At 62.9% G+C, this 57,193-nt stretch carries 50 protein-coding genes, 2 tRNA genes and 1 pseudogene (2 of these 53 only partly in view); 39 read left to right on the top strand and 14 right to left on the bottom strand.

Going from position 1 to position 57,193, the window contains the following annotated elements:
• The 6 genes from N436_RS09145 to N436_RS09120 all read left to right on the top strand — a co-directional run.
• Nucleotides 1-299: the end of a YqiA/YcfP family alpha/beta fold hydrolase gene (locus N436_RS09145; RefSeq protein WP_016712341.1), read on the top strand. It extends 310 nt beyond the left edge of the window; 299 of the gene's 609 nt are visible here — the last part of the coding sequence; its start codon lies off the left edge, out of view; its stop codon occupies nt 297-299.
• A gap of 35 nt (nt 300-334) precedes the next feature.
• Nucleotides 335-2,239: a DNA topoisomerase IV subunit B gene (gene parE / locus N436_RS09140; protein ID WP_016712340.1), complete on the top strand. Its 1,905-nt coding sequence runs from the start codon at nt 335-337 to the stop codon at nt 2,237-2,239.
• Complete coding sequence (locus N436_RS09135; RefSeq protein ID WP_110740835.1) at nt 2,236-3,222, top strand: esterase-like activity of phytase family protein; 987 nt, start codon at nt 2,236-2,238, stop codon at nt 3,220-3,222. The genes parE and N436_RS09135 overlap by 4 nt, the downstream gene beginning before the upstream one ends.
• On the top strand, nt 3,219-3,737 hold the full coding sequence (locus tag N436_RS09130) for a TIGR02281 family clan AA aspartic protease (RefSeq protein ID WP_110740834.1): 519 nt from the start codon (nt 3,219-3,221) through the stop codon (nt 3,735-3,737). The genes N436_RS09135 and N436_RS09130 overlap by 4 nt, the downstream gene beginning before the upstream one ends.
• A gap of 10 nt (nt 3,738-3,747) precedes the next feature.
• Nucleotides 3,748-6,006, top strand: coding sequence for a DNA topoisomerase IV subunit A (gene parC / locus N436_RS09125; RefSeq protein WP_016712337.1), 2,259 nt, complete (start codon nt 3,748-3,750; stop codon nt 6,004-6,006).
• 172 nt (nt 6,007-6,178) lie between these two features.
• Entirely contained in the window at nt 6,179-6,889 is a 711-nt protein-coding gene (locus tag N436_RS09120) for a membrane integrity-associated transporter subunit PqiC (RefSeq protein ID WP_060500352.1), read from the top strand.
• A 201-nt stretch (nt 6,890-7,090) separates the two neighbouring features.
• Here N436_RS09120 and N436_RS09115 read toward each other — a convergent pair whose 3' ends face one another.
• Entirely contained in the window at nt 7,091-8,551 is a 1,461-nt protein-coding gene (locus N436_RS09115) for an AhpA/YtjB family protein (protein ID WP_110740833.1), read from the bottom strand.
• Between the two features lie 134 nt (nt 8,552-8,685).
• On the opposite strand from N436_RS09115, the gene serB reads away from it, so the two are divergent.
• The gene (gene serB / locus N436_RS09110; protein ID WP_105946324.1) at nt 8,686-9,900 is read left to right on the top strand and encodes a phosphoserine phosphatase SerB; all 1,215 of its coding nucleotides are present in this window, start codon (nt 8,686-8,688) and stop codon (nt 9,898-9,900) included.
• Between the two features lie 150 nt (nt 9,901-10,050).
• Here the strand turns inward: serB and asd are convergent, their stop codons facing one another.
• Genes asd through N436_RS09095 form a run of 3 tightly spaced genes read right to left on the bottom strand, consistent with a single transcriptional unit; the run spans nt 10,051 to nt 13,313 of the window.
• The gene (gene asd, locus N436_RS09105; RefSeq protein WP_016712332.1) at nt 10,051-10,914 is read right to left on the bottom strand and encodes an archaetidylserine decarboxylase; all 864 of its coding nucleotides are present in this window, start codon (nt 10,912-10,914) and stop codon (nt 10,051-10,053) included.
• Nucleotides 10,915-10,923: 9 nt separating this feature from the next.
• A complete protein-coding gene (locus N436_RS09100) occupies nt 10,924-11,733 on the bottom strand; it encodes a rhodanese-like domain-containing protein (protein WP_110740832.1) in 810 nt (269 codons plus the stop codon).
• Nucleotides 11,734-11,777: 44 nt separating this feature from the next.
• Complete coding sequence (locus tag N436_RS09095; protein ID WP_105946322.1) at nt 11,778-13,313, bottom strand: HDOD domain-containing protein; 1,536 nt, start codon at nt 13,311-13,313, stop codon at nt 11,778-11,780.
• A gap of 130 nt (nt 13,314-13,443) precedes the next feature.
• Here N436_RS09095 and motA point away from each other — a divergent pair, with 130 nt between their 5' ends.
• Both motA and motB read left to right on the top strand, forming a co-directional pair.
• A complete protein-coding gene (gene motA / locus N436_RS09090; RefSeq protein ID WP_016712329.1) occupies nt 13,444-14,295 on the top strand; it encodes a flagellar motor stator protein MotA in 852 nt (283 codons plus the stop codon).
• A gap of 3 nt (nt 14,296-14,298) precedes the next feature.
• The gene (motB, locus tag N436_RS09085; protein WP_105946321.1) at nt 14,299-15,330 is read left to right on the top strand and encodes a flagellar motor protein MotB; all 1,032 of its coding nucleotides are present in this window, start codon (nt 14,299-14,301) and stop codon (nt 15,328-15,330) included.
• Between the two features lie 45 nt (nt 15,331-15,375).
• Here motB and rsgA read toward each other — a convergent pair whose 3' ends face one another.
• On the bottom strand, nt 15,376-16,407 hold the full coding sequence (gene rsgA, locus N436_RS09080) for a small ribosomal subunit biogenesis GTPase RsgA (protein WP_105946320.1): 1,032 nt from the start codon (nt 16,405-16,407) through the stop codon (nt 15,376-15,378).
• 152 nt (nt 16,408-16,559) lie between these two features.
• On the opposite strand from rsgA, the gene orn reads away from it, so the two are divergent.
• Complete coding sequence (orn, locus tag N436_RS09075) at nt 16,560-17,102, top strand: oligoribonuclease (protein WP_016712326.1); 543 nt, start codon at nt 16,560-16,562, stop codon at nt 17,100-17,102.
• A gap of 91 nt (nt 17,103-17,193) precedes the next feature.
• Nucleotides 17,194-17,805 carry a trimeric intracellular cation channel family protein gene (locus N436_RS09070; protein ID WP_020193322.1) on the top strand — a complete coding sequence of 204 codons (612 nt, stop codon included), beginning with the start codon at nt 17,194-17,196 and terminating at the stop codon, nt 17,803-17,805.
• A 127-nt stretch (nt 17,806-17,932) separates the two neighbouring features.
• On the opposite strand, the gene queG is transcribed toward N436_RS09070, so the two are convergent.
• Complete coding sequence (gene queG / locus N436_RS09065) at nt 17,933-18,997, bottom strand: tRNA epoxyqueuosine(34) reductase QueG (protein WP_110740831.1); 1,065 nt, start codon at nt 18,995-18,997, stop codon at nt 17,933-17,935.
• Nucleotides 18,998-19,062: 65 nt separating this feature from the next.
• Here queG and N436_RS09060 point away from each other — a divergent pair, with 65 nt between their 5' ends.
• The 14 genes and pseudogenes from N436_RS09060 (at nt 19,063) to N436_RS09000 (ending at nt 34,010) form a co-directional block, all read left to right on the top strand.
• Nucleotides 19,063-19,923: an NAD(P)H-hydrate dehydratase gene (locus tag N436_RS09060; protein ID WP_110740830.1), complete on the top strand. Its 861-nt coding sequence runs from the start codon at nt 19,063-19,065 to the stop codon at nt 19,921-19,923.
• On the top strand, nt 19,920-20,384 hold the full coding sequence (gene tsaE, locus N436_RS09055; RefSeq protein ID WP_371920898.1) for a tRNA (adenosine(37)-N6)-threonylcarbamoyltransferase complex ATPase subunit type 1 TsaE: 465 nt from the start codon (nt 19,920-19,922) through the stop codon (nt 20,382-20,384). The genes N436_RS09060 and tsaE overlap by 4 nt, the downstream gene beginning before the upstream one ends.
• An 11-nt stretch (nt 20,385-20,395) precedes the next feature.
• Nucleotides 20,396-21,826: an N-acetylmuramoyl-L-alanine amidase gene (locus N436_RS09050; RefSeq protein WP_016712322.1), complete on the top strand. Its 1,431-nt coding sequence runs from the start codon at nt 20,396-20,398 to the stop codon at nt 21,824-21,826.
• Complete coding sequence (gene mutL / locus N436_RS09045; RefSeq protein ID WP_110740829.1) at nt 21,823-23,721, top strand: DNA mismatch repair endonuclease MutL; 1,899 nt, start codon at nt 21,823-21,825, stop codon at nt 23,719-23,721. The genes N436_RS09050 and mutL overlap by 4 nt, the downstream gene beginning before the upstream one ends.
• A gap of 1 nt (nt 23,722) precedes the next feature.
• A complete protein-coding gene (gene miaA / locus N436_RS09040; RefSeq protein WP_105946314.1) occupies nt 23,723-24,694 on the top strand; it encodes a tRNA (adenosine(37)-N6)-dimethylallyltransferase MiaA in 972 nt (323 codons plus the stop codon).
• A 94-nt stretch (nt 24,695-24,788) separates the two neighbouring features.
• Nucleotides 24,789-25,049 carry an RNA chaperone Hfq gene (hfq, locus tag N436_RS09035; RefSeq protein WP_003258160.1) on the top strand — a complete coding sequence of 87 codons (261 nt, stop codon included), beginning with the start codon at nt 24,789-24,791 and terminating at the stop codon, nt 25,047-25,049.
• A gap of 12 nt (nt 25,050-25,061) precedes the next feature.
• Nucleotides 25,062-26,363, top strand: a complete 1,302-nt coding sequence (gene hflX, locus N436_RS09030) for a ribosome rescue GTPase HflX (RefSeq protein WP_016712319.1) — start codon at nt 25,062-25,064, stop codon at nt 26,361-26,363.
• Between the two features lie 96 nt (nt 26,364-26,459).
• The gene (gene hflK, locus N436_RS09025; protein WP_105946313.1) at nt 26,460-27,641 is read left to right on the top strand and encodes an FtsH protease activity modulator HflK; all 1,182 of its coding nucleotides are present in this window, start codon (nt 26,460-26,462) and stop codon (nt 27,639-27,641) included.
• On the top strand, nt 27,641-28,510 hold the full coding sequence (gene hflC, locus N436_RS09020; protein WP_105946312.1) for a protease modulator HflC: 870 nt from the start codon (nt 27,641-27,643) through the stop codon (nt 28,508-28,510). Before hflK ends, hflC begins: the two co-directional genes overlap by 1 nt.
• 301 nt (nt 28,511-28,811) lie before the next feature.
• A complete protein-coding gene (locus N436_RS09015; protein ID WP_003249540.1) occupies nt 28,812-29,999 on the top strand; it encodes an ATP phosphoribosyltransferase regulatory subunit in 1,188 nt (395 codons plus the stop codon).
• A gap of 56 nt (nt 30,000-30,055) precedes the next feature.
• Nucleotides 30,056-31,348, top strand: a complete 1,293-nt coding sequence (locus tag N436_RS09010; RefSeq protein WP_016712316.1) for an adenylosuccinate synthase — start codon at nt 30,056-30,058, stop codon at nt 31,346-31,348.
• 106 nt (nt 31,349-31,454) lie between these two features.
• Nucleotides 31,455-32,573 (top strand): annotated as a pseudogene (locus tag N436_RS28910) (methyl-accepting chemotaxis protein); the annotation flags it as partial.
• 21 nt (nt 32,574-32,594) lie between these two features.
• Nucleotides 32,595-33,479, top strand: a complete 885-nt coding sequence (locus N436_RS28905; RefSeq protein WP_371920897.1) for a methyl-accepting chemotaxis protein — start codon at nt 32,595-32,597, stop codon at nt 33,477-33,479.
• 60 nt (nt 33,480-33,539) lie between these two features.
• Nucleotides 33,540-34,010, top strand: coding sequence for a DUF2867 domain-containing protein (locus N436_RS09000; RefSeq protein ID WP_110740828.1), 471 nt, complete (start codon nt 33,540-33,542; stop codon nt 34,008-34,010).
• Nucleotides 34,011-34,122: 112 nt separating this feature from the next.
• Here N436_RS09000 and N436_RS08995 read toward each other — a convergent pair whose 3' ends face one another.
• The 5 genes from N436_RS08995 to N436_RS08975 form a co-directional block, all read right to left on the bottom strand.
• The gene (locus N436_RS08995; RefSeq protein WP_016712314.1) at nt 34,123-35,688 is read right to left on the bottom strand and encodes an iron ABC transporter permease; all 1,566 of its coding nucleotides are present in this window, start codon (nt 35,686-35,688) and stop codon (nt 34,123-34,125) included.
• Nucleotides 35,688-36,701, bottom strand: coding sequence for an extracellular solute-binding protein (locus N436_RS08990; RefSeq protein ID WP_110740827.1), 1,014 nt, complete (start codon nt 36,699-36,701; stop codon nt 35,688-35,690). Before N436_RS08990 ends, N436_RS08995 begins: the two co-directional genes overlap by 1 nt.
• Nucleotides 36,702-36,926: 225 nt before the next feature.
• On the bottom strand, nt 36,927-37,952 hold the full coding sequence (locus N436_RS08985; protein ID WP_105946308.1) for a class I SAM-dependent methyltransferase: 1,026 nt from the start codon (nt 37,950-37,952) through the stop codon (nt 36,927-36,929).
• Between the two features lie 139 nt (nt 37,953-38,091).
• A tRNA-Leu gene (locus N436_RS08980) sits at nt 38,092-38,178 on the bottom strand.
• Between the two features lie 87 nt (nt 38,179-38,265).
• Nucleotides 38,266-38,352, bottom strand: a tRNA-Leu gene (locus N436_RS08975).
• A 271-nt stretch (nt 38,353-38,623) separates the two neighbouring features.
• Between N436_RS08975 and rnr the strand changes: the two genes are divergently transcribed.
• From rnr to N436_RS08935, 8 genes are all read left to right on the top strand, one after another.
• A complete protein-coding gene (gene rnr, locus N436_RS08970) occupies nt 38,624-41,209 on the top strand; it encodes a ribonuclease R (RefSeq protein ID WP_110740826.1) in 2,586 nt (861 codons plus the stop codon).
• The gene (gene rlmB, locus N436_RS08965) at nt 41,206-41,952 is read left to right on the top strand and encodes a 23S rRNA (guanosine(2251)-2'-O)-methyltransferase RlmB (protein WP_060500394.1); all 747 of its coding nucleotides are present in this window, start codon (nt 41,206-41,208) and stop codon (nt 41,950-41,952) included. Before rnr ends, rlmB begins: the two co-directional genes overlap by 4 nt.
• Before the next feature lie 306 nt (nt 41,953-42,258).
• Complete coding sequence (gene rpsF, locus N436_RS08960) at nt 42,259-42,684, top strand: 30S ribosomal protein S6 (protein ID WP_003249557.1); 426 nt, start codon at nt 42,259-42,261, stop codon at nt 42,682-42,684.
• A gap of 28 nt (nt 42,685-42,712) precedes the next feature.
• On the top strand, nt 42,713-42,943 hold the full coding sequence (rpsR, locus tag N436_RS08955) for a 30S ribosomal protein S18 (protein WP_003249563.1): 231 nt from the start codon (nt 42,713-42,715) through the stop codon (nt 42,941-42,943).
• A 33-nt stretch (nt 42,944-42,976) separates the two neighbouring features.
• A complete protein-coding gene (locus N436_RS08950) occupies nt 42,977-43,840 on the top strand; it encodes a hypothetical protein (protein ID WP_063911915.1) in 864 nt (287 codons plus the stop codon).
• 20 nt (nt 43,841-43,860) lie between these two features.
• Nucleotides 43,861-44,307: a 50S ribosomal protein L9 gene (gene rplI / locus N436_RS08945; protein ID WP_003249568.1), complete on the top strand. Its 447-nt coding sequence runs from the start codon at nt 43,861-43,863 to the stop codon at nt 44,305-44,307.
• Between the two features lie 113 nt (nt 44,308-44,420).
• Complete coding sequence (dnaB, locus tag N436_RS08940) at nt 44,421-45,818, top strand: replicative DNA helicase (protein ID WP_060500398.1); 1,398 nt, start codon at nt 44,421-44,423, stop codon at nt 45,816-45,818.
• Between the two features lie 153 nt (nt 45,819-45,971).
• On the top strand, nt 45,972-48,272 hold the full coding sequence (locus N436_RS08935) for a YgiQ family radical SAM protein (protein WP_105946301.1): 2,301 nt from the start codon (nt 45,972-45,974) through the stop codon (nt 48,270-48,272).
• Nucleotides 48,273-48,407: 135 nt separating this feature from the next.
• Here N436_RS08935 and N436_RS08930 read toward each other — a convergent pair whose 3' ends face one another.
• Nucleotides 48,408-48,995 carry a TIGR00730 family Rossman fold protein gene (locus N436_RS08930; RefSeq protein WP_105946300.1) on the bottom strand — a complete coding sequence of 196 codons (588 nt, stop codon included), beginning with the start codon at nt 48,993-48,995 and terminating at the stop codon, nt 48,408-48,410.
• A 349-nt stretch (nt 48,996-49,344) separates the two neighbouring features.
• Between N436_RS08930 and azu the strand changes: the two genes are divergently transcribed.
• A complete protein-coding gene (gene azu, locus N436_RS08925) occupies nt 49,345-49,794 on the top strand; it encodes an azurin (RefSeq protein ID WP_025752457.1) in 450 nt (149 codons plus the stop codon).
• 115 nt (nt 49,795-49,909) lie between these two features.
• On the opposite strand, the gene nadE is transcribed toward azu, so the two are convergent.
• Nucleotides 49,910-50,737 carry an ammonia-dependent NAD(+) synthetase gene (gene nadE / locus N436_RS08920; RefSeq protein ID WP_019098913.1) on the bottom strand — a complete coding sequence of 276 codons (828 nt, stop codon included), beginning with the start codon at nt 50,735-50,737 and terminating at the stop codon, nt 49,910-49,912.
• Between the two features lie 3 nt (nt 50,738-50,740).
• Nucleotides 50,741-51,946 carry a nicotinate phosphoribosyltransferase gene (gene pncB, locus N436_RS08915; protein ID WP_110740825.1) on the bottom strand — a complete coding sequence of 402 codons (1,206 nt, stop codon included), beginning with the start codon at nt 51,944-51,946 and terminating at the stop codon, nt 50,741-50,743.
• Between the two features lie 448 nt (nt 51,947-52,394).
• On the opposite strand from pncB, the gene N436_RS08910 reads away from it, so the two are divergent.
• The 5 genes from N436_RS08910 to N436_RS08890 all read left to right on the top strand — a co-directional run.
• Nucleotides 52,395-53,531, top strand: a complete 1,137-nt coding sequence (locus tag N436_RS08910; RefSeq protein WP_060498567.1) for a branched-chain amino acid ABC transporter substrate-binding protein — start codon at nt 52,395-52,397, stop codon at nt 53,529-53,531.
• A gap of 157 nt (nt 53,532-53,688) precedes the next feature.
• Nucleotides 53,689-54,603: a branched-chain amino acid ABC transporter permease gene (locus N436_RS08905; protein WP_019098910.1), complete on the top strand. Its 915-nt coding sequence runs from the start codon at nt 53,689-53,691 to the stop codon at nt 54,601-54,603.
• Between the two features lie 2 nt (nt 54,604-54,605).
• Complete coding sequence (gene livM, locus N436_RS08900; protein WP_016712245.1) at nt 54,606-55,907, top strand: high-affinity branched-chain amino acid ABC transporter permease LivM; 1,302 nt, start codon at nt 54,606-54,608, stop codon at nt 55,905-55,907.
• Entirely contained in the window at nt 55,904-56,779 is an 876-nt protein-coding gene (locus N436_RS08895; protein WP_019098909.1) for an ATP-binding cassette domain-containing protein, read from the top strand. The genes livM and N436_RS08895 overlap by 4 nt, the downstream gene beginning before the upstream one ends.
• Nucleotides 56,776-57,193 carry the 5' portion of an ABC transporter ATP-binding protein gene (locus N436_RS08890; protein ID WP_016712243.1) on the top strand. 299 nt of this gene lie beyond the right edge of the window, so the window shows 418 of its 717 coding nt (coding positions 1-418); it begins with the start codon at nt 56,776-56,778; its stop codon lies beyond the right edge, outside the window. Before N436_RS08895 ends, N436_RS08890 begins: the two co-directional genes overlap by 4 nt.

The following is a 57,193-nucleotide window of genomic DNA, read 5'->3' as shown; positions in this document are numbered from 1 at the left end:
CCCAGCGCAATCATTACAGTGGTGAAACCTGGGAGCTGACCCACGATCACGTGAAGGCCCTGGCCGAGCTGGAAGTACCGGCCCCGGTCGATGCCAGCCGCTATCAAGTGTGGCTGCAGACCGCCGATGAAACCCTGGACTATCGCCACGCCGAGCACTATTACCGTGCATGTGCCCTGCGCATCCAGGCAGGTGGCGACCACAGCTTCCAGGGCTTCGCCCAGCACCTGCCGGCACTGCTGGCCTTCGCCGGCATTGCCCGCGGGCAGTATGCGGCGCTCGACTTTTCTGTATTTTGACTTTTTTGCACTCACCAGACTGACGAAGAGACCCTATGGCCAATCCCAGCGCTAGCGCCTATAACGCAGACGCCATCGAAGTCCTCTCGGGCCTTGACCCGGTCCGCAAGCGGCCGGGCATGTACACCGATACCAGCCGCCCCAACCACCTGGCCCAGGAAGTCATCGACAACAGCGTCGACGAAGCCCTGGCTGGCCACGCCCGTTCGGTGCAGGTCATCCTGCATGCGGACCACTCGCTTGAAGTCAGCGACGATGGCCGCGGCATGCCCGTGGACATCCACCCGGAAGAGGGTGTGTCCGGGGTCGAGCTGATCCTCACCAAGCTGCACGCCGGCGGCAAGTTCTCCAACAAGAACTACCAGTTCTCCGGTGGTTTGCACGGTGTGGGTATTTCGGTGGTCAACGCCCTGTCGACCCAGGTGCGTGTGCGCGTCAAGCGCGACGGCAACGAATACCAGATGACCTTTGCCGATGGCTTCAAGGCCAGCGAGCTGGAAGTGGTTGGTTCGGTCGGCAAGCGCAACACCGGCACCAGCGTCTACTTCAGCCCTGACCCGAAGTACTTCGACTCGCCCAAATTCTCCATCAGCCGCCTCAAGCATGTGCTCAAGGCCAAGGCCGTGCTGTGCCCGGGCCTGCTGGTCAGCTTCGAGGACAAGGCCAGCGGCGAAAAGGTCGAGTGGCACTATGAGGACGGTTTGCGCTCTTACCTGGTCGATTCGGTCAACGAGTTCCAGCGCCTGCCCGACGAGCCGTTCTGCGGCAGCCTGGCCGGTAACAAGGAAGCCGTTGACTGGGCACTGCTGTGGCTGCCAGAGGGCGGCGACAGCATCCAGGAAAGCTATGTCAACCTGATTCCGACCGCCCAGGGCGGTACCCACGTCAACGGCCTGCGCCAGGGGCTGCTGGATGCCATGCGCGAGTTCTGCGAGTTCCGCAACCTGCTGCCGCGGGGGGTGAAGCTGGCACCGGAAGACGTCTGGGAACGCATCACCTTCGTGCTGTCGATGAAGATGCAGGACCCGCAGTTCTCCGGGCAGACCAAAGAGCGCCTGTCTTCGCGTGAAGCGGCAGCGTTCGTTTCCGGCGTGGTCAAGGACGCCTTCAGCCTGTGGCTCAACGCCCACCCCGAGCTGGGCATGCAGCTGGCCGAGCTGGCCATCAGCAATGCCGGACGCCGCCTCAAGGCCAGCAAGAAGGTCGAGCGCAAGCGCATCACCCAGGGCCCGGCACTGCCCGGCAAACTGGCTGATTGTGCCGGCCAGGACCCGATGCGTGCAGAGCTGTTCCTGGTCGAGGGTGACTCGGCCGGTGGCTCGGCCAAGCAGGCGCGGGACAAGGAGTTCCAGGCGATCCTGCCGCTGCGTGGCAAGATCCTCAACACCTGGGAAGTGGACGGTGGCGAAGTCCTGGCCAGCCAGGAAGTGCATAACATTGCCGTGGCCATTGGTGTTGACCCCGGTGCCACCGACCTTGCGCAACTGCGCTACGGCAAAATCTGCATCCTCGCCGACGCCGACTCTGACGGCCTGCACATTGCCACGCTGCTGTGCGCGCTGTTCGTTCAGCACTTCCGGGCGTTGGTCGAGGCCGGGCACGTGTATGTGGCCATGCCGCCGCTGTACCGCATCGACCTGGGCAAGGAAATCTACTACGCCCTCGACGAAGCCGAGCGTGACGGCATCCTCGATCGCCTGGTGGCCGAGAAGAAGCGCGGCAAGCCGCAGGTCACCCGCTTCAAGGGCCTGGGCGAGATGAACCCGCCACAGCTGCGCGAAACCACCATGGACCCGAACACCCGGCGCCTGGTGCAGTTGACCCTGGATGACGTGCAGGCCACCTGCGAGCTGATGGACAAGCTGCTGGCCAAGAAGCGCGCCGGCGACCGCAAGAGCTGGCTGGAAACCAAAGGCAATCTGGCCGAGGTCATGGTTTGATTCGGCAGTTTCTTGCCGTTTGCCTTGCGCTGGTTGCCCTGCCGAGCCTTGCGGGCAACTGGCCCGAGCTGAAGCTCAGTGCCGAACACCCGATCGACGGCATGCGCGGTGGCAACCTTTCGGGCCTGGTGGAGTGCCGGGGCGGGCTGTGGGGCGTGTCCGATCGCGACGACGACCGAATCTACCGCTTCGACCAGCAAAACCCGACCTGGCGCGCGCAACCGCTGACCTTCACCCCCCCATCGCCGCCGGAAAGCGGCCTGCCGTGGGGCCTGAAGTCGCGCAACTGGGCGGCGTCGTACATTCGCGGAGGCGAGCTGGACTTCGAGGGCATCACCTGTGATCAGGCGGGTAACCTCTACCTGGCCAGTGAAGCCCATGCCGCCGTCTTGCAGTTGCCCGTGGACGGCGAACCGGACTGGTTGAAAATCGACCCGGCCATGGTCCGCCAGGCCCGCGCCAGCGGCATGCTGCTGAACTTCAATGCACTGTTCGAAGGCCTGGCGATCAACCCGGCGGGCGACCGCCTGTGGCTGGCCGCCGAGCGCGAACGGCGTGGCCTGGTAGCCATCGAGCGCCAGCAATCGGTGTGGACTTGCGGGCGCAGCTGTGTGCTGCTGAGCGAGGCCGGGGTCGAGATGCAGCCGGCGCAAATGCCCGATGCCCGAGCGCTTTCGCGCGATTTTTCCGACCTGGCCTGGTTCGAGGGCAAGCTGTTCACGCTCGAACGCAACGCCTACCGGGTGTGTCGGCGTGATGTCGACAGCGGCAAGGTCGAGCGTTGCTGGTCGTTTGCAGCAGATGCCCTGGTGGAGTCGCGCCGCTACGCGCAACCGTTCGGCCTGGCCGAAGCGCTGGTCATCGATCCCAAGGGCGCCTGGATTGGCCTGGACAACAACAACGGCGCCCGTGCCGATGGCGAAACCCGCCCGATCGTCTGGCGCTTCGATGCGCCGGAAGGTGGCTGGAGCGCCAAACCATGAGCCAGACGCCGGGCAAGCGCGCGGGCAGGGTGCTGATGGTCGTCGCCTGGGCGGCTGCACTCTTTCTTGCCACGCGTTTTTTCGGCCAGTGGGAAGACATCCAGCGTAACCCCAACACCCAGGTGCAGTCCGAGCATGGCGAAGGCTTTATCGAGGTGCGGCTGCTGAGCAATGGCCAGGGCCATTTCGTGGTGGATGGTGCCATCAATGGCCAGGTGGTGCATTTCATGCTCGATACCGGGGCCACCGATGTGGCGATTCCCGAGGCGTTGGCCCGTGAGCTGAACCTTGAGCGTGGCAGCGCGGTGCTGCTGAGCACCGCCAACGGCCGCACCGAAGGCTATCGCACGCGCCTGGCCAACCTGCAGCTGGGCGATATCCGCCTGCAGGATGTGCGCGCCACCGTGGTGCCTGGGCTGGAAGGGCAAACCGTATTGCTGGGCATGAGTGCCCTGAAACAACTTGAATTTACCCAGCGCGGCGGCACCATGCTGCTGCGCCAGAACCTGAAATGACGAGGCCCGCATGAGCGACTCACTGGAACTCAGCCTGGACGGCGTAGAACGCCGCTCGCTGGCTGACTTCACCGAACAGGCCTACCTCAACTATTCCATGTACGTGATCATGGACCGCGCCTTGCCGCATATCGGCGACGGCTTGAAGCCGGTGCAGCGACGCATCGTCTACGCCATGAGCGAGTTGGGGCTCGATGCCGATGCCAAGCACAAGAAGTCGGCGCGTACCGTCGGTGACGTGCTCGGTAAGTTCCACCCCCACGGCGACTCGGCCTGCTACGAGGCCATGGTGCTGATGGCGCAGCCGTTCAGCTACCGCTACACCCTGGTCGACGGCCAGGGCAACTGGGGTGCGCCGGACGATCCGAAGTCGTTCGCCGCCATGCGTTACACCGAGGCGCGCTTGTCGCGCTACGCCGAAGTGCTGCTGAGCGAAGTCGGCCAGGGCACCGTCGACTGGGTGCCGAACTTTGACGGCACCCTGCAGGAGCCGGCCGTGCTGCCCGCGCGCCTGCCCAACATCCTGCTCAACGGCACCACCGGTATCGCCGTGGGCATGGCCACCGACGTACCGCCGCACAACCTGCGTGAAGTGGCCAGCGCCTGTGTGCGCCTGCTCGACGAGCCAAAGGCCACCATCGAGCAGCTGTGCGAGCACATCCAGGGGCCGGACTACCCGACAGAGGCCGAGATTGTCACGCCTCGGGCGGAAATCCTCAAAATGTACGAGAGCGGCCGTGGCTCGATCCGCATGCGTGCCGTGTACCGCGTCGAAGATGGCGATATCGTCGTCACTGCGTTGCCGCATCAGGTTTCCGGGGCCAAGGTGCTGGAGCAGATCGCCGCGCAGATGCAGGCCAAGAAGCTGCCGATGGTCGCCGACCTGCGTGACGAGTCGGACCACGAAAACCCGTGCCGCATCGTCATCATCCCGCGTTCCAACCGCGTGGATGCCGACGAACTGATGCAGCACCTGTTCGCCACCACCGACCTGGAAAGCAGCTACCGGGTGAACGTGAACATCATCGGCCTCGACGGTCGGCCGCAGTTGAAGAACCTGCGTGCCATCCTGGTGGAGTGGCTGGAGTTCCGTACCAACACGGTTCGCCGCCGCTTGCAGCACCGCCTGGACAAGGTCGAGAAGCGTCTGCACCTGTTGGACGGTTTGCTCACCGCGTTCCTCAACCTGGATGAAGTGATCCATATCATCCGTACCGAAGAGCACCCCAAGCAGGCGCTGATCGAGCGCTTCGAGCTCACCGAGATTCAGGCTGACTACATCCTCGAGACCCGCCTGCGGCAGCTGGCACGCCTTGAAGAGATGAAGATCCGCGGCGAGCAGGACGAGCTGCTGAAGGAGCAGGCCAAGCTGCAGGCCTTGCTGGGTAGCGAGGCCAAACTGCGCAAGCTGGTGCGTAGCGAACTGATCAAGGATGCCGAAACCTACGGCGACGACCGCCGCTCGCCGATTGTCGAGCGCGCCGAAGCCAAGGCGCTGTCGGAAAACGAACTGATGCCGACCGAGCCGGTTACCGTGGTGCTGTCGGAGAAGGGCTGGGTGCGTTGTGCCAAAGGCCACGATATCGACGCTACCGGCCTTTCCTACAAGGCCGGCGACGGCTTCAAGGCCGCTGCGGCCGGGCGTTCCAACCAGTTTGCCGTGTTGATCGACTCCACTGGCCGCAGCTACTCGCTGGCCGCTCACAGCCTGCCATCGGCGCGCGGCCAGGGCGAGCCGTTGACGGGCCGCCTGACGCCGCCACCGGGGGCGACCTTCGAATGCGTGCTGCTGCCGGATGACGATGCACTTTATGTGGTGGCATCGGATGCCGGTTACGGCTTTGTGGTCAAGGGCGAAGACCTGCAGGCCAAGAACAAGGCCGGCAAGGGCCTGCTCAGTCTGCCCAACGGGGCCAAGGTCATGACCCCGCGCCCGGTGGCCGACCGCGAGCAGGACTGGCTGGCGGCAGTCACCACCGAGGGCCGCTTGTTGGTATTCAAGGTCAGCGACTTGCCACAGCTGGGTAAAGGCAAGGGCAACAAGATCATTGGCGTGCCGGGCGACCGGGTGGCCAGCCGTGAAGAATTTGTCACTGATCTGGCCGTGATTCCCGAAGGTGCAACCCTTGTATTGCAAGCCGGCAAGCGTACCCTATCTCTGAAAGCGGACGACCTGGAGCATTACAAGGGCGAGCGCGGACGGCGGGGCAGCAAGCTGCCGCGCGGCTTCCAGCGCGTCGATGGGTTGCAGGTGGAAGTACCGGCTTAACCGGTAGAAATGTCTGGAACGGCAATTTCAGCGCCGTTCCGGGCAGAAATGCTGGAGTCGGACGGTTATTTCGCGGATGATATGGCCCTTGCGGTGCCGACGTAGTCGTGTGCCCGTTTGAATCTATATGTATCACTGCGGTGTGCCTGTAGGCGACCGCCTGGATGGGATGATGAAATTTCTGCGCCTTCCATTTGCGCTGTTGATGACTGGCCTGCTGGGCCTTGGCGGGTGCACCATGCATCAGCCGGTTGCCCTGTACCAGCTCGACAGTGGTGATCCTGGCCAGCCTTCGCAAAGTGCAGGCATGGCCGTGGTACTCGGCCCGGTATCGGTGGCCGATTACCTGCAGCGCGAGACGTTCCTGCAACGTCAGGCCGATGGCAGCCTGAGCGCGGCGACCGACGGTCGCTGGGCGGGCAGCCTTTCGTCGGATATCGACCAGCTGCTGGTGCGTCAGCTTGCCTGGCGCCTGGACAGCCAGCGCGTGGTGCTGGCCCCGGCAACCGCTGGTTTCAGCCCGGATGTACAAGTGCTGTTGTCGATCACCCGCCTGGACTCGGGCAAAAACCAGCCGGCCATTCTCGACGCCCAATGGCGTCTGCTGGACCGCCGTGGCCATGTGCGTGACAACCGCATCGTTCACCTTGAACAGCCGCACGAGGGCAGCGAATCGTCGCAGGTGCAGGCCCAGGGCCAACTGCTGCAGAAGCTGGCTGAACAGCTGAGCACTGCGGTGAAGCCACTGGCCAACCAGCCGGCAATTGCCGAAGAGTCGCCTAAAAAGCCCGCAGCGCCGGTGCAAGTGAAGAAGGCGCCGGAGAAATCCAAGATCCCGATGGCGTCGCCGATTCGTACCGATATGGAAGTTTATCGGTTCTGATCAAGCCGCCAGCCACAAAAAAGCCCGCATGTTTGCGGGCTTTTTCGTATCTGTAGGGTTGACGAGGACTTTGTGGGAGCGGCCTTGTGTCGCGATAGGGCTGCGTAGCAGCCCCAGCGATCTGTGTCATATCCTAAGCCCTGGGGCCGCGCTGCGGCCCTATCGCGACGCAAGGCCGCTCCCACAGGTGTCGTGCAGGCCTCAGGCCCTGCGCTCGTGCATCCGCGCCAACTGCCGCTCCAGCATCGACGGATAAGGCTCCATCAAGCGCTCCACGCAGCAGGCACCCTCAGGGCTGGCAATCGGGCGAATACGCGCACGCTGGCGAATCAGCGCGTCATCGCTGATCTGCCGTTCCACCAGCAACAGGTTGCGGCTGTGTTGCGACAGTGCCAGGGCATCCTGGGCCTTTTCGGCCATCAGCAGGTCCACCATCTCCAGCCCTTGCAGGTCGTTGCCCAAGGCCAGGCCCAGTTGTAGCTGCAGGGTGATGCCGCTGTCGGCCACTTCAATCTGCAGGGCGTGGCCCAGGGCGCGCAGCAGCTCGCCGCAGCAGATGGCATTGGTCAGGTAGTCTTCGCCGCACTCACGGCTGTGGAACAGCACCAGGGTGCTGCCATCGTTCAGCGTGTGGGTTTCACCGTCGTAGAGCGAAGCCGCGTGCTCCAGGCAATCGCGGTAGCGTTCGGTCAGCTCGGTGAGGCGTGTGCGTGGCAAACGGCGCAACTGCTCCTGCGAGCCCAGTTGCACGGCAAGGACGGCGCTGTACTGCGGTTCGTCAGACTCGACCACTGCAGCGGCCTTGGGCGCACTGTCGTCGTCCAGCAGGCCGGCGAAGGCATCGTCGTCATCCTCGTCTTCCACCGCGGCAACCCTGGCGCGTGGCGCGGCCTTGGGGGCCGGTGAAGGCTCGTGCAGGTCGTCGTATTGCGCGTCGTCCTCTTCCTCCAGCTCGGGCTCTGGCGGTGGCGGCGGGGCCAGGCGCGCATGCAGCTGGCGGGCGATATCGCCGATCTCGTCCTGACGGTCGGTGGCCGGGGTGTAGGGTTGCGGGTCGCGCAGCCATACCCGCAACTGCAGCAGCGGCAGGGTAATGAAGCGGCCCTGGCGGAGGCTCAGGGTCAACGCGAGTACCAGCAGGATGGCGGCCAGGATACCCATGCTCTGCAGGCTGATCAGCATCGGTTGCTGGAACTGGCTCATGTCCAGGCTTATGCGCAGTTGCCCGGCAGTGACGTCCTGGAAGGTGATCTTGGTCTGGTACAAGCCCTCGGCCTCACCCAGCAGGCTGTTGCGCGGGCGCTGGCCGGCTTCGGCGAGGATGCGGTTGTCCACACTGTAGATTGCCGCATGGGCCACCAGCGGGTTTTTCACCAGGTTACCCAGCAGCACGTTGAGGCTGAGGATGTCGTTTGACACCAGCAGCTCGGTTGCCGACGTGGCCGTCTGGGTGGTCAGGCTCTGGCCCAGGGCATCGGCCTGCTCATGCATGGCCTGCTTGAACTGCAGGCCCATGACGCAGGCGTAGATCACCAGCGCCAGCGCCACCAGGAAGATGTTGGTGCAGGCGATGCGCAGTGCCAGCGGCACGCGACGTTGACTCAGGGCACGATAGATCATCAGGAAGAAGTTGTCTGGTTTGACGGGCGTGGGCCGGTTCACTGAGCTCGGCTCTTAATGGCATGAAAGTGGGGGGAGTATAGCGAGCCGGGTTTTGTCGGCAAAGTATCGTTGGCGCCCGATGGTCATGGAAAATCGGTAGAATGCGCATTTTTCATCGAAGTCGGAGCCAGGTTGTGCGCGAAATCGTCCTGATCAACATCACCGGTGAGGACCGTCCCGGTCTCACTGCGGCTATCACCGGCGTCCTGCTGCAGGGCGGTGTGAGCATCCTCGACATCGGCCTGGCGGTCATGCACGGCACCTTGTCGTTCGGCATTCTGGTCGATATCCCGGACAACGAAGTGGCTACCGCGCTGCTGCAAAGCGTGCAGGCCAAGGCTCACGAGCTGAACTTGCAGGCCCGTTACACGCCGATTTCCGAGGCAGACTACCAGCAATGGGCCGACGGCCAGGGTGAAGCGCGCCACATCGTGACCCTGCTCAGCCGCAAGATCACCCCCGAGCAATTGCAGCGTGTGAGTGCGGTGATCAGCCAGTACGGCCTGACCATCGAACGCATCGAACGCCTGTCGGCCCGGGTAGCGCTGGACGCCGAAACCGAAAAGGGCAAGGCGGCCATCGAAATTTCCGTGCGCGGCGTGCCGAGCGACGCCCAGGCCCTGCGGGCTGACTTCTTTGCCCTGGCTGAAGCGCTGAGCGTCGACATCGCCTTCCAGAAGGACGACCTGTTCCGTCGCAACCGCCGTCTGGCGGTGTTCGACATGGACTCCACGCTGATCGAAGCCGAAGTCATCGATGAGTTGGCCAAGGCGGCCGGCGTGGGTGAGCAGGTGGCGGCCATCACCGAGCGTGCCATGCGCGGCGAGCTGGACTTCCGCGCCAGCTTCAAGGAGCGCATGGCGCTGCTCAAGGGCCTGGATGTGGGCGTGCTGGACGAAATCGGGGCTTCGCTGCGCCTGACCGAGGGCGCCGAAAACCTGTTCGCCGAACTCAAGCGCCTGGGTTACAAGACTGCGATCCTGTCGGGTGGCTTTACCTACTTTGCCCGCCAGGTGCAGGCGCGTCTGGGTATCGACTACGTATTTGCGAACGAACTGGAAGTGGTCGACGGCAAGGTGACCGGCGTGGCGGTCGAGCCGATCGTCGATGCCCAGCGCAAGGCCGAGCTGTTGCAGAAGCTGGCCAGTGAAGAAGGTTTGCAGCTGGAGCAGACCATTGCCGTGGGTGACGGTGCCAACGACCTGCCGATGCTGTCGCTGGCCGGGTTGGGCGTGGCGTTCCGCGCCAAGCCGCTGGTGCGCCAGTCGGCCAAGCAAGCCATTTCCACCCTGGGTCTGGATGGTGTGCTGTACCTGCTGGGCCTGCGCGACCGCGACGCCCGCGGCTGATCCGAAAATCCGGGGCCGCTTTGCGGCCCTTTCGCGACACAAGGCCGCTCCCACAGGTGCCGCGCAGGCTTCAAATGCGGCGCTGTACCTGTGGGAGCGGCCTTGTGTCGCGAAAGGGCTGCAAAGCAGCCCCGGGGATCATTCAGGTAATCAAGCCTGTGCAGGCTCTGCCAACAGCTGCCCCATGCGCACTGCGGAACCAGCGCCCAGATTTTCAGCCCATTTCACCTGCTCTGGCCCGAACAGCACGATGGCGGTCGAGCCCAGCTTGAAGCGGCCCAGTTCAGCACCTTTCTCCAGGTGGATCGGCGCACGGCTGGCTTCGTCGTAACGGAAAGTCTTCAGCTCACGCTTGGGCGGCGTCACCAGCCCGGCCCACACGGTCTCGATCGAGGCCACGATCATTGCACCCACCAACACCACGGCCATCGGTCCGCGTTCGGTGTCGAACAGGCAGACCACGCGCTCGTTGCGGGCGAACAGCTCGGGAACGTTCTCTGCGGTGGTCTGGTTGACCGAGAACAGGCGGCCCGGCACGTAGACCATTTCGCGCAGGGTACCGGCCAGCGGCATGTGCACGCGGTGGTAATCCTTGGGCGACAGGTAGATGGTGGCGAACTCGCCGCCCATGAATGGTGCGGCCATGGCCGGATCGCCGCCCAGCAGCTCTTGTGCGCTGAAACCGTGGCCCTTGGCCTGGAAGATGCGACCGTGCTCGATCGGGCCGAGCTGGCTGACAGCGCCGTCGGCGGGGCACAGGATTGCGCCCGGGGTTTCGTCCAGTGGGCGGGCACCTGGCTTCAGGGCGCGGGTGAAGAACGCATTGAAGTGCTCGTAGGCGCTCAAGTCCTCGACCAGGGCCTCGGACATGTTCACCTGGTAGCGCTTGGCGAACCAGGCGGTGAAGGCGTTCTTGAACCAGCGCGCGCGGCACTCGGCAACGCAGCCGGCCAACCGCGACAGCAGGTGGTGCGGCAGCAGGTACTGGCTGATGATGAACAGACGGGATTTCATGCAGGTTCCTTAAACTTCTACAGGCGTGTCCGGGTGGTTGCCCCATTCGCTCCACGAGCCGGCATAGGCCTTGACGCGTGGGTAGCCGAGGGCCTTGGCCACCAGATAAGTGAAACCGGAGCGGCGATGGGTCTGGCAGTGGGTGATCACTTCCTTGTCAGGGGTGATGCCCAGTTGCTCGAGGACTTCTTTGATGTCCTTGCGAATGCGCAGGTGGTCGTTCAGATCCATACCTGCGGTCCACTCGAAGTTGATCGCGCCGGGGATATGGCCACCCTTGGCTGCCAGCACTTTCTCGCCGTTGAATTCCTGCGGGCAGCGTGCGTCCCAGATGACCAGGTCATCGGCGCCCAGGCGGCTTTGCAGGTACTCGCGGGTGGCGGTGGGCGCGTTGTCGATACGCAAGTGCAGCGGATTGTTGCCGCTGGCGGGCACTTCGGTGGTCAGCTTGTCTGCTGGCCAGGCCTGGATGCCGCCATTGAGGTAGTGGTAATGCTTATGGCCGATCACGTCGAGCAGCCAGATGAAACGCCCGGCCCAGCCGCCGCCTTCATCGTCATACACCACATACACGGCGTCGTTGCGGTGGCCGAGTTCGCTGAACAGTTTTTCCAGGTCACCCAGCGCAGGCAGCAGGCCGGGCGCAGGAGGCTGGCCAAGCTGGGTACGCTTGCCTTCGACAAAGCGTGCGCCGGGGATATGCCCGCTGACATAGCGGTTGGCGCTGCTCAGGTCGACCAGGATCAGCTGGGGCGAATCCAGGCGTGGCAGCAGGTCCGCGGCTTCGATCACCAGGGGCAGGCCGGAAAAGTCAGTCATCCACGGTCTCCAGTGTGGAAAGAGGGGCGATTGTAGCGCAAGGCTCAGCCCTTGCGGTTGGCAAACACCGACAGCGCCCGCTCGGTACATTGCGCAGTCTTGCCGAAGGCCTGCACGCTGATGTCGGCCAAAGGCCGGCAGCCTTGGTCGGCCACCATCAGCATCAGCACCTGGTCGTTCACCGCCAGCGAGCGTAGCAGCACATGCTCGCTGCGGAACAGTGCACGCAGGGGTGCGGGTAGCAGTGCCGAGAACTGGGTGTGGTTTTCCGGGGTGATGCGCAATTGACCTGCCTGGGCCAGCAGCTTTTGCAGCAGTTTGTTCTGCGACACTTGAAGGGCCAGGGCGCCAGCCTCCTTGGGCAGGCCGGCAAGTTGCTGCACGCGCAGGTAGTCGCTGGCTTTGTCCAGGCTCAGCAGCAGGATGCGTTGCATGCCGCAGGCCTGCAGGGCTTCGAGGGCCTGGGTGGCCAGGTGCACGGTGTTGGTGAACGGGCTAGGCTGGGCCAGCAGGTGCTGGCACAGCTTGCGCCAGCGTGCCAGGTCGTCGCTGCTGGGCGGTGGCGGGGCGAGCATGTCCGGGTGCGGGCGGCGCTGGTGCCAGGGCCAGATCAACGCCTCCGCCGGGTGGAACAACGCGTGCCGGGCGTGGCGGCGGGCACTGGCGGCGGCCTGTTGGTGCACTTGCTGCTGCACATCTTCCAGCGAGGTTTGCAGGTACAGCGCGGTCAGCAGCTGCCAGCGCAGCAGGTGCGGGTTGTCCCAGCCAACTTGCGCTGCCAGGGCCAGGTTGTTGGCCAGCAGCACGGTGTTGGCCGGTTGGTTGAACCAGCGGCGCAGGCCGGGCTCTGCGTCCAGGCGGTGTTGCTGGCTGAGCAGGTCTTCGTCGCGGGCGATACTCAGTACCTGAGCCAGTTGCTCGCGCTCTTCCAGCAGCAGGCGGTAGCCCTGAGTCACCCACTGCGGCAGGCGCCAGTACTCCGCCATGGTCTGGCACAGCGCCATGATCCGCACGCCAAACAGCTCTTCCTCCACATGGGCGGCGTCTTCGCCCTTGTGGATAACCCTTAGCTCCCAGGTGTCTAGCAGTTTGGGGTAGGCCAACGCCAGCGGCCAGAGTGGCGACAGGAACAGCAGGCTGCCCCAGTGAATCTCCTGCCACAGCCGTGCCAGGCGGCTGGCGAACAGGCCGCTGGCCTGTTGCGAGGCGTGCTGGCTGATCAGCTGGAACTGGCTGAGCACGGGCGGGATTTCTTCAACAGGCACCGAGGGCAGGCGCTTGAGCAGTTGTTCACTGCGCTCCAGGCCCAGGCGATTAAGGGCGACTTCCAGGCTTTCGGCAGGCGCTGCCTGGCTGGCATTGGTGGGGTGATTGGCTTCGCGCATCACCGACAGCACCAGTGCCGGGCTATCCTGCATCAGTTCGGCGATATCACGCAGTGAGCGGCGGCTATCGTGGATGGCAGCCATGACCCGGTCGTAGCTGTGCTTCGGCACGGGGATGCGAACACTCTCTAGCAGCTTTACCCAGGCCTCTAGCGTACGTGGGGCCTGAGCGGGCACCTTGGTTTCAATTGGCATTTTGACATCAGTCCGAACTGGCTTTTCGCATTGAGTGGCTATAGTCTGGCGCAGTTCTGCCGATAAGTAGAAGAAGAGTTTTAAAGCTCCCGTCTCTTCCCCTGACCACGACAGCAAGTGCTTTGAACCTATGGCTAAAATTATCGGCATCATCGTCGTATTCGCGAGCGTGCTCGGCGGGTACGTGCTCTCCCACGGCAAGATCGCGGCGCTGATCCAGCCGTTCGAAGTACTGATCATCGGCGGTGCGGCCTTTGGTGCATTCCTGCAGGCCAACCCTGGCCACATGACCATGCACGTCATCAAGAAGTCGATGAAGATGTTCGGCTCGCGCTTCACCCACGCCTACTACCTGGAGGTGCTGGGCCTGGTGTACGAGATCCTCAACAAGAGCCGTCGCGAAGGCATGATGGCCATCGAGGCCGACATCGAGGACGCAGCAGCCAGCCCGATCTTCGCCAAGTACCCGACGGTGCTGGCCGACGAGCGCATGACCGCGTTCGTCTGCGACTACCTGCGCATCATGTCCACCGGCAACATGGCCCCGCACGAGCTTGAAGGCCTGTTCGACATGGAACTGCTGAGCATGAAGGAAGAACTGGAGCACCCGTCCCATGCGGTGACCGGTATCGCCGACGGCATGCCAGGCTTCGGTATCGTCGCGGCAGTACTGGGTATCGTGGTGACCATGGCCTCGCTGGGCGAGGGTGACCAGGCAGCCATCGGCATGCACGTAGGTGCGGCACTGGTCGGTACCTTCTTCGGTATTCTGGCGGCGTACGGCTTCTTTGGCCCGTTGGCCAAGTGCCTGGAGCACGATGCCAAGGAAGAGCTGAACCTTTACGAGTCGATCAAGGCTTCGCTGGTTGCGTCGGCCTCGGGCATGCCACCTTCGCTGGCGGTCGAGTTCGGGCGCAAGGTGCTGTACCCCAAGCACCGCCCAAGCTTCTCCGAGCTGGAACAAGCGGTTCGCGGTCGCTGAGTCATGGAGAACAATCAGCCCATCATCGTCAAGCGCGTCAAGCGCTTTGGCGGCGGCCACCACGGTGGCGCCTGGAAAATCGCCTTTGCCGACTTTGCTACGGCAATGATGGCGTTCTTCCTTGTGCTGTGGTTGATGTCCACGGCCACGCCGGAGCAGAAGATCGCCATCGCCGGCTATTTCAAGGACCCGATCGGCTTTTCGGAAAGCGGCACGCCTTATGTCATCGACCTGGGTGGTTCGCCTGAGCTGGCACCGGAAAAAACCATCAACCCGGAAGCCAAATCCGAGCCGATGCCCGAGACCACGACCCAGCTGAACAAAGACCAGGTCGAGACCATGGCCGAGCAGGTCGAGCGTGAGCGTCTGGAGTTGCTGCTGCAAGAGCTGCAGAACAAGGTGGAAGAGAACCCGCAACTGCAGAAGTTCAAGGACCAGATCCTGTTCGAGATCACCCAGGATGGCCTGCGCATCCAGATCATGGATGCCGAGAACCGGCCGATGTTCGACATCGGCAGCGCGCGCTTGCAGCCGTACTTCGAAGATATCCTGCTGGCCATGGCCGACACCATCAAGGCGGTGCCGAACAAGATCAGCATCAGCGGCCACACCGATGCCAAGCCGTATGCCGGCACTGGCGAATTCGGCAACTGGGAGCTGTCGGCCAACCGCGCCAACGCCGCACGCCGTGCGCTGGTGGCCGGTGGTTACCCGGACGGGCAGGTGGCGCGGGTGGTGGGCTACGCTTCGTCGTCGCTGTTCGACCGCAAGGACCCGTTCAATCCGGTCAACCGCCGCATCGACATCATCGTGCTGACCAAGAAGGCACAGCGCAATATCGAGGGTGAGCAGGGTGCGCCGGAAGCGCCGGCTGCCGAGCCTGCGCCACCGGCCAGCGGTGCTGCGCCAGGGGCTGCGGCGCCGGCCGCACCGGGGGATACCGAACAAGCGCCGATGCAGCCGCGTGAGCTGCGCCAGAAGCTGAACATCTTTGAAGATGGCACGCTGAAGATGGATGACGCCAAGGAGCAGTAAGCCTGCTCGGCCCTAGTGGGCGCGGCGCAAGGCCGCGCCTGCAACTCAATAGCTGTCTTGTGACAGGCTGGCGATGATCGAGCGGTAGCTGTTCATGCGCTGCGGCTTGATGCGCCCTTCGTCCAGCGCCTTGAGCAGCGCACAGCCCGGTTCGCGGTCATGCTTGCAGTCGCGGAAGCGGCAGGTGCCGAACAGGTCGCGAAACTCGATGAAGCCATCCTCCACATCGTCGCGGCTGACATGGCCAAGGCCGAATTCGCGGATGCCCGGCGAGTCGATCAGGTCGCCGCCGTTAGGGAAGTGGTACAGCCGCGCCGTGGTAGTGGTGTGGGTGCCCTGGCCAGACCATTCCGACAGGTCGCCGACACGGGTGCCGGCGTCTGGGAGCAGGCTGTTGACCAGCGACGACTTGCCCACGCCCGACTGGCCGACGAATACGCTGATGTGGCCGTCGAGCTGCTGTTGCAGGCGCTGCATGCCATCACCGTGGTGTGCCGATACCTCCAGCAGCGGGTAGCCCAGTTCGCGGTAAACCTCCAGCAACGCATGCAGGCCAGGGCCGTTCTCGTCGTTGATCAGGTCGGCCTTGTTCAGCAGCAGCAGCGGGCGCAGCCCCGCGTGCTCGGCAGCGACCAGGTAGCGGTCGATCAGGTTCGGGTGGGGCTCCGGGGCCGGGGCGAACACGATCACGATCAGGTCGACGTTGGCTGCCACAGGCTTCAGCTGCCCGTGATTGTTCGGCCGGCACAGCTCGGTGCTGCGCGGCATCTGCGCCACGATCACGCCAATGCCCTGGTTGCCCGCACGCCATACCACGCGGTCGCCGGTGACCAGTGCTGGCAGGTTGGCGCGCAGGTGGCAGCGGAACACCTGGCCTGCGGTTTCGCCGTCCTGGGCTTCCACCTCTACCTGCACACCGAAGTGCGCGATCACCAGGCCCAGTTGCTCAGGCCCCAAATCGCCGCCTTCCAGTTCTTGCAGCACGTGCTGCTCGCGTTTGGCGGCGCGAGCGGCGCGCTCGCCCTGGATTTTTTCGATCCGCCAGTTCTGGCGGCGATTGAGCTGGCGTTTGGCCATGAAGGTACCGTGAGAGAGGCCCGGCGAGGGGCATTGAAAACGGCAGGCAGTTTAGCACGCCAGGCGTTGGACTTTTCCGCTTACCTTTGTGCAGTGAATGGGCGTGCCTTGGCCACTAGGCTACTATGACGGCCTATACGAGGAGCCCCTGCATGCAAAACCCACAGAACCTGATCTGGATCGACCTGGAAATGACCGGCCTGGATCCGGACAGCGACGTCATCATCGAGATGGCCACCATCGTCACCGACAGTGAGCTGAACACCCTGGCCGAAGGGCCGGTGATCGCTATCCATCACAGTGACGAAGTGCTGGCGCGCATGGACGAATGGAACACCCGCACCCACGGTGCTTCGGGCCTGACCCAGCGCGTGCGCGAGAGCAAGGTCAGCATGGCTGAAGCCGAGGCGCAGACCATCGCCTTCCTCGAACAGTGGGTGCCAAAGGGCAAGTCGCCCATCTGCGGCAATAGCATCTGCCAGGACCGCCGCTTCCTCTATCGCCACATGCGCAACCTGGAAAACTACTTCCACTACCGCAACCTTGATGTCTCCACCCTGAAGGAGCTGGCCGCGCGCTGGGCACCGAATGTGCGTGACAGCTTCAAGAAGGGCAATACCCACCTGGCGCTCGACGACATTCGCGAATCGATCGCCGAGCTGCGCCACTACCGCGAGCACTTCATCAAGGTGTGAGCTGAAACGGCGCAGATATTGTATCTGCGCCCCCTTTTGGTGCTTCGAGCAACTGGTTAGACTGCGCGCCTTTCTCGCACGGACCCGCACCATGTTGTTGATGCTCTACCTCATCGCCATCACTGCCGAAGCCATGACTGGCGCGCTGTCTGCCGGGCGCCGCGGCATGGACTGGTTCGGCGTGGTGCTGATCGCCTGCGTCACTGCCCTGGGTGGCGGCTCGGTGCGCGACGTGCTGCTCGGGCATTACCCGCTGACCTGGGTGAAACACCCGGAATACCTGGTGCTGACCAGCTTCGCGGCGCTGCTGACCATCTTCATTGCGCCGATGATGCGCCGCCTGCGCTCGCTGTTTCTGGTGCTCGATGCGCTGGGGCTGGTGGCTTTTACCCTGATTGGCTGCATGACCGCGCTGGAGATGGGGCAGGGCATGCTGGTGGCGTCGATCAGCGGGGTTATTACTGGGGTGTTTGGCGGGATCTTGCGGGATATCTTCTGTAACGACATTCCGCTGGTGTTCCGGCGCGAGCTCTATGCCAGCGTGTCGTTCGCGGCTGCGTGGTTCTACCTGGGGTGTGTGTATTTCAAGGTGCCGGCAGAGCAAGCGATGCTGCTGACCTTGTTTGGTGGGTTCCTGCTGCGGTTGCTGGCAATCCGTTTTCACTGGGAAATGCCCAAGTTCCACTACAACGACCAGCAATAAGGGAGTTGTCGGCGCGGCGCGGACCCTGTGGGAGCGGGCGTGCCCGCGAACACCGGCGCAGCCGGTGCCATCCACCGAGTTGCCTGATTCGCGGGCGCGCCCGCTCCCACAAGGATCGCGCTAGCTGCTATTGAGCGTTGTGTTGGGCCAGCGCCCACTCCACATGTTCGCGCACCAGCTCCGACGCATCCTCGCGCCGAGCCTTCAGCGCCTCGATCACTGGGATTGTCGACGGCGCATTGCCCAACCCCACCGCCAGGTTGCGCAAGAACCGCTCATACCCCGCCCGCCGCAACGGCCCGCCCTCGGTCTTGCGCAGGAAGGTGCGCTCATCCCACAGGAACATTTCCGCCAGCTCGGCATTTTCCAGCCCATGCCGTGGTTGGAAGTCCTGCTCCTGGCTGTGTTTGGCAAAGCGGTTCCATGGGCAGACGATCTGGCAGTCGTCGCAACCGAACACCCGGTTGCCCATCTTCGCGCGCAGTTCGACAGGGATCGCGCCCCTCAGCTCGATGGTCAGGTATGAAATGCAGCGCCGCGCATCCAGCACATAGGGCCCGACGAAGGCCTGGGTCGGGCAGATGTCCAGGCAGGCCTGGCAGCGGCCGCAGTGTTCGCTGGTGGTGGCTTCGTCCACCGGTATTGGCAGGTCGACAAACAGCTCGGCGAGGAAGAAGTAGCTGCCCGCCTTGCGGTTGAGCAGCAGGGTATTCTTGCCGATCCAGCCCAGGCCGGCCTGTTCGGCCAGGGCCTTTTCCAGCACCGGGGCGCTGTCGACGAAGGCGCGGTAACCGAACGGGCCGATGGCCTCCTGGATGCGGTCGGCCAGGAACTGCACGCGCTTGCGCACCAGTTTGTGATAGTCCCGGCCCAGCGCGTAGCGCGAGATGTAGGCTTTTTCAGGCTGTGCCAGGCGCTGTGCCATCTGCGTGTCGCCGGACAGGTAGTCCATGCGCAGCGACACCACGCGCACGGTACCGGGGATCAGCTGATCGGGGTGCGAGCGCTTGCTGCCATGCGCGCCCAGGTACTCCATCTCACCCTGGTAGCCGGCATCCAGCCAGCGTTGCAGGTGATGTTCGTGTTCGCCAAGGTCGACCCCGGCGATGCCAACGTGGGCAAAACCGAGTTCTTGACCCCAAATCTTGATCGATTGGGCCAGTTGGGCGAGGTCAGGCGTACAGACGGACATGGATGGGCAAGGCAATACGGGTTCAGGTGCGTATAATTCTGCCAGACATTGGAGCCTTTGACCCCATGCCGCAGACCAAACACCCCAGCCATGCCCCTCAACTGCTCAGCAGCGTGACCGTCGCGCACCTGCCGGCCCGGCATGCGCATGCCCATAAAGGCGACTTTGGCCATGTGCTGGTGGTCGGCGGTGACCTTGGCACCGGCGGCGCCGTGCTGCTCAGCGCCGAAGCCGCGCTGCGTTGCGGTGCCGGGCTGGTCAGCGTGGCAACCCGGCCCGAACATGTCCCGGCCAGCCTGGCGCGCTTGCCCGAGGTAATGTGCCTGGGCGTCAGTTCGGCCAATCAGTTGATGGGTGTGCTGGAGCGAGCCTCGGTGCTGGTGGTCGGCCCGGGGCTGGGGCAGGCGGCGTGGGGCCGCAGCCTGTTGTCGGCAGTAGCCAATGCCGAGCGGCCGCAGGTGTGGGACGCCGATGCCCTGAATTTGCTGGCACGTACCCCGCTGGCCCTGCCCAGTGGCAGCATCCTCACCCCGCACCCGGGCGAGGCGGCGCGGTTGCTGGGCATTTCCACCGAGGCGGTGCAGGCCGACCGCCCAGGTGCTGCGCGCAAGCTGGCGCGCCGGTATAACAGCGTCTGCGTGCTTAAAGGGGCCGGTACCCTGGTGGCCGACCCCGCCGGGCAGCTGATGCTGTGCGAGCGTGGCCACCCGGCCATGGCCGGTGCCGGCTTTGGCGATGTGCTGACCGGTGTGCTGGCGGCGTTGCTGGCCCAGGGGCTGGAGGCCTGGCAGGCCGCCGGGCTGGGGGTGTGGCTGCACGCCAGTGCGGGCGAGCGGCTGGGCGTAAAAGGTAGAGGCCTGGCGGCCAGTGATCTGGCGCCGGTCATTCGAGCGTTGTTGGAGGAGCATTCTGCGTGTCTGGCATAACCCTGTTTCTGGCCGATGAAGCGGCTACGGTCGACTTCGGTGAAAAAATGGCCGAGGTGACCGGTGGTCGCGGCGTGATCTTTCTTGAAGGCGACCTGGGCGCTGGCAAGACTACGCTTTCCCGAGGGCTGATCCGTGGCCTGGGCCATACGGGTGCAGTGAAAAGCCCGACCTTCACCGTGGTCGAACCCTACGAGATCGGTGAGGTCCGAGCATTCCACTTCGACCTGTATCGCCTGGTCGATCCGGAGGAGCTGGAGTTCATGGGGATTCGTGACTATTTCGAGGGCGACCCGCTGTGCCTGTTCGAGTGGCCACAAAAGGGTGCGGGCGTTTTGCCAAAGCCTGACCTGACCATTACCATAAGCCCCCAAGCGGGCGGACGCTCGCTGATCCTTTCGCCGCAGGGGGCTCGCGGCGAGGCCTGGTGCGTGGCACTGGCCAAACACTATAAACAGTAAGTGGGGTAGGTATGCGCATACGCGCACTGGTCGCCATCGTTGGTCTGCTGCTGACAACGGTGACCGTTGACGCTCTGGCCGTCACTCAAGTCAAGAGCGTGCGCCTGTGGCGCGCGCCAGACAACACGCGGCTGGTCTTCGACCTGTCTGGCCCCGTCCAGCACAGCGTCTTCACCCTGAGCGCGCCGGACCGCCTGGTTATCGACATCAATGGTGCGACCCTGGCCGCGCCGTTGAACGTGGCCACCTCCAACACGCCGATCAGCAGCGTGCGTTCGGCCCAGCGTACCCCGACCGACCTGCGCGTGGTGGTCGACCTGAAAAAGTCGGTCACCCCGAAAAGCTTCACCCTGGCGCCGAATGCCCAGTACGGCAACCGCCTGGTGGTCGACCTGTACGACCAGGAAGCCGACGCCATTGCGGCCAGCGCGCCGCCTCCGGCCCCAGCGCCGGTGCAGACACCTGCAACCACGCCTGCCGTGCCGGTAAGCCCGGCCCAGCCCGCCATCAAGCTGCCACCGGTACCGAGCGGCAAGCGTGACATCGTGGTGGCCATCGACGCCGGCCACGGCGGCGAAGACCCGGGGGCCTCCGGCTCGCGCGGCCAGCACGAAAAAGACATCGTGCTGCAGATCGCCAAAGAGCTGCAGCGCCAGATCAACAGCGAAAAAGGCTTCCGTGCCGAGCTGACCCGTACTGGCGACTACTTCATTCCGCTGCGCAAGCGCACGGAAATCGCCCGCAAGAAGGGCGCCGACCTGTTCATCTCGATCCATGCCGACGCGGCACCGTCACGCGCCGCCTTTGGTGCCTCGGTGTTCGCCCTGTCTGACCGTGGCGCTACCTCCGAGACCGCGCGCTGGCTGGCCGACACGGAAAACCGTTCCGACCTGATCGGTGGTGCCGGCAACGTCAGCCTGGATGACAAGGACCGCATGCTCGCTGGCGTGCTGCTGGACCTGTCGATGACCGCCACCCTCAGTTCCAGCCTCAACGTGGGGCAGAAGGTGCTGGGTAACATGGGCCGCGTCACCTCGCTGCACAAACAGCGCGTGGAACAGGCCGGCTTCATGGTGCTGAAATCGCCGGACATTCCATCGATTCTCGTTGAAACCGGGTTTATCTCGAACAACAACGAAGCCGCCAAGCTGGCCACCGCCAGCCACCAGCAGGCGTTGGCCCGTTCGATCCACACCGGTGTGCGCCAGTACTTCCAGCAAAACCCGCCGCCTGGCACTTATATCGCCTGGCTGCGTGACACCGGCAAGATTGCCGCCGGCCCGCGTGAGCACACGGTACGCCCTGGCGAAACCCTGGCGATGCTCGCCGTGCGCTACCAGGTCAGCGTGGCCAGCCTGCGCAGCACCAACAGCCTCAAGACTGATGAGCTGAAGGTTGGCCAGCGCCTTGACATCCCCGCCACCACATTGGCCTCGCAATGAGTGGCGGTTCGCGCATCCAGCTGCTCAGCCCGCGGCTGGCCAACCAGATTGCCGCTGGCGAGGTTGTCGAGCGGCCGGCCTCGGTCGCCAAGGAACTGCTGGAAAACAGCCTGGACTCCGGTGCCCGACGCATTGATGTGGAAGTGGAGCAAGGCGGCGTCAAGCTGCTGAAGGTGCGCGACGATGGCAGCGGCATTTCTGCCGACGACCTGCCGCTGGCCCTGGCCCGTCATGCCACCAGCAAGATTCGCGAGCTGGAAGACCTGGAAGGGGTGTTGAGCCTGGGCTTCCGTGGCGAAGCGCTGGCTTCGATCAGCTCCGTGGCGCGGCTGACCCTGACGTCGCGTACCGCCAGCGCTACCGAGGCCTGGCAGGTGGAAACCGAAGGCCGTGACATGCTCCCGCGCGTACAGCCGGCGGCGCATCCGGTGGGAACTTCGGTGGAAGTGCGCGACCTGTTCTTCAATACCCCGGCACGGCGCAAGTTCCTCAAGGCCGAGAAAACCGAATTCGATCACTTGCAGGAAGTGATCCGCCGGCTGGCGCTGGCACGTTTCGATGTCGGCTTCCACCTGCGGCATAACGGCAAGAGCATCCTCAGCCTGCACGAGGCCCACGACGAAACAGCGCGTGCCCGGCGGGTAGGGGCCATCTGCGGCCCGGGCTTCATGGAGCAGGCGCTGCCGATCGACGTCGAGCGCAACGGCCTGCGCCTGTGGGGCTGGGTCGGCCTGCCGACCTTCTCGCGCAGCCAGGCAGACTTGCAGTACTTCTTCGTCAATGGCCGCGCAGTGCGCGACAAGCTGGTCGCCCACGCCGTGCGCCAGGCCTACCGCGACGTGCTGTTCAATGGCCGGCACCCGACCTTCGTGCTGTTCCTGGAGCTGGAGCCCAACGGCGTGGACGTCAACGTGCACCCGACCAAGCACGAAGTGCGCTTCCGCGAAGGGCGTTCGGTGCACGATTTCCTGTACGGCACCCTGCACCGTGCCCTGGCCGATGTGCGCCCGGAAGACCAGCTGGCCGCGCCTGCCGCCGTGCCGGAGGTGGTCCGCCCGACTGGCCAACAGGCCGGTGAGTTCGGCCCGCAGGGCGAAATGCGCCTGGCTTCGCCGGTGCTTGAGCAGCCTCGTGCCCCGCAGCAGTCGTTCTCCAATGGCGGCAGTGGTGCGGGCTACCAGTATCAGTACACCCCACGCCCGTCACAGCCGGTGCCGGCTGCCGAAGCGCAGGCGGTGTATCGCGAGTTTTACAAGCCGTTGGAAAACGGTGCGGCGCCGGCAGCGGCCCTTCCCGAAAGCCAGGGTGACATTCCCCCGCTGGGCTACGCGCTGGCGCAGCTCAAGGGCATCTACATCCTCGCTGAGAACGCCGTTGGCCTGGTGCTGGTGGACATGCACGCCGCCCACGAGCGCATCATGTACGAGCGCCTGAAGGTGGCCATGGCCAGCGAAGGCCTTAGCGGCCAGCCGCTGCTGGTGCCTGAAACCCTGGCCCTGAGCCAGCGCGAAGCGGACTGCGCCGAAGAACACGCGCAGTGGTTCCAGCGCCTGGGCTTCGAGCTTCAGCGCCTGGGCCCGGAGACCTTGGCGATCCGCCAGATCCCGGCCTTGCTCAAGCAGGCGGAAGCCAACCGGCTGGTGCAGGATGTGCTCGCCGACCTGATGGAATACGGCACCAGCGACCGTATCCAGGCGCACCTCAACGAACTGCTCGGCACCATGGCCTGCCACGGCGCCGTGCGCGCCAACCGGCGCCTGGCCATTCCCGAGATGAATGCCCTGCTGCGTGACATGGAAAACACCGAGCGCAGCGGCCAGTGCAACCATGGCCGTCCCACATGGACCCAGATGGGCCTGGACGATCTGGACAAACTCTTCCTGCGCGGTCGATGAAATGAGCGGCAAGCCCCCTGCAATATTCCTGATGGGCCCGACGGCGGCCGGCAAGACCGACCTGGCTATCGAGTTGACCAAAGTGCTGCCTTGCGAGCTGATCAGCGTCGATTCGGCGCTGGTCTATCGTGGCATGGACATCGGCTCGGCCAAGCCGTCGAAAGAAATCCTCGCTGCCCACCCGCACCGGCTGATCGACATTCGCGACCCGGCCGAGAGCTATTCGGCCGCGCAGTTCCGTGCTGACGCCCTGGAGGCCATGGCCGAGATCACTGCACGCGGCAAGATACCGCTGCTGGTGGGCGGCACCATGCTCTACTACAAGGCGTTGATCGATGGCCTGGCAGACATGCCGGCGGCAGACGCTGCCGTGCGCGCCGAGCTGGAGGCTCAGGCCGAAGCATTGGGCCTGGCCGAGCTGCACCGCCAGCTGGCCGAGGTTGACCCGGTGTCAGCGGCGCGCATCCACCCCAACGATCCGCAGCGGCTGATCCGGGCGCTGGAAGTGTACCGGGTGAGCGGCGAGAGCATGACGGCTCATCGCCAACGTCAATTCGCGGAAAGTCGCGGCGCAGACGCAGGCGCTGACGGACATTTGCCCTATACTGTCGCCAGTTTGGCGATTGCTCCTACAGATCGTCACATTTTGCATCAGCGAATTGCGTTACGATTTTCGCAGATGCTGGAACAGGGCTTCGTTGACGAGGTCCGATCGCTGCGAGCCAGAAGTGACTTGCACGCCGGGCTACCGTCTATACGGGCAGTGGGGTATCGGCAGGTCTGGGATTACCTGGATGGCAAGCTGACTGAGAATGAGATGCGTGAACGCGGTATCATTGCAACCAGGCAGCTGGCCAAGCGGCAGTTCACCTGGTTGCGTGGCTGGCCTGACGTACACTGGCTTGACAGCCTGGCCTGCGACAATCTGTCCCGCACCTTGAAATACCTTGGGGCCATCTCCATATTGAGCTGAGTCCCTGCTGATTGCCGTCTATTCTTGCGAAGGGGCGGCCTAATTTATCGATTTTATTGATTTTCTATTATTTATCCTTACAGGAGTGCGGCATATGTCAAAAGGGCATTCGCTACAAGACCCTTACTTGAACACCTTGAGAAAAGAAAAGGTCCCGGTATCCATCTACCTGGTCAACGGTATCAAGCTGCAGGGCTCGATCGAATCCTTCGACCAGTTCGTGGTACTGCTGAAGAACACCGTCAGCCAGATGGTCTACAAGCACGCCATTTCGACTGTCGTGCCTGCCCGTCCGGTTCGTCTGCCAAGCCCGTCCGATTCCGAACACGGCGACAGCGAGCCAGGCAACGCCTGATAGGAGCCTGCATTGTTCTTTGAGCGCCACGGTGGTGGTGAGCGGGCGTTGCTCGTTCACTTGGAAGGTCAGAACCCTGAGGCGCGCGAAGACCCGCAGGAGTTTCAGGAGCTGGCATTGTCGGCCGGTGCCGACATCGTCTCGTTGGTCACGGTGTCAAGGCATCAGCCTTCCGCCAAATACCTGATTGGCAGTGGCAAGGTCGAGGAATTGCACGACCTGGTCCATGCCGAGCAGGTAGACCTGGTGATTTTCAATCACACCCTCACGCCCAGTCAGGAGCGCAACCTCGAACGTGTGTTCGAGTGTCGTGTGCTCGACCGTACCGGGCTGATCCTCGATATCTTCGCCCAACGGGCGCGTACCCATGAAGGCAAGCTGCAGGTCGAACTGGCCCAGCTGGAGCACATGAGCACGCGGCTGGTGCGCGGCTGGACCCACCTTGAGCGACAAAAGGGTGGTATCGGCCTGCGCGGCCCGGGTGAAACCCAGCTGGAAACCGACCGCCGCCTGTTGCGGGTGCGCATACGCCAGATCAAGTCACGCCTGGAAAAGGTACGCAGCCAGCGCGAGCAGGCGCGTCGTGGGCGCAAGCGCGCAGACATCCCGTCGGTGTCGTTGGTGGGTTACACCAACGCCGGCAAGTCCACGCTGTTCAACGCCCTGACCGAATCCGAGGTGTACGCCGCAGACCAGTTGTTCGCCACGCTCGACCCGACCTTGCGCCGGCTTGAGCTGAACGACCTGGGGCCGATCGTGCTGGCCGACACCGTGGGCTTCATTCGCCACCTGCCGCACAAGCTGGTCGAGGCATTTCGGGCTACGCTCGAAGAGTCGAGCAACTCCGACCTGTTGCTGCATGTGATCGACGCCCATGAGCCAGAGCGCATGGAGCAGATTGAGCAGGTGCTCGCGGTTTTGGGCGAGATTGGCGCTGAAGGGTTGCCGATCCTCGAGGTGTATAACAAACTCGACTTGCTCGAAGATGTCGAGCCGCAGATCCAGCGCAATGCCGATGGCAAGCCGGAACGGGTCTGGGTATCGGCACGCGATGGGCGTGGCCTGGAGCTGGTCGGCCAGGCGATTGCCGAGTTGCTGGGGGATGATCTGTTTGTCGGCACCCTGTGCCTGGAGCAGCGTTTTGCCCGCTTGCGCGCGCAATTCTTTGCCTTGGGTGCCGTGCAGAGTGAAGAGCATGATGAAGAAGGGCGCAGCCTGCTGAGCGTGCGACTGCCCATGGTCGAACTGAATCGCCTGGTCAGCCGCGAAGGCATGGAGCCGCAAGTGTTTGTCGAGCAACACACTTTGCAATAAATGCTCGTCGAGGTCGCCGGGCAGCAGTGACAGGCATTCTGTAGCATTGGACGGCGCGCCGTGGGCGCGTCTTTGCTTTATCAGATGGAGAGCGCTATGGCTTGGAACGAGCCGGGTGGCAACTCGAACAATCAGGATCCCTGGGGCGGCCGCCGTGGTGGCGGTGGCGGTGGTGGTGACAAGAAAGGTCCGCCGGATCTGGACGAGGCCTTCCGCAAATTGCAGGACAGCCTGAATGGCATGTTCGGCAGTGGCAAGAAACGTGGCGGCGGTGACCGCAATGTCGGCAAGGGCGGTGGCCTTGGCCTGCTGGGCATTGGCCTGGCGGTGCTGGCTGCCATCTGGCTGTACAGCGCCGTGTACGTGGTCGACGAGCAGGAGCAGGCCGTTGTGCTGCGCTTCGGCAAGTACTATGAGACGGTCGGTCCCGGCCTGAACATCTACTTCCCGCCGATCGATCGCAAGTACATGGAAAACGTCACGCGTGAGCGTGCCTACACCAAGCAGGGCCAGATGCTGACCGAAGACGAGAACATCGTCGAGGTGCCGCTGACCGTCCAGTACAAGATCAGCAACCTGCAGGACTTCGTGCTCAACGTCGACCAGCCTGAGGTAAGCCTGCAGCACGCGACCGACAGTGCCCTGCGCCACGTGGTGGGTTCCACCTCGATGGACCAGGTGCTCACCGAAGGCCGTGAGCAGATGGCCGTGGATATCCGCGAACGCCTGCAGCGCTTCCTCGACAACTACCGTACCGGTATCACCGTCACCCAGGTCAACGTACAGAGCGCGGCAGCCCCGCGTGAAGTGCAGGAAGCCTTCGACGACGTGATCCGAGCCCGCGAAGACGAGCAGCGTGCCCGCAACCAGGCCGAGTCCTACGCCAATGGCGTGGTGCCGGAAGCCCGTGGTCAGGCCCAGCGCATCATCGAGGACGCCAACGGTTACCGCGACGAAGTCATCGCCCGGGCAAAGGGTGAGGCCGATCGCTTCACCAAGCTGGTCGCCGAGTACCGCAAGGCACCTGACGTGACCCGTCAGCGTCTGTACCTGGAGACCATGCAAGAGGTCTACAGCAACACCAGCAAGGTCATGGTGGCCACCAAGGACGGGCAGAACAACCTGCTCTACCTGCCACTGGACAAGATGGTCGAAGGCAGCCGCAACCCGTCCGCGCCAACCAGCAGTGTGTCGCCATCGGTCAACGATGCGGCCGCACGTGCGGCGCAGGACCTGCAACAGCAACAGCAGCCGCTGCGCACTAGGGAGAGCCGCTGATGAGCAACAGATCGCTGATCGCCCTGATCGCCGCCGTGGTGCTGGCCATCGTGGCCTGGAACAGCTTCTACATCGTGTCCCAGACCGAGCGTGCGGTACTGCTGCGCTTCGGTAAGGTAGTCCAGGCGGATGTTCAGCCAGGCCTGCACGTGAAGATTCCGTACGTGAACCAGGTGCGCAAGTTCGACGCCCGCCTGATGACCCTCGACGCCCCGACCCAGCGGTTCCTGACCCTGGAGAAGAAGGCGGTGATGGTCGACGCCTACGCCAAGTGGCGCGTCAAGGATGCCGAGCGCTTCTACACCGCCACCTCCGGCATGAAGCAGATCGCCGACGAGCGTCTGTCACGTCGCCTGGAAAGCGGCCTGCGTGACCAGTTCGGTAAACGTACCCTGCACGAGGTGGTTTCCGGTGAACGTGACGCGCTGATGGCTGACATCACCGCATCGCTGAACCGCATGGCCAACAAGGAGCTGGGTATCGAGGTGGTTGACGTGCGCGTCAAGGCCATCGACCTGCCGAAGGAAGTCAACCGCAGCGTGTTCGACCGCATGAGCACCGAGCGTGAGCGTGAGGCGCGTGAGCACCGCGCCAAAGGTAACGAGCTGGCTGAAGGTATCCGTGCCGATGCCGACCGTCAGCGCCGTGTACTGCTGGCCGAGGCTTATCGCGAAGCAGAAGAAACCCGCGGTGACGGCGACGCCCAGTCGGCCGCCATCTATGCCAAGGCCTACACCCAGGACGCCGATTTCTACGCGTTCTACCGTAGCCTGCAGGCGTACCGCGAGAGCTTCTCGAGCAAGAGCGACGTGCTGGTCCTGGACCCGAAGAACGAGTTCTTCCGCTTCCTGGACAAGAGCAAGCCGTGATGCTCAGGCCCTGATCTTCATGCAGCGGCGCCCCGCCTGGCAGCTAAAACACCAGGCGGGGTGCATCCTGAATGAAAAGGGGTGTATGATGAGGCAGCCGGGAAATTTCCCGGCTTTTTTGCGTCTGCAAGGTTGATTGGCAACGCGCCAGTTGACGGTTTGGTCAGGTCGCAAGGCAATTTGAGGGTATCGGGTACGGTGGCTGCGCTGGGATCAGTGCTGCCCGCTGCTGTGCGCGATACCGGCTTTACTGACGGCTCGCCTGCTGGCAAGCCGCCCGGACCAGAGGGGAAATGGCGTAATGGCAACGGTAGACCGCTGGCTGCTGCCAGATGGCATCGAGGAAGTACTGCCACCTGAGGCTGCGCGCATCGAGATCGCGCGCCGCCAGGTGTTGGACCTGTTCCAGAGTTGGGGCTACGAGCTGGTCGTCACCCCGCATATCGAGTACCTGGAGTCGCTGCTCACCGGCGCCGGCCAGGACCTGGATCAGCGCACCTTCAAGGTGGTGGACCCGCAGTCCGGCCGCCTGATGGGCTTCCGCGCCGACTTCACGCCGCAGGTGGCGCGCATCGACGCCCACACCCTGCGCCGTGAAGGCCCGAGCCGCCTGTGCTATGCCGGTAGCGTGCTGCACGCCCAGCCGCGTGCACTGTCGACCTCGCGCAGCCCGATCCAGCTGGGTGCCGAGCTGTATGGCGATGCCAGCCCTACCAGTGATGTCGAAGTCATCAGCCTGATGCTCGCCACGCTGCAGCTGGCCGATGTGCCGGATGTGCACATGGACCTGGGCCACGTTGGTATCTACCGTGGCCTGGCCCGTGCCGCCGGCCTGTCCGGTGCGGTGGAGCAGCAGTTGTTCGACGCCATGCAACGCAAGGCTGTCGATGAAGTGCAGGCGCTGACCGCCGACCTGCCGAAAGACCTGGGCAACATGCTGCGTGCCCTGGTCGAGCTGTGCGGTGGCCGTGAAGTACTGGCCGAAGCCCGCGTGCGCCTGGGCCGTGCCCCGGCCAGCGTGCTGGCAGCGCTGGACGACCTGCTGGCGATCGCTGACCGCCTGGCGTCGCGCTACCCGGACCTGCCGCTGTACTTCGACCTCGGCGAATTGCGCGGTTACCACTATCACACGGGCGTGGTGTTCGCCGTGTTCGTACCGGGCGAAGGTCAGTCGATCGCCCAGGGCGGGCGTTACGACGACATCGGCGCCGACTTTGGCCGGGCGCGCCCGGCCACCGGTTTCTCCACGGATTTGAAGACCCTGGTCACACTGGGGCGAGCGGAGGTCGTATTGCCAACGGGCGGCATCTGGATGCCGGACAGTGGTGATGCGGCCCTCTGGCAGCAAGTCTGCCAGTTGCGCAACGAGGGCCAGCGTGTGGTCCAGGCCCTGCCTGGCCAGCCGTTGAGTGCTGCTCTCGAGGCGGATTGTGATCGGCAATTGATTCAGCAAGACGGGCGCTGGCAGGTTCTGCCGCTGGCCCAGTGAGTTTCTGCGTCGGCAACAGGCCGGCAACCAAGTTTGCGTGAATGAGGACCAATGTAATGGGTAAGAATGTCGTCGTCCTGGGCACCCAGTGGGGTGATGAGGGCAAAGGCAAGATCGTCGATCTGCTGACCGAACATGCTGCCGCCGTAGTGCGCTACCAGGGTGGCCACAACGCGGGTCACACCCTGGTGATCAACGGTGAAAAGACCGTTCTGCACCTGATTCCGTCCGGCATCCTGCGTGAAGGCGTACAGTGCCTGATCGGCAACGGCGTGGTCGTTGCCCCGGATGCCCTGATGCGTGAAATCACCAAGCTGGAAGAGAAGGGCGTACCGGTGCGCGAGCGCCTGCGCATCTCCCCGGCTGCGCCGCTGATCCTGTCGTACCACGTGGCCCTGGACCAGGCCCGCGAAAAAGCCCGTGGCGAAGCCAAGATCGGCACCACCGGCCGTGGTATCGGCCCAGCCTACGAAGACAAGGTTGCGCGCCGCGGCCTGCGCGTAGGCGACCTGTTCCACCGCGAGCGTTTCGCGGCCAAGCTGGGTGAGCTGCTGGACTATCACAACTTCCAGCTGGTGAACTACTACAAAGAGCCGGCCATCGACTTCCAGCAAACCCTGGACGAGTGCATGGCCTACGCTGAACAGCTCAAGCCGATGATGCTGGACGTCACCGCCGAGCTGCACAACCTGCGCCGCGCTGGCAAGGACATCATGTTCGAAGGTGCCCAGGGCTCGCTGCTGGACATCGACCACGGTACCTACCCGTACGTCACCAGCTCCAACACCACTGCTGGCGGTATCTCCACCGGCTCCGGCGTTGGCCCGATGTACCTGGACTACATCCTGGGTATCACCAAGGCCTACACCACTCGCGTAGGTTCCGGTCCGTTCCCGACTGAACTGTTCGACGAAACCGGCGCTACCCTGGCCAAGCGTGGCCACGAGTTCGGTTCCACCACTGGCCGTGCCCGTCGTTGCGGCTGGTTCGACGCCGTGATCCTGCGTCGCGCCATTGACGTCAACAGCATCTCGGGTATCTGCCTGACCAAGCTGGACGTACTGGACGGCCTGGAAACCATCAACATCTGCGTTGGCTACAAGAACGAGAACGGTGCTGTCATCGACGCGCCTTCCGATGCCGACAGCTACATCGGCCTGGAGCCGGTGTACGAAGAGATGCCAGGCTGGAGCGAGTCGACCGTGGGCGTTAAAACCCTGGAAGAGCTGCCGGCCAACGCTCGCGCCTACATCAAGCGCATCGAAGACCTGATCGGCGCGCCGATCGACATCATTTCGACCGGCCCGGACCGCAACGAGACCATCGTACTGCGTCATCCGTTCGCCTGATCTGCCCTCCAGGTTGATCTGACGCCGTGGCCCTGAAAGGGGCTGCGGCGTTTTCATTTCTGCGTCGAGCAAGAGCAGCCAACCACCTGGCTGAACCTTGGCGTTTATGCCTGCTGTCTCCGGCACAACCCTTGCTGTAAGAAGTTTCTGTAGATGCCATCAAAATAGTGGCGCCAGAAAACACGAGGGTTACACCGTGTCTGCCATCCTCTCACTGTTACGAAGCCGCCTTTTGCGGCCTGTGTTTGTTGCCCTTGGTATCGCTCTTTTGGTGCAGGTGCTGGTTGCCGTTGCGCTTACCCGAAGCACGGTCACTGCCCTGGAGGCCGACCTTGGCGAGCGCCTGGGCAATGACAGCCGTCAGTTGGCCGGCGAACTGGAGCAAGCCGGGCAGGATGTGCGCTCGGGCCTGGACGGTTTGTCCAGCAGCACCCGTCAGCGCCTGAGCGCAGGGTTGTCGGCACGCCTGCAAAGCGAACAGCAGCAACTGCGCAGCACCCTGGAAAAGAACCTGAAGGACTCCGCCAACGATATGGCAGAGCTGTTGGCCTCGGTTGCCCCGCGTGCCATCTGGGACAACGATGTGCCGGTGCTCTCAGACTTTGCGCGGCGTGCCCAGCGTAATCCCAACGTGCTGTTCGTGGTGTACGACGACGCCCAGGGCCAGCACCTGACCCGCTATCTGAACCGGCAAAACCCGATCAACCAGGCGTTGATGGAAAAAGGCCAGGGCGAGCGAGCGCTGGACAAAGTGATCGATGCAGCCCGGCGCGATCCTGCCGTTTACTTCGTCGAGGCTTCGATCAGCCCCAATGGCGCAGAAATCGGCAAGGTAGTGATGGGGGTTTCCACAGCGGGTATCGAGCAGGAACTGAAGGCCCTCGATCAGCGTTTCGCGGCCCTGATCGCCAGTGGCGAGCAACTGGTAGGCGACAGCCTGGTCGGCGCTGCTGCTGACAGCGGCAAAACCCTGCGTGAGCGGCTGGAAAAAGCACAGGGCAGTGCTGCTGCCATGCAGGCCAACACCGCGCAAACCGTTCGCGATGCTGCCGGCGAGCTGCGCTGGCGCATTGGTCTGGGCCTGGTGCTGGTTGGCCTGGGTGTGTTACTGGTGGTGGCCGTGGTGCTTGGTCGTCGTGTGCTGAGCAAGCTGCGCCTGCTGATTGCTGCCCTTGACGACCTGGCGGCAGGCGAGGGTGACCTGACCAAGCGTGTGCCACTCGACAGCCGAGACGAGATCGGTGACATGGCTTCGGCCGTGAACCGCTTTGTCGACAAGTTGCAACCGATTGTGCGCGAGGCGGGCGAGGTGGCCCAGCGTACCGGTGTGGAAATTGGCGCGATGACGCAGCGCAATGCCGGTGCCGATGCTGCTGCTGCGCTACAGCGCGATGAAGTGGCGGCCAGCCTGCGCGACCTTTCGAGCATGGCCGATGAAGCCCAGGCCGAAAGCCATGCGATGCAGGCGGCATTGAAACAGGTAGTGGATATACGCCAGGCCACCGACGAAAACAGCCGCACCTCGACCCAGCTCGCAGGGCTGATCGAAAACCTGGCTGGCCAGGTAGAGACGGGCTCGCAGGTGATCGAGCGCCTGGCCAAGCAGAGTGAGCAGATCGAAGTGGTGCTGACGGTGATCCATGGCATCGCCGAGCAGACCAACCTGCTGGCGTTGAATGCGGCCATCGAAGCGGCCCGGGCCGGTGAGACCGGGCGCGGCTTTGCCGTGGTGGCTGATGAGGTGCGGGCGTTGGCGAGCAAGACGCAAAGCTCCACGGGGGATATCCAGGCGCATATCGCTGCGCTGCAGAAGGGCGCCAAGGAGGCTGTGGCGACGATCAGCCAGGCCGGGCTGAAGGCCAGCGAAGGGCTGCTGGTGCTGCGTGACAACGAGCGCCGTCAGCAGTCTGTACAGGCGGCGGTGGAGCAGGTGCATGCAGCTATCGGCCTGGCTACCCGCGCGGCCGAGCAGCAGGCGAGCGGGGCGCAGGCGGTGCGTGGGCGGGTGGAGACCATTCATGCGCAGGCCGAGCGCTCGGCCGAGGTGGTGATGCAGACCACGGCCAGTAGCAAGGTGCTGGACGATCTGGCTGCACAGCTACGGGCGAGCCTGGGGCAGTTCAGGGCCTGACGCGAATCGTTGTGGGGGCGGTGCTATGATGGCGGAGAAACATGACAAAGGGAGTTGTTCATGTCCGCCCGACTGGTCGCCGCTCCGGCTGAACTGGACTTTCTTCATCGCGATGGCATTTCCGTCACTGCGCCCATGACCGCCCTCCAGGCCTATTGCGCCATGACTTCGGACGTTCCGGGCTGGCTGGCCATGGCCTTTCGCCTACGCGACTTCATCTCTCGCTGGTTCAACGTTGCCACTATTCACGGTTTCTCATCGCGTAACCCTGAGCGGGTTCCGGCAGTGGGTGAGCGTCTGGATTTCTTTACTGTCGAGGCTATCAGCGACCAGCAACTGGTCCTGACTTCGCGTGACACGCACCTTGCGGTCATGGTGAGCATGGATCTGGATGAAGAGGGGCAGGGCCGGCAGCACTTGAGCGTCACCACGTCGGTGCAGTGTTTCAACCGTTTTGGCCGGCTCTACATGCTGCCAGTTGGTAAGGCACATGGGCCAATCGTGCGGCGTATGCTGCGCAACATCGCGTGATGTCTGTGATGGCCTCATCGCCGGCAAGCCAGCTCCCACAGGTACTGCGCAGGCCTTGAAGGCGACGCGGTACCTGTGGGAGCTGGCTTGCCGGCGATGAGGGCTACGCGGTTTATGCCTTGTTCAGGTACATCCGCGTAGTCAGCAGATAAACCGGCAGCCCCGACACCACGATCAGCAATGCCGCGTAAGGCGCCGCTGCGGCGAACTCGACGTTGGCCGTATGCGCCCACACCTCGGTAGCCAGGGTGGTCATCCCGGTCGGGCTGAGCAGCAGGGTAGCTGTCAGCTCTTTCATGGCATCCAGGAACACCAGCGCAAACGCTGCCGCCATGGCCGGGAAGATGATCGGCAGGGTCACCCGGCAGAATGCCGTGAAGCTGCTGGCACCCAAGGTTCGCGCAGCCTCTTCCAGCGTTGGCGAGGCCTTGTTCAGCGCGGTGCGCACCGGTGACTGCGCCAATGGCAGGAACAGCAGCGCATACGCCAAAAGCAGCAATGCCGTGGTCTGGTACAGCGCCGGTACGTAGTGCAGGGCGAAGAACACCAGGGTCAGTGCAATCACCAGGCCGGGCAGGGCGTGCAGCAGGTACGGCAAGCGCTCGGCCCAGATCGCCAGGCGGCCTTTGTAGCGCACCACCAGGAAGCTGATCGGTAGCGCCAGCAGCACACAGAAACCGGCACCGCCAAGCGACACCGACAGCGAGGTGAACAGTGCCTTGGAGATGGCCCCCACCGGGAATGCTGCCGACGAACCCACGCTCAGCCAGTAGCCGAGCATGGCCAGCGGGATACCGCTGCCCAGCACTGCCAGGGCCACGCAGAGTAACTGCGCCGGTACGGCCCAGCCACGCAGCCGCACGGGTTGCGCGCGGCGTGCCACGCCTTGGCCAATGCGCACATGGCGGGCTTTGCCGCGTACACGCAATTCCAGCCACAGCATCACCAGGCACATCGCCAACAGCACGGCAGACAGCATGGCCGCGTTGGCATTGCTGAATTCAAGTTCGAACTGCTGGTAGATTGCCGTGGTGAAGGTCTGCAGGCCGAGGATCGACAGCGCACCGAACTCCACCAGCATGTGCAGGGCGATCAGCAGCGCTCCGCCGAGCATCGAGGGCCACAGCAGCGGCAGGGTCACCTTGATGAATACGCCCCAGCGGCTGCAACCCAGGGTGCGCGCCGACTCCTCCAGCGAGGTGTCGAGGTTGCGCAGGGTGGCGGCCACCGGCAGGAAAACCAATGGGTACTTGGACAGGGCCATGACCAGGATGGCCCCGCCCAGCCCTTCGAAGTCCGAGCTCAGCGACACCCAGGTGAAACTGCTGACGAACGACGGCACGGCGAAGGGCAGGCAAAGCACCACGCCCCACAGCCGGCGGCCAGCCAGGTTGCTGCGCTCCAGCAGCCAAGCCAGGGCCAGGCCGACCACCATGCAAGCCAGCGTCACCCCGACCATCAGCATCAGGGTATTGCGCATCAGCCCCCAGACAAAGGGGCGCCACAGCAGGTGCAAGGCTTCACGCCAGCCGGCTTCCCAGGCTTTGATGGCGACATACAGCAGCGGCAGCAAGCTCATCGCCACCAGGAACAGCACAGGCAGCACCACCCAGATGGAGGGGCGCTTGCGGCGCGGTACGAAGCGTACCGGCGCCGGCTCGGACAGGGCGGCGGTCATCAGAGCAGGCCGACCTCGCGTTCAAGCTCGATGGCTTCCTCGGCATTGCCCAGGTCGGCCGGCGAGATTTTCGGCGGGCGCAGGTCTTCGAACGGCTTCAGGCCCCGGTCGGAAACCATGCCCTTGTGCAGCGGGTACTCGGCGGTGGTCTGGGTGATCACCCGCTGGCCTTCTTCGCTGGCCATCCAGTTGAGCAGGGCCTGGGCTTCTTTCGGGTGCTTGCTGGCCTTGACCACAGCAGCGCCAGAGATGGTCACCAGGTTGCCGGCATCGCCATCGGCCAGGTAGTAGAGCTTGGTGTCGAGCTTGCCACGTTCGCGTTCAAGTGCGTACCAGTAGTAGTTGTTCACCAGTACCGCAGCCACTTCACCTTTTTCCACGGCTTTGAGGGCGACCATGTTGTTGGTGTAGGTTTTGCCGAAGGCTTTCAGGCCGGTCAGCCATTCTTCGGTGGCTTCACGACCGTGCATCTTCAGGATGGCCACGGCCTGCTCCTGGAATGCACCGCTGGTGGGTACGTAGCCGACACGGCCTTCCCACTCAGGGTTGGCGAAGTCCATCACCGTGGTCGGCAGGTCTTTTTCATCGACCTTCTTCGGGTTGTACACCACGATGCGCGTGCGCGCGGTGATGCCCATCCAGGTGCCGTTGGCGCCTACGTACTCCTTGGGCATCATGTTCGCGGTGGCGTCGTCGATCTTCGCCAGCAGGCCCAGTTCGCCCAGGTTGTTCAGGGGCGGGGACTCTTCGGTGTAGATGATGTCGGCTGGCGAACGGTCGCCTTCTTCGATGATCTGGCTGGCCAGCTGGTTGCTGCTGCCCTTGCGGATATCGATGTGGACACCGGTCTTGGCCTCGTAGGCCTTGGCGATGGCTTCGCCGATTTCCTTGTGCTGACCGTTGTACATGGTCAGGGTGACCGGTGCGTCTGCCATGGCGGCCGGAGCGCCGATGACCAGGCTCAGCACGGCGGCGGCCAAGGTACGCATCAGCGGTTGCGGGCGGATCGTCATGCGGGTACTTCCTCGCTTACGGCTACATATTTGGAAACAATGGTAAACGAAATCGTTTCTCAAGTGGCCGGGTGACGAGAAATTCATGGGGCAGACCATGGTTTAACCTTCGAGGGCTGTACTGGATTCTTCGCGGGCATGCCCGCTCCCACAGGAGGTGCGCAGTCTCCAAGACGGTGGTGTACCTGTGGGAGCGGGCGAGCCCGCGAAGAGGCCGGTACAGGGTTACACCTTACTGGCAATCACCGCAGTGATCGGAGCAACCGGGTATCTCAGGCCATCTTGTTGCTGTACTTCGACAAACCCGATGCCGCGCAACCGCTCAGCTAGCTCCCCGGCCGGCAACACATGCCGCCCCTGCATGCGCATATGCAGATAATAAGGCAGCACCCGCGCGGCACTCTGCTGGTCATCCGGCACCTCGGCATGGCAGCACACCAGTACGCCACCTGGGTTCAGCGCGGCATGCAGTCGCCGCAGCAACCCATCAAGGTCATGGGCGAAGTGGAATACCGATGAGCACCAGATCAGGTCATAGCCACTGCCAACATCATCCCGGTCCAGATCACCGCCGATAATGCCGAGGCGCTTCTCCAGCCCGGCCCGGGCAATGTTCTCCTGTGCCACCGCTGCGGTTTCGGCGAAATCGAACACTGTCCCGTGTAAATCGGGTAGCTGCCTGGCCAGGGCAATGGCGACCAGGCCAGGCCCGCCGCCCAAGTCGAGCATGCGTTGCAATCGCGGTGCCTGCGGTAGGTGTTCGATCAAAGCGCACGCCACGTCCACAGTAACCGCCAATTGCTCCTGGGCAATCTGCACCCGTGCCGCCTCGGCCCAGCGTTGGGCCATTTCCGGGCCGGGGGCTGCTGCGGGTGGTAGGCCATTGCGCAGTGCCTGTTCCAATGGTTGGCCAGCCAGGCGCAGGACTTGATGACGAAAGAGCAGGGCATCGCCGCAATAGTCGTCGGCGCTCCGGCGCAAATAGCGTTTGGCTGTTTCGCCATTGCGGTAACGGCTGCCCTGCTCGTCGCGCTCCAGCAGGCCCTGGGCCCAGAGCATTTCCAGCAGGTAGCCAGTATTGAAAGGTTCAAGGTCCAGCACATTCGCCAGCTGAGCGGGTGCGGTGAATTGCTCCAGGTGCTCGAACAGGTCGATTGTCAGTGCCACGCGCAAGGCATCGGCAGCGAGGCCTGCCAGTTGCAGGTCCCAGCACGCCTGTAGCGGGTGAGGGGTGGTCAGGTCCGTGCTCATCGTTCGCTCGCTCCTTGAGAGAAAGCTCAATCCTAGATAGGAATCATTCTGGATTGCAACGAAAGAGAGGGTGGGGAGAGAGGGAATGCAAAAAACGCAGGCAAGAAAAAACCCACTAGCAAGCTAGTGGGTTTTTGTATGGTGCCCAGGAGAAGACTCGAACTTCCACGACCGTTAAGTCACTGATACCTGAAACCAGCGCGTCTACCAATTCCGCCACCTGGGCAAAGCTTTACATCATCTGCAGAAGGCGACTATTGTCAGCTTCACACAGTAGTAACAGATCCTTGGTCATCTATTACTTGAAAATATTTGGTGCCCAGGAGAAGACTCGAACTTCCACGGCCGTTAAGCCACTGATACCTGAAACCAGCGCGTCTACCAATTCCGCCACCTGGGCACACATTCGAGGTTACTTGATGCTTTACAGCGTCGTTCATCTCTACTACAACTTCGGGGTTGTCCGTCGTTGTGGTGCGCACTATACGGACGGTCCGGGGGGCTGTAAACCCCCCAAGCAAAAAAAAATTCAAAAAATTCAACTTGTTGATTCCGCAGGCCTATTCCTGCTCGCCGGAAGCGCCGGTGGGGCTGTCCAAGGCTGACATTTCCGGTTTCAATACGCCTATGCCAGAATTCCTATCTATATACCCCAAGGTGAACCCCTTCTGATGGCCGATTGGCAATCCCTCGATCCCGAGGCCGCTCGCGAAGCGGAAAAATACGACAACCCTATCCCCAGCCGTGAGCTGATCCTGCAGCGCCTCGCCGACCGTGGCGAACCGGCCGCGCGTGAGGAGCTGGCGGCCGAGTTCGGTCTGTACGAAGAAGACCAGATCGAAGCCCTGCGCCGCCGCCTGCGTGCCATGGAGCGTGACGGCCAGCTTATCTATACCCGGCGCGGCACTTATGCCCCGGTAGACAAGCTGGACCTGATCTGTGGTCGCGTCTCCGGCCACCGCGATGGTTTCGGCTTCCTTATTCCCGATGACGGCAGCGAAGACCTGTTCCTCAGCCCGTCGCAGATGCGCCTGGTGTTCGACGGTGACCGCGGCCTGGCCCGTGTCTCTGGCGTCGACCGCCGTGGCCGCCGCGAAGGTGTGCTGGTCGAGGTCATCTCCCGTGCCCACGAAAGCGTGGTCGGCCGTTACTTCGAAGAAGGCGGCATTGGCTACGTAACCCCGGACAACCCGAAGATCCAGCAGGAAGTGCTGGTGACCGCCGGGCGTAACGGCGGCGCGAAGATCGGCCAGTTCGTCGAGATCAAGATCACCCACTGGCCAACCCCGCGCTTCCAGCCGCAAGGCGACGTGGTCGAGGTCATCGGCAACTACATGGCACCGGGCATGGAGATCGACGTTGCCTTGCGCAGCTACGATATCCCGCACGTCTGGCCCAAGGACGTGATCAAGGAAGCGCGCAAGTTCCGCTCCGAAGTTGAAGAGAAGGACAAAGAGAAGCGCGTCGACCTGCGCCATCTGCCGTTCGTCACCATCGACGGCGAAGATGCGCGCGACTTCGACGATGCTGTCTATTGCGAACCGCTGGGCAAGCTGCGCCTGTTCTCCGGTGGCTGGCGCCTGTACGTGGCCATTGCCGATGTGTCCAGCTACGTACGCCTGGGCTCGGCCCTGGACGTCGAAGCCCAGCAGCGCGGCAACTCGGTGTACTTCCCCGAGCGTGTAGTGCCGATGCTGCCTGAAGAGCTGTCCAACGGCCTGTGCTCGCTGAACCCGCACGTCGACCGCCTGGCCATGGTCTGCGAAATGACCATGAACAAAGCCGGCCAGATGGTCGACTACCAGTTCTACGAAGGCGTTATCCACTCCCACGCCCGCCTGACCTACAACAAGGTCAGCAGCATGCTCGAGCACGCCCGCACCCGCGAAGGCAAGGCGCTGCGCGAGGAATACAAGGAAGTCGTGCCAGACCTGAAGAACCTGTACAACCTGTACAAGGTGCTGGTGGATGCCCGTCACACCCGGGGCGCCATCGACTTCGAGACCCAGGAAACCCGCATCATCTTCGGCGACCAGCGCAAGATCGCGGAAATCCGCCCGACCGTGCGCAACGATGCCCACAAGCTGATCGAGGAATGCATGCTGGCGGCCAACGTGGCCACCGCCGAGTTCCTGCAAAAGCACGGCGTGCCAGCCCTGTACCGCGTGCACGACGGCCCGCCGCCGGAGCGCCTGGAAAAGCTGCGCGCCTTCCTCGGTGAACTGGGCCTGAGCCTGCACAAAGGCAAGGACCCTTCACCGAAGGATTACCAGGCCCTGCTGGCGAGCATCGCCGGGCGCCCGGACTTCCACCTGATCCAGACCGTGATGCTGCGCTCGCTGAGCCAGGCCGTGTACAGCACCGAGAACAATGGCCACTTCGGCCTGAACTACGAGGCGTACACCCACTTCACCTCGCCGATCCGCCGTTACCCGGACCTGCTGGTGCACCGCGCCATCCGCAGTATCATCCGTTCCAAGGTCGATACCCCGCACGTCAAGCGTGCCGGCGCCATGAGCATTCCCAAGGCGCGTATCTACCCGTACGACGAGAACACCCTGGAGCAACTCGGCGAGCAGTGCTCGATGACCGAGCGCCGGGCCGACGAAGCCACCCGTGACGTGGTGAACTGGCTCAAGTGCGAGTTCATGAAGGATCGCGTGGGCGAGACCTTCCCGGGTGTCATCACTGCCGTGACCGGTTTCGGCCTGTTCGTCGAACTGACCGACATCTATGTAGAAGGCCTGGTGCACGTCAGTGCGCTGCCGGGCGACTACTACCACTTCGACCCTGTACACCACCGTCTGTCGGGCGAGCGCACCGGGCGCAGCTTCCGCTTGGGCGACACCATCGAAGTGAAGGTCATGCGTGTTGACCTGGACGAGCGCAAGATCGACTTCGAAGTGTCGGAAAAGACCCTCGCCGCACCGATCGGCCGCAAGCAGCGCGGCGCCGCGCCAGCAGCCGACAAGGTTGAGCAGCAGCCGGTAACCGAAGCGAAAGCCACGCCTAAACCGCGTAGCCGCAAGAGCGAAACCGCCGAGGCTTACTTCCCGAAAGACGCCGTGCAGCGTAACGCCGAAGTGCGCAAGAGCCGCGAAATGAAAAAGGCGCTGATGAGCGAGGCACGCAGTGGCGGCCATGCCAGCAGCAAGTCGGACAAAGGTGGCAAGCCCTCCGGTTCCGGCAAGCCAACCAAGCACCGTAAAGGCCCGCCGAAGTCCGGTGCGCCACGCAAGAGCAAGAGCAAGTCATGAGTCAGCTGGAAAAGATCTACGGCGTGCACGCCGTGCAGGCATTGCTGCAGCACCATCCGAAGCGGGTCAAGCAGATCTGGCTGTCGGAAGGGCGCAGCGAGCCACGCCTGGAAACCTTGCTGGCGCTGGCGGCGGAAAACCGCGTGCCGGTCGGCCAGGCCGAGCGCCGTGAGCTGGATGCCTGGGTAGAGGGCGTGCACCAGGGGGTTGTCGCCGAGGTCAGCCCAAGCCAGGTGTGGGGCGAGTTGATGCTCGAAGAGTTGCTTGAGCGCACCGAAACCCCGCCGCTGATCCTGGTGCTGGACGGTGTGACCGACCCGCACAACCTGGGCGCCTGCCTGCGTACGGCCGATGCGGCCGGTGCCACGGCCGTGATCGTGCCCAAGGATAAATCGGCCACGCTGACGCCGGTTGTGCGCAAGGTGGCCTGCGGTGCGGCAGAGGTGATCCCGCTGGTGGCCGTGACCAACCTGGCGCGTACGCTGGAGAAGCTTCAGCAGCGTGGCCTGTGGGTGGTGGGCACTGCCGGCGAGGCCGAGCAGGAGATCTACCAGCAGGACCTGACCGGGCCACTGGTGATGATCATGGGCGCGGAAGGCAAGGGCATGCGTCGGCTGACCCGCGAACATTGCGACTTCCTGGTGAAGTTGCCGATGGGCGGCAGCGTCAGCAGCCTGAACGTTTCGGTGGCGACCGGCGTTTGCCTGTTCGAGGCCGTGCGCCAGCGTCAGGCCAAGCGCTGACTTATAGCCTGCCCCGGCCCTATCGCCGGCAAGCCAGCTCCCACAGGTACCGTACAAGGTTCAGCACCTGTGGCGATCCTGTGGGAGCTGGCTTGCCGGCGATAGGGCCGGGGCAGGCATAAAGTGTTTCAGGCTGTTCAAATATTCACCAACCTCCTTGCTTGTCCGCCCCGCCTTCTCTACAATTGCGCCCCTTGCCGAGCTGGCAGGCGCTCATGTGCCTCCCCTCCGTGCAAGACATACAGTGTCATTCACTCCTTGTCTGACCAGATTCACTGGCAGACTACTAACCCGTAAGGAGCATTCATGCGTCATTACGAAATCATCTTCCTGGTTCACCCGGACCAGAGCGAACAAGTCGGCGGCATGGTTGAGCGTTACACCAAGCTGATCGAAGAAGATGGTGGCAAAATCCACCGCCTGGAAGACTGGGGCCGTCGTCAACTGGCCTACGCAATCAACAATGTTCACAAGGCTCACTACGTGATGCTGAACGTTGAGTGCACCGGCAAGGCCCTGGCCGAGCTGGAAGACAACTTCCGCTACAACGATGCCGTTATCCGTAACCTGGTCATCCGTCGCGACGAAGCCGTTACCGGCCAGTCCGAGATGCTGAAGGCTGAAGAGAACCGCAGCGAGCGCCGTGAGCGTCGCGAGCGTCCTGAGCATGCTGACTCCGCCGAAGGCGACGACAGCAATGACAGCGACTCCAGCGATAACGCTGACGAGTAATCCACGGACCTTTAGAGGAGCCTATTAAATGGCACGTTTCTTCCGTCGTCGTAAATTCTGCCGCTTCACTGCTGAAGACGTGAAAGAGATCGACTTCAAAGATCTCAACACCCTGAAAGCTTACGTATCCGAAACCGGCAAGATCGTTCCAAGCCGTATCACCGGTACCAAAGCTCGTTATCAGCGTCAGCTGGCTACCGCTATCAAGCGCGCCCGCTTCCTGGCCCTGCTGCCCTACACCGACAGCCACGGCCGCTGAGACCGGGTCGTCGACAAGCAGTAAGGGATTAGCATGCGAGCGTTAGCAAGTTTCATCATGCGCGGTCGTGTGCAGGCCACCCTGGTGGTGGTCATCAGCGCGGTACTGCCGCTGCTGTTCTGGTTGAGTGCCGCTGCCGGCAGCCTTGTGCTGCTGCGGCGTGGGTTCAAGGATGCTACAACGGTCATCGCCGGCGGCCTGCTGGCCGGGCTGGCCGTGTGGGTCATGGGCGATCCCATCACCTTTCTGGTGATTGCGGGTGCCCTGGCCCTGGCCGCCATGCTGCGTGCCGAGCATCCCTGGAGCCGGGTGTTGCTGGCCAGTGCCGTGTTCGCCGTGGCGTTTAGCCTCGTGCTTGATCTGGCGCTGGCACAAACCTTCGATGTGCTGGCCAAGGCGTTTGCCGAAGCCATGCCGAAAATCGAAGGGCAACCGGTGCTCTCCGGTGAGCTGATCCGCCCTGTGCTGGTCGCTTCCACAGCAGTGACGGTGCAATTGTTCAGTGTGTTGGCGTTAATGCTGGCGCGCTACTGGCAGGCAGCGTTGTACAACCCTGGAGGCTTCGGTCGCGAGTTTCGCGAACTGAAGTTGCCAAAACAGACCATGGCGGTCTTGGTGGCAGTGATGGTGGTGGCGCCGTTTATCGGCCCGCAGTTCATCATCCTGGCATCGGCTTCGAGCCTGGTTCTGGTACTGGCCGGCATCGCCTTGATGCATGGGCTGGTGGCACAGGGCCGACTGGCCGGTTTCTGGCTGGTGGGCATGTACGTGACGCTGCCGCTGATCATGCAGCTGATTTATCCGTTGCTGGTGGTTTTGGCCATTGTCGACAGCCTGATTGATTTTCGCGGTCGCAAGTCCCCCAAGGGGAATGACTCCGCGAACGGTGAAGGTTAAAAGTTAAGAGGTTTTACCAAATGGAACTGATCCTGCTGGAAAAAGTCGCTAACCTGGGCAACCTGGGCGACAAAGTAAAAGTTAAGGCTGGTTACGGCCGTAACTTCCTGCTGCCATTCGGCAAGGCCACCGTTGCCAACGCCGCCAACCTGGCTGCGTTCGAAGAGCGTCGCGCCGAGCTGGAAAAAGCAGCCGCTGACAAGAAAGCTTCGGCTGAAAGCCGCGCTGCCCAACTGGCCGAGCTGGAAGTGACCATCACTGCCACCGCTGGCGACGAAGGCAAGCTGTTCGGTTCGATCGGCACCCACGACATCGCTGACGCCCTGACCGCCTCCGGCGTTGAAGTGGCCAAAGCTGAAGTTCGTCTGCCGAACGGCACCATCCGTCAGGTTGGCGAATACGACGTAGCCGTGCACCTGCACAGCGACGTTGAAGCCACCGTACGCGTGGTTGTCGTAGCTGCCTAAGCTGCGCTGACTGGCTGGCTCCTTGCGAGCCAGGCGGTTAACATCGGGCACGGTCCTGTTTTCGACAGGCCGTGCCCTTTGTCTTTTTCATCCTCCAGAATTCTTTCGTGGCCATGAACGAGATCACCAACTCCGAACAGCTAGACCTGCAAACCGCAGCCCTGAAGGTGCCGCCGCATTCCATCGAGGCCGAACAGGCCGTGCTCGGTGGCCTGATGCTGGACAACAACGCCTGGGAGCGAGTGCTGGATCAGGTGTCGGATGGCGACTTTTACCGGCATGACCACCGCCTGATCTTCCGTGCCGTGCACAAGTTGGCCGACGCCAACCAGCCATTCGACGTGGTGACCCTGCACGAGCAGCTGGATAAAGAAGGCCTCTCTTCGCAAATCGGCGGCCTGGCGTACCTGGCCGAGCTGGCCAAGAACACCCCGTCGGTGGCCAACATCAAGGCCTATGCCGCGATCATTCGCGAGCGGGCCACGTTGCGCCAACTGATCAGCATCAGTACCGACATCGCCGACAACGCCTTCAACCCGCAAGGGCGTAATGCCGAAGAAATCCTCGACGATGCCGAACGGCAGATCTTCCAGATCGCCGAGGCGCGACCGAAAACCGGTGGCCCGGTAGGCGTCAACGAGCTGTTGACCATGGCCATCGACCGCATCGATACGCTGTTCAACTCCGACAGCGATATCACCGGCGTGTCCACCGGCTTTACCGACCTGGATGAAAAAACCAGTGGCCTGCAGGCGGCCGACCTGATCATCGTCGCGGGCCGTCCGTCGATGGGTAAGACCACCTTCGCCATGAACCTGGTGGAAAACGCCGTGCTGCGTACCGACAAGGCAGTGCTGGTGTTCTCCCTCGAGATGCCAGGCGAATCGCTGATCATGCGTATGCTTTCGTCGCTGGGCAGAATCGACCAGACCAAGGTGCGTTCCGGCCAGCTGGACGACGATGACTGGCCGCGCCTGACCTCGGCGGTGAACCTGCTCAACGACCGCAAGCTGTTCATCGACGATACCGCTGGCATCAGCCCCTCGGAAATGCGCGCCCGTACCCGTCGGCTGGCCCGTGAGCACGGCGAAATCGCCATGATCATGGTCGACTACCTGCAGCTGATGCAGATCCCAGGGTCGGCTGGCGACAACCGGACCAACGAAATTTCCGAGATTTCCCGCTCGCTCAAGGCCCTGGCCAAGGAATTCAACTGCCCGGTCATCGCCCTGTCGCAGCTGAACCGCTCCCTGGAACAGCGCCCGAACAAACGCCCGGTGAACTCCGACTTGCGTGAATCCGGTGCAATCGAGCAGGACGCCGACGTGATCATGTTCGTGTACCGCGACGAGGTGTACCACCCCGAGACCGAGCACAAGGGCGTGGCGGAAATCATCATCGGTAAGCAGCGTAACGGCCCCATCGGCTTCGTACGCCTGGCGTTCATCGGCAAGTACACCCGCTTCGAGAACCTCGCGCCGGGCATGTACAACTTCGACGACGACGAATAAAGGCGAACTCAGCAACCTGTGAGGGCGGGCAAACCCGCTCCCATAGGGTTCGCCATGCTCCCAATGAATCCGACAACCATCGTCGGATTTGGTCAAAATTTGTGCTATATTCCGCGCCCGCGATTTCCCTGCACACCAGAACCGGTCACTGACATGCAAGCAGCCAAACCACTCTACGACTATCCCAAGTACTGGGCCGAATGCTTCGGGCCAGCACCTTTCCTGCCAATGAGCAGGGAGGAGATGGATCTGCTCGGCTGGGATTCCTGCGACATCATCATCGTGACCGGTGATGCCTACGTCGACCACCCGTCGTTCGGCATGGCCATCATCGGCCGCCTGCTGGAAGCCCAGGGCTTCCGCGTGGGCATCATTGCCCAGCCGAACTGGCAGTCGAAAGACGACTTCATGAAGCTCGGCGAGCCGAACCTGTTCTTCGGTGTGGCCGCTGGCAACATGGACTCGATGATCAACCGCTACACCGCAGACAAGAAGATGCGTTCGGACGATGCCTACACCCCTGGTGGCCTGGCCGGCAGCCGTCCGGACCGCGCCAGCCTGGTGTACAGCCAGCGCTGCAAGGAAGCCTACAAGCATGTGCCGATCGTACTCGGCGGTATTGAAGCTTCGCTGCGCCGTATCGCCCACTACGACTACTGGCAGGACAAGGTTCGCCATTCGATCCTGATCGACGCCAGTGCCGACATCCTGCTGTTCGGCAACGCCGAGCGTGCGGTGGTCGAAGTGGCCCAGCGCCTGTCCAACGGCGAGAACATCGAAAGCATCACCGACGTGCGCGGCACGGCCTTCGTGCGCCGTGACACCCCGCAAGGCTGGTACGAGATCGACTCGACCCGCATCGACCGCCCTGGTCGCGTGGACAAGATCATCAACCCGTACGTGAACACCCAGGACACCCAGGCTTGCGCCATCGAGCAGGCCAAGGGCGACCAGGAAGACCCGAACGAAGCCAAAGTGGTGCAGATCCTCGACAGCCCGAGCGTGACCCGTGAAAAATCGGTGATCCGCCTGCCGTCGTTCGAAAAGGTGCGTAACGACCCGGTTCTCTACGCCCACGCCAACCGCGTGCTGCACCTGGAAACCAACCCGGGCAACGCCCGCGCCCTCGTGCAGAAGCATGGTGAAGTGGATGTGTGGTTCAACCCGCCGCCCATCCCCATGAGCACCGAAGAAATGGACTACGTGTTCGGCATGCCGTACGCCCGTGTGCCGCACCCGGCCTATGGCAAGGAGCGCATTCCGGCCTACGAGATGATCCGTTTCTCGGTGAACATCATGCGTGGCTGCTTCGGTGGCTGCACCTTCTGCTCGATCACCGAGCACGAAGGCCGCATCATCCAGAACCGCTCGCACGAGTCGATCCTGAACGAGATCGAAGAGATGCGCGACAAGGTGCCGGGCTTCACCGGCGTGGTCTCCGACCTTGGCGGCCCGACCGCCAACATGTACCGCATCGCCTGCAAGAGCCACGACATCGAGAAGCACTGCCGCAAGCCGTCGTGCGTGTTCCCCGGCATCTGCGAAAACCTCAACACCGACCACAGCTCGTTGATCGAGCTGTACCGCAAGGCCCGTGCCTTGCCGGGTGTGAAGAAGATCCTGATCGCCTCGGGCCTGCGTTACGACCTGGCCGTTGAGTCGCCGGAGTACGTGAAGGAGCTGGTCACCCACCATGTGGGCGGTTACCTGAAGATTGCCCCGGAGCACACCGAGCGTGGCCCGCTGGACAAGATGATGAAGCCGGGCATCGGCACCTACGACCGCTTCAAGCGCATGTTCGAGAAGTTCTCGAAAGAGGCGGGCAAGGAACAGTACCTGATCCCGTACTTCATCGCCGCGCACCCGGGCACCACCGACGAAGACATGATGAACCTGGCCCTGTGGCTTAAGGGCAACGGCTTCCGCGCCGACCAGGTACAGGCGTTCTACCCGTCGCCGATGGCTTCGGCCACGGCCATGTACCACTCGGGCAAGAACCCGCTGCGCAAGGTGACCTACAAGAGCGAAGGGGTGGAGATCGTCAAGAGCGACGAGCAGCGCCGCCTGCACAAGGCGTTCTTGCGCTACCACGACCCGAAAGGCTGGCCGATGCTGCGTGAAGCACTGCAGCGTATGGGCCGTGCCGACCTGATCGGCCCGGGCAAGCACCAGCTGATCCCGCTGCACCAGCCGCAGACCGATACCTACCAGAGCGCACGCCGCAAGAACTCGACGCCGGCGGGCAGCCACAAGGTGGGCAAGGATCAGAAGATCCTGACCCAGCACACCGGCCTGCCACCGCGTGCCAGCGATGGCAGCAAGCCGTGGGACAAACGCGAGAAGGCCAAGGCCGAGGCGTTTGCGCGTAACGAGAAGGCGGCCAAAGAGCGCAAGGAAGCGGCCAAGGGTGGCAAGGGCAACAAGAAGCCGCGCCAGCCCGTTATCCCGCGCTGATTTCGGGGGCCGCTTTGCGGCCCATCGCCGGCAAGCCAGCTCCCAGAGGTACAGCGCAAGTCTTGAGCTTTGTGCGATCAGTGTGGGAGCTGGCTTGCCGGCGATGGGCTGCAAAGCAGCCCCGAAATCTCAAGGTCAATCAGGCTTCTGGTCGACCCACTTCGGCGCCACCGGCGCAATGAAGCTGTCCATGCCATCCAGCAGTTCATCCGGCTGCTGCTCCAACAACAACATCGCCCGATGTTGCGGCCGCACAAAGCCTTCTTCGACGATATGGTCGAGGAACCCGCCCAGCTTGTCATAGAAGCCGTTCACATCGAGCAGCCCCAGCGGCTTGGCGTGATAGCCCAGTTGCCCCCAGGTCCATACCTCGAACAATTCTTCCAGCGTACCCAGCCCACCCGGCAGGGCGATGAAGGCATCGCTCAGCTCGGCCATGCGTGCCTTGCGCGCGTGCATGCCATCGACCACTTCCAGGCGCGTCAGGCCTTTGTGGCCGACTTCAGCGTCCAGCAGGCTTTGCGGGATGATGCCGACCACTTCGCCACCTGCTGCCATGGCCGCGTCGGCCACCACGCCCATCAGGCCCACGGCGCCGCCGCCATACACCAGGGTCAGGCCACGGCGGGCAATGGCCTGGCCGAGCGCGACGGCAGCTTCACGGTAAGCAGGGTTGGCGCCAATGCTGGCACCACAGAACACACAAACGGAACGTACGGGCATTGCTCATCTCCTGTCACTCAGGTGCACAGGGTACGGCGCATGCCCGTTGCTTCCAAGGCCGCGTTCATTCCGGGCGGGAGAATTCGCAGATGGCGCCGGTAGCCCCGTGGGCATAGGCGGCGAGCAGGCTATTGATGAAGGCAGAGATGGGCATTTGGTATTGCTCCTAAATGAGAGGTTGTCCCATCGTCTAATAAAAGGGCATGATGTGCCCTTAGATTGGTTGTATACAATCCATTGAACAATTCTACTGGCTGGCCTCTTGACACCCCCTTGACCCATATCAGCAAGGGGCTGAACGGTTTCAGGCAGTCTCGCAATTGATAAAACCCTGCCAAGGAGATTCATGATGTTTGCGAAAGCTGTAGCGGTATCCCTGCTGACCCTCGCCAGCGCCTCTGTCTTCGCCGCCGAGTGCTCGGTAACTGTCGACTCGACCGACCAGATGTCCTTCAACACCAAGGAAATCACCGTCGACAAGAGCTGCAAGGAATTCACCGTCAAACTGACCCACTCGGGCAACCTGCCGAAGAACGTGATGGGCCACAACCTGGTGATCAGCAAGACTGCCGACATGCAGGGCATTGCTACCGAAGGCATGAGCCAGGGCCTGGACAAGGACTACATCAAGGCTGACAACGCCGCGATCATCGCTCACACCAAGATGATCGGTGCGCCTGAGAAAGAAACCGAAGTGAAGTTCGACGCTACCAAGCTGGAAGCCGGTGGTGACTACAGCTTCTTCTGCACCTTCCCGGGCCACATCTCGATGATGAAGGGCAAGGTTGTCGTCAAGTAATGACAGCTGAGTAGGCCTATCGGGCCTATTCGCGGGCACGCCCGCTCCCACAGGATCACCACACACTCTGAAGGCTGTGTAGTACCTGTGGGAGCGGGCGTGCCCGCGAAGCTTTTCAAGGGGCGAACGGCAGTTCGCGCTTGTGCTGGGTCTTGCGGTAGGTGGCAACGATGATGTCGAACGCCGCCTGATCAACCGGCTGACCATGCAGGAAGGCATCGATCTGCTGGTAGGTCACGCCATGGGACGCTTCGTCCGGCTTGCCCGGCGCCAGGTCCTCAAGGTCTGCAGTCGGCACCTTCTCCACCAGTGACTCCGGCGCACCAAAGCTGCGCGCAATGGCCCGTACCTGGTTCTTCACCAGCCCGCTCAGCGGCGCCAGGTCGCAGGCACCATCACCAAACTTGGTAAAGAAGCCCATTACCGCCTCGGCGGCGTGGTCGGTACCGATCACCAGGCCTGCACGTGCGCCGGCAATGGTGTACTGGGCGACCATGCGCGTACGCGCCTTGACGTTGCCCACCACGAAGTCCACCAGGGTTGGCGAGCCATTCTTCAGTTCTACAACCTCAGCGGCCAGCGCCCTCACTGCCGGGGCAATGTCGACGGTGTGCACTTCATCGGCCTTGATCACGTCCAGGCAAGCCTGGGCGTCATGCTCGTCATGCTGGACCTGGTACGGCAGGCGCACGGCAATGAAGGTGTAGGCCTTGTCGCCGGTCTCGGCGCGCAGTTCGTTGATGGCGCGCTGGGCGAGCAGGGCGGCGGTCAGCGAGTCGACGCCACCGCTGATGCCCAGCACCAGGGTCTTGAGCCGGGCGTTGGCCAGGCAGTCCTTGATGAACGCCACGCGCCGGGCGACTTCGGCCTCAAGCGCGGCAGTGTCGGCGAACGGCGGCTGTACCTTCAGTGCCTGGGCAATCTCTTGCTGAACCGCTTGCATGGGTTACTCCTTGCTGTGGACTTTGAATACGTGGCGCAGGTAGGCGACGAAGTTCTCGTCGCGGCATTGGGTCTTGGCGGCTTCGTCCGAGATCTTGGCCACTGGCGCGCCGTTGCAGTCGGTCATTTTAAGCACGATGCTCATCGGGGCCACACCCGGGATGTCGCAGGTCAGGTTGGTGCCGATGCCAAAACTGACGTTGATGCGACCGCGCAGGGCACGGAAGATTTCCAGCGAACGGGTGAGGTTGAGGCCATCGGAAAACACCAGGGTCTTGGTCATCGGGTCGATACCCAGTTTCTGGTAGTGGGCAATGGCCTTCTCGGCCCAGGCCACCGGTTCACCGGAGTCGTGGCGCAGGCCGTCGAAGAGCTTGGCAAAGTACAGGTCGAAATCGCCAAGGAAGGCATCCATGGTGATGCAGTCGGTCAGGGCGATGCCGAGCAGCCCGCGGTATTCGCGCACCCAGCAGTCCAGCGCGGCGATCTGGCTGTCGATCAGGCGTGGGCCGAGTTGCTGGTGGGCCATGATCCATTCATGGGCCATGGTGCCCAGTGGCTTGATATCCAGTTTCCATGCCAGGTCGACGTTGCTGGTGCCGACGAAGCGGCCCGGGAAGTCGTCGCGCAGTACCCGCACCACGTCTTCCTGCACACGGCTGGAAAAGCGCCGCCGGGTGCCGAAGTCGGCTACCTGCAGCTCGGCCAGTTCATCGTCACTGGCATGCGCGCGCAGCCAGTCGAACTTGCGGTACAGCTGGTCGCGGGCCTCCGCCAGGCGCATGCGTGGGTGCAGGTGGCGGTTGCGCACTTCGCTGATGATGGCCAGCAGCGGTACTTCGAACAGAATCACATGCAGCCACGGGCCTTTCAGGCGCAGGAACAGCTGGTCGTTTTCGATGCCGATGCGCACGTAGCGCAGGTTGAAGCGAAACAGCCGCAGAAAACGCAGGAAGTCGGGCTTGAGGAAGCTGATGCGCTCGAGGAAGGCCGGCTGGCCATCATCCAGGGTGAGGTCGCTGAGCAGTTCGAGCTGGTGGCGGATCTCGCCAAGATACGGGCGCAGGTCCTCGCCGTTGCGGCAGCGGAATTCCCATTCGACGTCGGCGTCCGGGTAGTTGTGCAGCACACCCTGCATCATGGTGAGTTTGTAGAAGTCGGTGTCGAGCAGGTTGTGCACGATGCGCTCGGCGAATGCGCTCTCGCTCATCAATGGGGCTCCGGAAGCGGCGAATGGCGGACATTGTGCCAGCCTTTTGGGGCTTGTTGTGTCCGGGCTTGCCCGCGAAGAGGCCGGAACAGCCAAAACAGAGGTGTTTTTCCGTGCACCGGCTAGCCTTGAAACGGTGCCGCCTGTAGCAGTCGCGCACCAGCGGTGTGCAGTTCGGTGACGTCCGTTGTTACAGGCTGGTTGCACGTTAACACTTGGCGGGGTTGCAATGATGGCACCAGGCGGTTGCTCCTTGTCTGTACGTGTGGTGGCGCCTGCCGCGTGGCAGACGGTTGCACGCTCAATAAAGAAAAGGCCGCCGGTCGCCTGCTGGCGCCCAGCACAGTGTGTTTTCCCGGAAGACAAACCCTATGGCACGGCCCTTGCTCTGAGCACAGGGTTGAGAAGTTGTAGTGCCAACCAAAAAAAACTCTAGGAGCACCACCTCATGTCGCAGACGTTTTACAAGAAAGGTTTCCTGGCTCTGGCCGTGGCTACAGCACTGGGTGTTTCTTCGTATGTTCAGGCCGACGTCAAGATCGGTGTAGCGGGCCCGATGACCGGGGCGAACGCAGCGTTTGGCGAGCAGTACATGAAAGGTGCGCAGGCAGCGGCCGACAAGATCAACGCCGCCGGCGGCGTGAATGGCGAAAAAATCGTCCTGGTAAAAGGCGATGACGCCTGCGAGCCGAAGCAGGCCGTAGCCGTGGCCAACCGCCTGGTCGACCAGGACAAGGTGATCGGCGTGGTCGGCCACTTCTGTTCCTCCAACACCATCCCGGCCTCCGAGGTGTATGACGAAGCCGGCGTTATCGCCATCACCCCGGGCTCCACCAACCCGCAGGTGACCGAACGCGGCCTGAGCGCCATGTTCCGCATGTGCGGCCGTGACGACCAGCAGGGTATCGTCGCTGGCGACTACATCGTCGACGTGCTCAAGGGCAAGAAAGTCGCGGTACTGCACGACAAGGACACCTACGGCCAAGGCCTGGCCGACGCCACCAAGGCGCAGCTGGAAAAACGCGGCGTGAAGCCTGTGCTGTACGAAGGCCTGACCCGTGGCGAGAAAGACTTCAGCGCCGTGGTTACCAAGATCCGCTCCACCGGTGCCGACGTGGTCTACTTCGGCGGCCTGCACCCGGAGGCTGGCCCGCTGGTACGCCAGCTGCGCGAGCAGGGCCTGAAGGACGTCAAGTTCATGTCCGATGACGGCATCGTCACCGACGAACTGGTGGCCACCGCTGGCGGTGCGCAATACGTCGATGGCGTGTACATGACCTTCGGCGCCGACCCGCGCCTGCTGCCAGACAGCAAGGCGGTGGTTGAAGAGTTCCGCAAGAACGGTACCGAACCTGAAGGCTACACCCTGTATGCCTACGCTTCCCTGGAAGCCCTGGCCGCCGGTTTCAATGGCGCCAAGTCGAACAAGGGCGAAGACGCCGCCAAGTGGCTCAAGGCCAACCCGGTCAAGACGGTGATGGGCGAGAAGAAGTGGGACAGCAAGGGCGACCTGACCGTGTCCGACTACGTGGTCTACCAGTGGGACAAAGACGGTAAATACCACCAGCTGGAAAAACAAAAATAATAACGGCCCGCGGCCCGGGTGCGCCTGCCCCCGGGCCAAAGCCCCGCGGTACCTGTCTTTATCCGTAGATCTGCACAGTACTGCGCTGCGAGGGCCGCCTTGTCCCAGGCCCGCCGTGGTCGGCGCTCGTGCAATCTCAATCAGGTGAGATTGCGTTATGGATGGTATTTTCCTGCAGCAACTGGTCAACGGCCTGACCCTCGGGTCGGTCTATGGCCTGATCGCCATCGGCTACACAATGGTCTATGGCATTATCGGCATGATCAACTTCGCGCACGGCGAGGTGTACATGATCTCCGCGTACCTCGCGGCGATCAGCCTGGCATTGCTGGCTTACTTCGGTATCGAGTCGTTCCCCCTGCTGATGCTGGGCACGCTGTTGTTCACCATCGTCGTTACGGGCGTATACGGCTTCACCATCGAGCGCATCGCTTACAAACCCCTGCGTAACTCCACCCGCCTGGCACCGCTGATCAGCGCCATCGGTATTTCGCTGATCCTGCAAAACTATGCACAGATCAGCCAGGGTGCCCGCCAGCAAGGTGTTCCGACCTTGCTTGAAGGTGCCATGCGTGTCGAAGTCGGCACCGGCTTCGTGCAACTGACCTACACCAAGATCTTCATTCTGGTGGCAGCCTTCGTCGGCATGGGCCTGCTCACCTACGTGATCAAGTACACCAAGCTCGGCCGCATGTGCCGCGCCACCCAGCAAGACCGCAAGATGGCCTCGATCCTGGGCATCAACACCGACCGGGTGATTTCCTACGTGTTCGTCATCGGCGCAGTCATGGCCGCGCTGGCCGGCGTGCTGATCACCATGAACTACGGCACCTTCGACTTCTACGCCGGCTTCATCATCGGCATCAAGGCGTTCACCGCCGCCGTGCTGGGTGGTATCGGCTCGCTGCCTGGCGCCATGCTCGGCGGGATCATCCTGGGTATTTCCGAGTCGCTGTTCTCTGGCCTGATCAACTCCGACTACAAGGACGTGTTCAGCTTCTCGCTGCTGGTGATGATCCTTATCTTCCGCCCACAAGGCCTGCTGGGTCGCCCGCTCGTGGCTAAGGTGTGAACATGTCCGTTGCCAAAACTGCCGCTGTTACCGAAACCAAGGGTTTCGACCTTAAACGCAGCCTGCTGGAGACCATCGTCGCCGGCCTGCTGGCACTCATAGTGTTTGGCCCGGTCGTCGGCGTGGTGCTCGACGGCTACAGCTTCAACGCCGAGCCGCGGCGCGTGGCCTGGCTGGTGGGCGGGGTGATGCTGGGGCGCTTCCTGCTCAGCCTGTACCTGCAGACCGCTGCTGGCACGCGCATGCTTCAGGGCTTTGAAAGCGGTGGCTCGGGCGTGCATGTGAACGCACCGGACTACAAGTCGCGCTTGCGTTACATCATCCCCGCGCTGATCGTGATTGCCATTGTGTTCCCGGTGTTTGCCAACAAGTACCTGCTGACCGTGGTCATCCTCGGGCTGATCTACGTGTTGCTGGGCCTGGGCCTTAACATCGTGGTCGGCCTGGCCGGCCTGCTTGACCTGGGTTACGTGGCGTTCTATGCCATTGGTGCCTACGGGTTGGCGCTGGGTTACCAGTATTTGGGCCTGGGCTTCTGGAGCGTACTGCCGCTGGCGGCCATCGCCGCAGCGCTGGCGGGATGTATTCTCGGTTTCCCGGTGCTGAGGATGCACGGTGACTACCTGGCGATCGTGACCCTGGGCTTTGGCGAAATCATCCGCCTGGTGCTGAACAACTGGCTGTCGTTCACCGGTGGCCCCAACGGCATGCCGGCCCCGTCGCCAACCTTCTTCGGCCTGGAGTTCGGCCGTCGGGCCAAGGACGGCGGCGTACCGATCCACGAGTTCTTCGGCTTCGATTACAACGCCAACCTCAAGTTCGTGTTCATCTACGCGGTGCTGTTCATCGTCGTGCTGGCCGTGCTGTACATCAAGCACCGCCTGACCCGCATGCCGGTCGGCCGGGCCTGGGAAGCACTGCGTGAAGACGAGATCGCCTGCCGTTCGATGGGCCTGAACCACGTACTGGTCAAGCTCTCGGCCTTTACCCTGGGTGCTTCCACTGCCGGCCTGGCCGGGGTGTTCTTTGCCACTTACCAGGGCTTCGTCAACCCGTCGTCGTTCACCTTCTTCGAGTCGGCGCTGATCCTCGCCATCGTCGTACTGGGTGGCATGGGCTCGACTGTGGGCGTGGTGATCGCAGCGTTCGTGCTGACCGTGGCGCCCGAGTTGCTGCGCAGCTTCTCCGAATACCGGGTACTGCTGTTCGGCGTGCTGATGGTGCTGATGATGATCTGGCGACCGCGTGGGCTGATCCGCATCAGCCGTACCGGTGTGACCCCGCGTAAAGGAGTGGCGCCATGAGCGACGATATCATTCTCTCGGTCGACAACCTGATGATGCAGTTCGGTGGCATCAAGGCGCTCAGCGACGTCAGCCTCAAGGTCAAGCGCAACCAGATCTTCGCCCTGATCGGCCCCAATGGCGCGGGCAAGACCACGGTGTTCAACTGCCTGACCGGCTTCTACAAGGCCAGCGGCGGGCGCATCGAGCTGAACGTGCGCGGCAGCCACACCAACGTCATCCAGCTGCTTGGCGAGCGCTTCCAGGCGGCGGACTTCGTGTCGCCGGCGCGCTTTGCCAACCGCCTGTACTACAAGATGTTCGGCGGCACCCACCTGGTCAACCGCGCAGGCCTGGCCCGTACGTTCCAGAACATTCGCCTGTTCAAGGAAATGTCGGTGGTGGAAAACCTGCTGGTGGCCCAGCACATGTGGGTCAACCGCAACCTGCTGGCCGGTGTGCTCAACACCAAGGCTTACCGCAAGGCCGAGAGCGATGCGCTGGACCACGCCTTCTACTGGCTGGAAGTGGTCGACCTGGTGGACTGCGCCAACCGCCTGGCCGGCGAGTTGTCTTACGGCCAGCAGCGCCGCCTGGAGATTGCCCGGGCCATGTGCACGCGGCCAAAGATCATCTGCCTGGACGAGCCGGCAGCAGGCCTGAACCCGCAGGAAACCGAAGCCCTCAGCCGCATGATCCGTGTGTTGCGGGACGAGCACGACATCACCGTGGTGCTGATCGAGCACGATATGGGCATGGTCATGAGCATTTCCGACCATATCGTGGTGCTGGACCACGGCAACGTGATTGCCGAAGGCGCCCCGCAAGACATCCGCCACAACCCGACGGTGATCGCCGCCTACCTGGGTGCAGACGAAGAGGAACTGGTATGAGTGCGCCCATTCTCGAACTGAAGGACCTGGACGTGTTTTATGGGCCGATCCAGGCGCTGAAAAAGGTGTCGATGCACATCAATGAAGGCGAGACGGTCAGCCTGATTGGTGCCAACGGTGCGGGCAAGTCGACCCTGTTGATGTCTATTTTCGGCCAGCCTCGGGCAGCGTCGGGGCATATCGTTTATCGCGGCACCGACATCACCCGCAAGTCGTCGCACTACATCGCCTCCAACGGCATCGCTCAGTCGCCGGAAGGGCGCCGGGTGTTCCCCGACATGACCGTCGAGGAGAACCTGATGATGGGCACCATCCCCATCGGCGACAAGCATGCCGACGAAGACATGCAGCGTATGTACGAGCTGTTCCCGCGCTTGAAGGAGCGGCGTAACCAGCGGGCCATGACCATGTCCG

The sequence above is a fragment of the Pseudomonas sp. RV120224-01b genome, assembly GCF_003208145.1.
In the GTDB taxonomy this organism is placed as follows: Bacteria; Pseudomonadota; Gammaproteobacteria; order Pseudomonadales; family Pseudomonadaceae; genus Aquipseudomonas; species Aquipseudomonas monteilii.
Note: the sequence above shows the minus strand (reverse complement) of the source record. Positions and strands in the feature narration are given on the sequence as shown.

Excerpts from the sequence above, each read along its gene's own strand:
- parE (WP_016712340.1), top strand. The coding sequence starts at position 335 with ATGGCCAATCCCAGCGCTAGCGCCTATAACGCAGACGCCATCGAAGTC.
- N436_RS09130 (WP_110740834.1), top strand. The coding sequence starts at position 3,219 with ATGAGCCAGACGCCGGGCAAGCGCGCGGGCAGGGTGCTGATGGTCGTC.
- parC (WP_016712337.1), top strand. The coding sequence starts at position 3,748 with ATGAGCGACTCACTGGAACTCAGCCTGGACGGCGTAGAACGCCGCTCG.
- N436_RS09120 (WP_060500352.1), top strand. The coding sequence starts at position 6,179 with ATGAAATTTCTGCGCCTTCCATTTGCGCTGTTGATGACTGGCCTGCTG.
- asd (WP_016712332.1), bottom strand. The coding sequence starts at position 10,914 with ATGAAATCCCGTCTGTTCATCATCAGCCAGTACCTGCTGCCGCACCAC.
- N436_RS09100 (WP_110740832.1), bottom strand. The coding sequence starts at position 11,733 with ATGACTGACTTTTCCGGCCTGCCCCTGGTGATCGAAGCCGCGGACCTG.
- N436_RS09095 (WP_105946322.1), bottom strand. The coding sequence starts at position 13,313 with ATGCCAATTGAAACCAAGGTGCCCGCTCAGGCCCCACGTACGCTAGAG.
- motA (WP_016712329.1), top strand. The coding sequence starts at position 13,444 with ATGGCTAAAATTATCGGCATCATCGTCGTATTCGCGAGCGTGCTCGGC.
- motB (WP_105946321.1), top strand. The coding sequence starts at position 14,299 with ATGGAGAACAATCAGCCCATCATCGTCAAGCGCGTCAAGCGCTTTGGC.
- rsgA (WP_105946320.1), bottom strand. The coding sequence starts at position 16,407 with ATGGCCAAACGCCAGCTCAATCGCCGCCAGAACTGGCGGATCGAAAAA.
- orn (WP_016712326.1), top strand. The coding sequence starts at position 16,560 with ATGCAAAACCCACAGAACCTGATCTGGATCGACCTGGAAATGACCGGC.
- N436_RS09070 (WP_020193322.1), top strand. The coding sequence starts at position 17,194 with ATGTTGTTGATGCTCTACCTCATCGCCATCACTGCCGAAGCCATGACT.
- queG (WP_110740831.1), bottom strand. The coding sequence starts at position 18,997 with ATGTCCGTCTGTACGCCTGACCTCGCCCAACTGGCCCAATCGATCAAG.
- N436_RS09060 (WP_110740830.1), top strand. The coding sequence starts at position 19,063 with ATGCCGCAGACCAAACACCCCAGCCATGCCCCTCAACTGCTCAGCAGC.
- N436_RS09050 (WP_016712322.1), top strand. The coding sequence starts at position 20,396 with ATGCGCATACGCGCACTGGTCGCCATCGTTGGTCTGCTGCTGACAACG.
- mutL (WP_110740829.1), top strand. The coding sequence starts at position 21,823 with ATGAGTGGCGGTTCGCGCATCCAGCTGCTCAGCCCGCGGCTGGCCAAC.
- miaA (WP_105946314.1), top strand. The coding sequence starts at position 23,723 with ATGAGCGGCAAGCCCCCTGCAATATTCCTGATGGGCCCGACGGCGGCC.
- hfq (WP_003258160.1), top strand. The coding sequence starts at position 24,789 with ATGTCAAAAGGGCATTCGCTACAAGACCCTTACTTGAACACCTTGAGA.
- hflK (WP_105946313.1), top strand. The coding sequence starts at position 26,460 with ATGGCTTGGAACGAGCCGGGTGGCAACTCGAACAATCAGGATCCCTGG.
- hflC (WP_105946312.1), top strand. The coding sequence starts at position 27,641 with ATGAGCAACAGATCGCTGATCGCCCTGATCGCCGCCGTGGTGCTGGCC.
- N436_RS09015 (WP_003249540.1), top strand. The coding sequence starts at position 28,812 with ATGGCAACGGTAGACCGCTGGCTGCTGCCAGATGGCATCGAGGAAGTA.
- N436_RS09010 (WP_016712316.1), top strand. The coding sequence starts at position 30,056 with ATGGGTAAGAATGTCGTCGTCCTGGGCACCCAGTGGGGTGATGAGGGC.
- N436_RS28905 (WP_371920897.1), top strand. The coding sequence starts at position 32,595 with ATGGCTTCGGCCGTGAACCGCTTTGTCGACAAGTTGCAACCGATTGTG.
- N436_RS09000 (WP_110740828.1), top strand. The coding sequence starts at position 33,540 with ATGTCCGCCCGACTGGTCGCCGCTCCGGCTGAACTGGACTTTCTTCAT.
- N436_RS08995 (WP_016712314.1), bottom strand. The coding sequence starts at position 35,688 with ATGACCGCCGCCCTGTCCGAGCCGGCGCCGGTACGCTTCGTACCGCGC.
- N436_RS08990 (WP_110740827.1), bottom strand. The coding sequence starts at position 36,701 with ATGACGATCCGCCCGCAACCGCTGATGCGTACCTTGGCCGCCGCCGTG.
- N436_RS08985 (WP_105946308.1), bottom strand. The coding sequence starts at position 37,952 with ATGAGCACGGACCTGACCACCCCTCACCCGCTACAGGCGTGCTGGGAC.
- rnr (WP_110740826.1), top strand. The coding sequence starts at position 38,624 with ATGGCCGATTGGCAATCCCTCGATCCCGAGGCCGCTCGCGAAGCGGAA.
- rlmB (WP_060500394.1), top strand. The coding sequence starts at position 41,206 with ATGAGTCAGCTGGAAAAGATCTACGGCGTGCACGCCGTGCAGGCATTG.
- rpsF (WP_003249557.1), top strand. The coding sequence starts at position 42,259 with ATGCGTCATTACGAAATCATCTTCCTGGTTCACCCGGACCAGAGCGAA.
- rpsR (WP_003249563.1), top strand. The coding sequence starts at position 42,713 with ATGGCACGTTTCTTCCGTCGTCGTAAATTCTGCCGCTTCACTGCTGAA.
- N436_RS08950 (WP_063911915.1), top strand. The coding sequence starts at position 42,977 with ATGCGAGCGTTAGCAAGTTTCATCATGCGCGGTCGTGTGCAGGCCACC.
- rplI (WP_003249568.1), top strand. The coding sequence starts at position 43,861 with ATGGAACTGATCCTGCTGGAAAAAGTCGCTAACCTGGGCAACCTGGGC.
- dnaB (WP_060500398.1), top strand. The coding sequence starts at position 44,421 with ATGAACGAGATCACCAACTCCGAACAGCTAGACCTGCAAACCGCAGCC.
- N436_RS08935 (WP_105946301.1), top strand. The coding sequence starts at position 45,972 with ATGCAAGCAGCCAAACCACTCTACGACTATCCCAAGTACTGGGCCGAA.
- N436_RS08930 (WP_105946300.1), bottom strand. The coding sequence starts at position 48,995 with ATGCCCGTACGTTCCGTTTGTGTGTTCTGTGGTGCCAGCATTGGCGCC.
- azu (WP_025752457.1), top strand. The coding sequence starts at position 49,345 with ATGTTTGCGAAAGCTGTAGCGGTATCCCTGCTGACCCTCGCCAGCGCC.
- nadE (WP_019098913.1), bottom strand. The coding sequence starts at position 50,737 with ATGCAAGCGGTTCAGCAAGAGATTGCCCAGGCACTGAAGGTACAGCCG.
- pncB (WP_110740825.1), bottom strand. The coding sequence starts at position 51,946 with ATGAGCGAGAGCGCATTCGCCGAGCGCATCGTGCACAACCTGCTCGAC.
- N436_RS08910 (WP_060498567.1), top strand. The coding sequence starts at position 52,395 with ATGTCGCAGACGTTTTACAAGAAAGGTTTCCTGGCTCTGGCCGTGGCT.
- N436_RS08905 (WP_019098910.1), top strand. The coding sequence starts at position 53,689 with ATGGATGGTATTTTCCTGCAGCAACTGGTCAACGGCCTGACCCTCGGG.
- livM (WP_016712245.1), top strand. The coding sequence starts at position 54,606 with ATGTCCGTTGCCAAAACTGCCGCTGTTACCGAAACCAAGGGTTTCGAC.
- N436_RS08895 (WP_019098909.1), top strand. The coding sequence starts at position 55,904 with ATGAGCGACGATATCATTCTCTCGGTCGACAACCTGATGATGCAGTTC.